This window comes from Streptomyces abyssomicinicus (assembly GCF_008974245.1).
Classification (GTDB): domain Bacteria; phylum Actinomycetota; class Actinomycetes; order Streptomycetales; family Streptomycetaceae; genus Streptomyces; species Streptomyces abyssomicinicus.
Genome location: NZ_BBZI01000008.1, coordinates 1 through 57,671 on the forward strand (window position 1 = coordinate 1; position 57,671 = coordinate 57,671).

At 72.8% G+C, this 57,671-nt stretch carries 49 protein-coding genes and 2 pseudogenes (1 of these 51 running past the window's edge); 16 read left to right on the forward strand and 35 right to left on the reverse strand.

Annotation, left to right across the window (positions count from 1 at the left end; all coding sequences use genetic code 11):
• Positions 1-463: 463 nt before the first annotated feature.
• Both GBN72_RS17020 and GBN72_RS17025 read right to left on the reverse strand, forming a co-directional pair.
• Complete coding sequence (locus tag GBN72_RS17020; RefSeq protein ID WP_151772700.1) at positions 464-814, reverse strand: hypothetical protein; 351 nt, start codon at positions 812-814, stop codon at positions 464-466.
• Between the two features lie 97 nt (positions 815-911).
• Positions 912-1,868: a heme o synthase gene (locus GBN72_RS17025; protein ID WP_164540755.1), complete on the reverse strand. Its 957-nt coding sequence runs from the start codon at positions 1,866-1,868 to the stop codon at positions 912-914.
• Positions 1,869-2,290: 422 nt separating this feature from the next.
• Here GBN72_RS17025 and tkt point away from each other — a divergent pair, with 422 nt between their 5' ends.
• From tkt to pgl, 5 genes are read left to right on the forward strand one after another with little or no spacing between them, the layout of a single operon-like run.
• Entirely contained in the window at positions 2,291-4,378 is a 2,088-nt protein-coding gene (tkt, locus tag GBN72_RS17030; protein ID WP_151772702.1) for a transketolase, read from the forward strand.
• Between the two features lie 35 nt (positions 4,379-4,413).
• Positions 4,414-5,532 carry a transaldolase gene (gene tal / locus GBN72_RS17035; protein WP_151772703.1) on the forward strand — a complete coding sequence of 373 codons (1,119 nt, stop codon included), beginning with the start codon at positions 4,414-4,416 and terminating at the stop codon, positions 5,530-5,532.
• Between the two features lie 3 nt (positions 5,533-5,535).
• On the forward strand, positions 5,536-7,074 hold the full coding sequence (gene zwf, locus GBN72_RS17040) for a glucose-6-phosphate dehydrogenase (protein ID WP_151772704.1): 1,539 nt from the start codon (positions 5,536-5,538) through the stop codon (positions 7,072-7,074).
• Positions 7,071-8,198, forward strand: coding sequence for a glucose-6-phosphate dehydrogenase assembly protein OpcA (gene opcA, locus GBN72_RS17045; RefSeq protein WP_151772705.1), 1,128 nt, complete (start codon positions 7,071-7,073; stop codon positions 8,196-8,198). The genes zwf and opcA overlap by 4 nt, the downstream gene beginning before the upstream one ends.
• Positions 8,195-8,950 (forward strand): 6-phosphogluconolactonase, encoded by a 756-nt coding sequence (gene pgl, locus GBN72_RS17050; protein ID WP_281371840.1) that lies wholly within the window; start codon positions 8,195-8,197, stop codon positions 8,948-8,950. Before opcA ends, pgl begins: the two co-directional genes overlap by 4 nt.
• Positions 8,951-9,258: 308 nt before the next feature.
• Here pgl and pgi read toward each other — a convergent pair whose 3' ends face one another.
• The 11 genes and pseudogenes from pgi to GBN72_RS17105 form a co-directional block, all read right to left on the reverse strand.
• Positions 9,259-10,911 carry a glucose-6-phosphate isomerase gene (gene pgi, locus GBN72_RS17055; RefSeq protein WP_151772706.1) on the reverse strand — a complete coding sequence of 551 codons (1,653 nt, stop codon included), beginning with the start codon at positions 10,909-10,911 and terminating at the stop codon, positions 9,259-9,261.
• Positions 10,912-11,152: 241 nt separating this feature from the next.
• Positions 11,153-11,488 (reverse strand): RNA polymerase-binding protein RbpA, encoded by a 336-nt coding sequence (locus GBN72_RS17060; RefSeq protein ID WP_003957010.1) that lies wholly within the window; start codon positions 11,486-11,488, stop codon positions 11,153-11,155.
• A gap of 268 nt (positions 11,489-11,756) precedes the next feature.
• The gene (gene secG / locus GBN72_RS17065) at positions 11,757-11,993 is read right to left on the reverse strand and encodes a preprotein translocase subunit SecG (protein WP_174887152.1); all 237 of its coding nucleotides are present in this window, start codon (positions 11,991-11,993) and stop codon (positions 11,757-11,759) included.
• A 178-nt stretch (positions 11,994-12,171) separates the two neighbouring features.
• Positions 12,172-12,948, reverse strand: coding sequence for a triose-phosphate isomerase (tpiA, locus tag GBN72_RS17070; RefSeq protein WP_151772708.1), 777 nt, complete (start codon positions 12,946-12,948; stop codon positions 12,172-12,174).
• Between the two features lie 4 nt (positions 12,949-12,952).
• Positions 12,953-14,164 carry a phosphoglycerate kinase gene (locus tag GBN72_RS17075; RefSeq protein ID WP_151772709.1) on the reverse strand — a complete coding sequence of 404 codons (1,212 nt, stop codon included), beginning with the start codon at positions 14,162-14,164 and terminating at the stop codon, positions 12,953-12,955.
• Between the two features lie 145 nt (positions 14,165-14,309).
• Positions 14,310-15,317: a type I glyceraldehyde-3-phosphate dehydrogenase gene (gene gap / locus GBN72_RS17080; protein ID WP_151772710.1), complete on the reverse strand. Its 1,008-nt coding sequence runs from the start codon at positions 15,315-15,317 to the stop codon at positions 14,310-14,312.
• Positions 15,318-15,567: 250 nt separating this feature from the next.
• Positions 15,568-16,557 (reverse strand): DNA-binding protein WhiA, encoded by a 990-nt coding sequence (gene whiA, locus GBN72_RS17085; RefSeq protein WP_151772711.1) that lies wholly within the window; start codon positions 16,555-16,557, stop codon positions 15,568-15,570.
• A complete protein-coding gene (locus GBN72_RS17090) occupies positions 16,548-17,636 on the reverse strand; it encodes a gluconeogenesis factor YvcK family protein (RefSeq protein ID WP_151772712.1) in 1,089 nt (362 codons plus the stop codon). Before GBN72_RS17090 ends, whiA begins: the two co-directional genes overlap by 10 nt.
• Entirely contained in the window at positions 17,633-18,592 is a 960-nt protein-coding gene (gene rapZ / locus GBN72_RS17095; RefSeq protein ID WP_151772713.1) for an RNase adapter RapZ, read from the reverse strand. Before rapZ ends, GBN72_RS17090 begins: the two co-directional genes overlap by 4 nt.
• A gap of 488 nt (positions 18,593-19,080) precedes the next feature.
• Positions 19,081-21,117, reverse strand: a pseudogene (uvrC, locus tag GBN72_RS17100) (excinuclease ABC subunit UvrC); the annotation flags it as partial.
• A gap of 26 nt (positions 21,118-21,143) precedes the next feature.
• Positions 21,144-21,575, reverse strand: coding sequence for a Rieske (2Fe-2S) protein (locus GBN72_RS17105; RefSeq protein ID WP_151772715.1), 432 nt, complete (start codon positions 21,573-21,575; stop codon positions 21,144-21,146).
• A 113-nt stretch (positions 21,576-21,688) separates the two neighbouring features.
• Here GBN72_RS17105 and GBN72_RS17110 point away from each other — a divergent pair, with 113 nt between their 5' ends.
• Positions 21,689-22,597, forward strand: a complete 909-nt coding sequence (locus tag GBN72_RS17110; RefSeq protein WP_151772716.1) for a carbohydrate kinase family protein — start codon at positions 21,689-21,691, stop codon at positions 22,595-22,597.
• Between the two features lie 320 nt (positions 22,598-22,917).
• On the opposite strand, the gene uvrA is transcribed toward GBN72_RS17110, so the two are convergent.
• On the reverse strand, positions 22,918-25,818 hold the full coding sequence (gene uvrA / locus GBN72_RS17115; RefSeq protein WP_246212607.1) for an excinuclease ABC subunit UvrA: 2,901 nt from the start codon (positions 25,816-25,818) through the stop codon (positions 22,918-22,920).
• Between the two features lie 360 nt (positions 25,819-26,178).
• Between uvrA and GBN72_RS17125 the strand changes: the two genes are divergently transcribed.
• Complete coding sequence (locus GBN72_RS17125; RefSeq protein WP_151772718.1) at positions 26,179-26,835, forward strand: MBL fold metallo-hydrolase; 657 nt, start codon at positions 26,179-26,181, stop codon at positions 26,833-26,835.
• 19 nt (positions 26,836-26,854) lie between these two features.
• Here the strand turns inward: GBN72_RS17125 and aroQ are convergent, their stop codons facing one another.
• The 7 genes from aroQ to GBN72_RS17160 all read right to left on the reverse strand — a co-directional run bounded on the left by aroQ (position 26,855) and on the right by GBN72_RS17160 (position 35,983).
• Complete coding sequence (aroQ, locus tag GBN72_RS17130; RefSeq protein ID WP_151772719.1) at positions 26,855-27,328, reverse strand: type II 3-dehydroquinate dehydratase; 474 nt, start codon at positions 27,326-27,328, stop codon at positions 26,855-26,857.
• A 61-nt stretch (positions 27,329-27,389) separates the two neighbouring features.
• A complete protein-coding gene (locus GBN72_RS17135) occupies positions 27,390-28,499 on the reverse strand; it encodes a calcium:cation antiporter (RefSeq protein WP_151772720.1) in 1,110 nt (369 codons plus the stop codon).
• Between the two features lie 87 nt (positions 28,500-28,586).
• A complete protein-coding gene (locus tag GBN72_RS17140; protein ID WP_151772721.1) occupies positions 28,587-29,564 on the reverse strand; it encodes a TerC family protein in 978 nt (325 codons plus the stop codon).
• A 221-nt stretch (positions 29,565-29,785) separates the two neighbouring features.
• Positions 29,786-32,065, reverse strand: coding sequence for a TerD family protein (locus GBN72_RS17145; RefSeq protein WP_151772722.1), 2,280 nt, complete (start codon positions 32,063-32,065; stop codon positions 29,786-29,788).
• 56 nt (positions 32,066-32,121) lie between these two features.
• Entirely contained in the window at positions 32,122-32,700 is a 579-nt protein-coding gene (locus tag GBN72_RS17150) for a TerD family protein (RefSeq protein ID WP_151772723.1), read from the reverse strand.
• Positions 32,701-32,865: 165 nt separating this feature from the next.
• Positions 32,866-35,019: an excinuclease ABC subunit UvrB gene (gene uvrB, locus GBN72_RS17155; protein ID WP_151772724.1), complete on the reverse strand. Its 2,154-nt coding sequence runs from the start codon at positions 35,017-35,019 to the stop codon at positions 32,866-32,868.
• 73 nt (positions 35,020-35,092) lie between these two features.
• A complete protein-coding gene (locus GBN72_RS17160; protein WP_151772725.1) occupies positions 35,093-35,983 on the reverse strand; it encodes an MHYT domain-containing protein in 891 nt (296 codons plus the stop codon).
• 326 nt (positions 35,984-36,309) lie between these two features.
• On the opposite strand from GBN72_RS17160, the gene GBN72_RS17165 reads away from it, so the two are divergent.
• Positions 36,310-37,194 (forward strand): glycerophosphodiester phosphodiesterase, encoded by an 885-nt coding sequence (locus tag GBN72_RS17165; protein WP_151772726.1) that lies wholly within the window; start codon positions 36,310-36,312, stop codon positions 37,192-37,194.
• A gap of 38 nt (positions 37,195-37,232) precedes the next feature.
• Positions 37,233-37,808 carry a methylated-DNA--[protein]-cysteine S-methyltransferase gene (locus tag GBN72_RS17170; protein ID WP_151772727.1) on the forward strand — a complete coding sequence of 192 codons (576 nt, stop codon included), beginning with the start codon at positions 37,233-37,235 and terminating at the stop codon, positions 37,806-37,808.
• Positions 37,809-38,227: 419 nt separating this feature from the next.
• Here GBN72_RS17170 and GBN72_RS17175 read toward each other — a convergent pair whose 3' ends face one another.
• From GBN72_RS17175 to GBN72_RS17195, 5 genes are all read right to left on the reverse strand, one after another.
• On the reverse strand, positions 38,228-39,055 hold the full coding sequence (locus tag GBN72_RS17175) for a class I SAM-dependent methyltransferase (RefSeq protein ID WP_151772728.1): 828 nt from the start codon (positions 39,053-39,055) through the stop codon (positions 38,228-38,230).
• A gap of 30 nt (positions 39,056-39,085) precedes the next feature.
• Positions 39,086-39,718: a nucleoside/nucleotide kinase family protein gene (locus GBN72_RS17180; protein WP_151772729.1), complete on the reverse strand. Its 633-nt coding sequence runs from the start codon at positions 39,716-39,718 to the stop codon at positions 39,086-39,088.
• A 47-nt stretch (positions 39,719-39,765) separates the two neighbouring features.
• A complete protein-coding gene (locus tag GBN72_RS17185) occupies positions 39,766-40,581 on the reverse strand; it encodes an SAM-dependent methyltransferase (RefSeq protein WP_151772730.1) in 816 nt (271 codons plus the stop codon).
• 139 nt (positions 40,582-40,720) lie between these two features.
• Entirely contained in the window at positions 40,721-40,957 is a 237-nt protein-coding gene (locus tag GBN72_RS17190) for a DUF397 domain-containing protein (protein WP_151772731.1), read from the reverse strand.
• The gene (locus tag GBN72_RS17195; protein WP_151772732.1) at positions 40,958-41,818 is read right to left on the reverse strand and encodes a Sco1979 family transcriptional regulator; all 861 of its coding nucleotides are present in this window, start codon (positions 41,816-41,818) and stop codon (positions 40,958-40,960) included. It lies immediately after the preceding gene.
• Positions 41,819-42,047: 229 nt separating this feature from the next.
• On the opposite strand from GBN72_RS17195, the gene GBN72_RS17200 reads away from it, so the two are divergent.
• Entirely contained in the window at positions 42,048-42,623 is a 576-nt protein-coding gene (locus GBN72_RS17200) for an ATP-binding protein (protein WP_164540702.1), read from the forward strand.
• A complete protein-coding gene (locus tag GBN72_RS17205; RefSeq protein ID WP_151772734.1) occupies positions 42,614-43,060 on the forward strand; it encodes a hypothetical protein in 447 nt (148 codons plus the stop codon). Before GBN72_RS17200 ends, GBN72_RS17205 begins: the two co-directional genes overlap by 10 nt.
• A gap of 70 nt (positions 43,061-43,130) precedes the next feature.
• Here the strand turns inward: GBN72_RS17205 and GBN72_RS17210 are convergent, their stop codons facing one another.
• Positions 43,131-43,817: a DUF899 domain-containing protein gene (locus GBN72_RS17210; protein ID WP_151772735.1), complete on the reverse strand. Its 687-nt coding sequence runs from the start codon at positions 43,815-43,817 to the stop codon at positions 43,131-43,133.
• A gap of 148 nt (positions 43,818-43,965) precedes the next feature.
• Complete coding sequence (locus GBN72_RS17215) at positions 43,966-45,840, reverse strand: FUSC family protein (protein ID WP_246212609.1); 1,875 nt, start codon at positions 45,838-45,840, stop codon at positions 43,966-43,968.
• 228 nt (positions 45,841-46,068) lie between these two features.
• On the opposite strand from GBN72_RS17215, the pseudogene GBN72_RS35360 reads away from it, so the two are divergent.
• Both GBN72_RS35360 and GBN72_RS35365 read left to right on the forward strand, forming a co-directional pair.
• Positions 46,069-46,404: pseudogene (locus GBN72_RS35360) on the forward strand (RidA family protein); the annotation flags it as partial.
• Positions 46,405-46,458: 54 nt separating this feature from the next.
• Positions 46,459-46,911, forward strand: coding sequence for a GNAT family N-acetyltransferase (locus GBN72_RS35365; RefSeq protein ID WP_246212662.1), 453 nt, complete (start codon positions 46,459-46,461; stop codon positions 46,909-46,911).
• Positions 46,912-47,594: 683 nt separating this feature from the next.
• Here GBN72_RS35365 and GBN72_RS17225 read toward each other — a convergent pair.
• Positions 47,595-48,302 (reverse strand): uracil-DNA glycosylase, encoded by a 708-nt coding sequence (locus GBN72_RS17225; RefSeq protein WP_151772738.1) that lies wholly within the window; start codon positions 48,300-48,302, stop codon positions 47,595-47,597.
• 48 nt (positions 48,303-48,350) lie between these two features.
• The gene (locus GBN72_RS17230; RefSeq protein WP_151772739.1) at positions 48,351-49,883 is read right to left on the reverse strand and encodes a YfcC family protein; all 1,533 of its coding nucleotides are present in this window, start codon (positions 49,881-49,883) and stop codon (positions 48,351-48,353) included.
• A 74-nt stretch (positions 49,884-49,957) separates the two neighbouring features.
• Between GBN72_RS17230 and GBN72_RS17235 the strand changes: the two genes are divergently transcribed.
• The gene (locus GBN72_RS17235; RefSeq protein ID WP_439959776.1) at positions 49,958-50,440 is read left to right on the forward strand and encodes an RNA-binding S4 domain-containing protein; all 483 of its coding nucleotides are present in this window, start codon (positions 49,958-49,960) and stop codon (positions 50,438-50,440) included.
• A gap of 85 nt (positions 50,441-50,525) precedes the next feature.
• The gene (locus GBN72_RS17240) at positions 50,526-50,783 is read left to right on the forward strand and encodes a DUF6343 family protein (RefSeq protein WP_151772741.1); all 258 of its coding nucleotides are present in this window, start codon (positions 50,526-50,528) and stop codon (positions 50,781-50,783) included.
• A gap of 12 nt (positions 50,784-50,795) precedes the next feature.
• Here GBN72_RS17240 and GBN72_RS17245 read toward each other — a convergent pair whose 3' ends face one another.
• The 5 genes from GBN72_RS17245 to rpsA form a co-directional block, all read right to left on the reverse strand.
• Entirely contained in the window at positions 50,796-51,194 is a 399-nt protein-coding gene (locus GBN72_RS17245) for a tetratricopeptide repeat protein (protein ID WP_151772742.1), read from the reverse strand.
• 48 nt (positions 51,195-51,242) lie between these two features.
• Positions 51,243-51,848, reverse strand: coding sequence for a dephospho-CoA kinase (gene coaE, locus GBN72_RS17250; RefSeq protein ID WP_151772743.1), 606 nt, complete (start codon positions 51,846-51,848; stop codon positions 51,243-51,245).
• Positions 51,849-51,955: 107 nt separating this feature from the next.
• Entirely contained in the window at positions 51,956-52,897 is a 942-nt protein-coding gene (locus tag GBN72_RS17255; RefSeq protein WP_151772744.1) for a PAC2 family protein, read from the reverse strand.
• A gap of 115 nt (positions 52,898-53,012) precedes the next feature.
• A complete protein-coding gene (locus tag GBN72_RS17260; protein ID WP_151772745.1) occupies positions 53,013-54,629 on the reverse strand; it encodes a flavin monoamine oxidase family protein in 1,617 nt (538 codons plus the stop codon).
• Positions 54,630-55,006: 377 nt separating this feature from the next.
• A complete protein-coding gene (gene rpsA / locus GBN72_RS17270; RefSeq protein ID WP_151772746.1) occupies positions 55,007-56,497 on the reverse strand; it encodes a 30S ribosomal protein S1 in 1,491 nt (496 codons plus the stop codon).
• A 443-nt stretch (positions 56,498-56,940) separates the two neighbouring features.
• On the opposite strand from rpsA, the gene GBN72_RS17275 reads away from it, so the two are divergent.
• On the forward strand, positions 56,941-57,671 hold the 5' portion of the coding sequence (locus tag GBN72_RS17275; protein WP_246212611.1) for a class I SAM-dependent methyltransferase. 121 nt of this gene lie beyond the right edge of the window; 731 of the gene's 852 nt are visible here — the first part of the coding sequence; the start codon lies at positions 56,941-56,943; its stop codon lies off the right edge, out of view.

Consider the following 57,671-nt stretch of genomic DNA (forward strand, 5'->3'; position numbering starts at 1 on the left):
CCCCTGCGGGCGCAGGCCCGCCGCTCCGCGGGCGGAGCGCAAACCCGCCGCTCTGCGGGCGGCTGGGCCGCCCAGGGGGCGGCACGGGCGGGCGCAGGGCGGCGCCTCTGCGGCGAGCGGTCCGCTCCACCACGCCCAAGCCGGCGGCGCCGTACGCACAGACCTCCCAGCGGCGTGCACAACCTAGGCCCCAGGCGGACAGCACTGTCATCCCCCGCCCCGCCCCCTTCCCAGGGGGCCAAGGTTCCGCGGAGCGAGCCGTCACGTGCGCACGTGAGCCCTGCGCCCACCCGTGCCGCCCAGCGGCACGACTGCCCGCAGACGGAACAGGGCGGCACCGGCGTCACGGCTGCGCGCAGGCTGCACGGGCTGGGCCACCGGCCGGGGGAACGACGGAGCCGCCGCGTCTCCTGGGGGCCAGGGGGCGCGGCGGCTCGGTGACCGGGGGGACCCGGGAGGGGGCTCAGCGGTTGCTGGGGCCGCCCAGCTGGATTCCCGCCATGCGGGACCACTCGTACGGTCCCGTCCGAACCTTCGCGGCGAACTCCCCGTCGAAGTCCTCGTGCACGGTGATGCCCGCCTTCGCCACGGCCTCGCGGGCCACGTCGTACGTGGGGGCCACCAGATCGCCCCAGTCGCCGTCCTCGCCCACCAGGACGATCCGCGCACCCTTGCGACCGAGGTGGGCCACCTGCCCCTCCGCGCCGCCGTGCTTCGCGGCGAAGGAACCGATCTGCTTGGCGAGCCGCGCGGCACGCCGCTCCGTCCTCGCGTCCGGCCCGGTCGCCTCGTCAACCTGCTGCGTGTCTGCCATGGTCAGGATGCTACCGACGGGTAGCGGAACGGGCGACGCGAGGGGTGGGTGGCGTTGGCCACCCACCCCTCGCGTCGTGATGCGGTCGAGGGACCGGCTACCGCAGGAACGGGTCCACGGCGACGGCGACGAAGAGGACGGAGACGTAGGTGATCGACCAGTGGAAGAGCCGCATCTCCTTCAGCTTCGCGCCCGTGACCTCCGCCTTGGCGCGGCCCATGAGCGCGTGCGCCTCCCAGAGCCACCAGCCGCCCGCCGCCAGCGCCACGGCGGTGTAGAACCAGCCCGTGTAGCCCAGCGGCGTCAGCAGCAGGGAGACGGCGACCATCACCCAGCTGTAGATCACGATCTGGCGGGCGACCACCTTGTTGCCGGCCAGCACCGGCAGCATCGGCACGCCGGCCCGGGCGTAGTCGTCCTTGACCTTCATCGACAGCGGCCAGTAGTGCGGCGGCGTCCAGAAGAAGATGACCAGGAAGAGGACGACCGGCGCCCAGGAGAGCGAGTCGGTCACCGCGGACCAGCCGATCAGCACCGGCATGCAGCCGGCGATGCCGCCCCAGACGATGTTCTGCGCGGTGCGGCGCTTGAGGATCATCGTGTAGACGACGACGTAGAAGAAGAGCGCGCCCAGCGAGAGCCAGGCGGACAGCCAGTTGACCGTGAGCCCGAAGAGCACGGTGGAACCGACCGCCAGGGCGATGCCGAAGGCGAGGCATTCGCGCGGGCTGACCATGCCGGTGACCAGCGGACGCTGCGAGGTGCGGTCCATCAGCGCGTCGATGTCCCGGTCGTACCACATGTTCAGCGCGTTGGCCCCGCCGGCGGAGAGGTATCCGCCGAGGCAGGTCAGCAACACGAGCGAGAGGTCGGGGACACCCTGCTCCGCCAGGAACATCACCGGCACGGTGGTGATGAGCAGCAGTTCGATGATCCGCGGCTTGGTGAGCGCCACGAACGCCATGGCCCGGGCCCGGAACGGCCGGCGGTCCGGCCTCGGGCTGCTCGTCCCGAATACCGCCGCTGGACGGGATTCAACGGCCGTCACGCACACCCCTGACAGAGACATCCCAGCGAGCCCCCGCCGAATCGGACCTGTCGGAAAGGTCCGGCGAAGGCTCGCGCGTACCACGCCACTCTAGACGTTGCCCAGACCCCGCGATTCGCGGGGGTGCTCTCGTGTTGGCCGCACCCGCGGGGGAACCCGGCCGTGGAGCGTTCCGCGGTGCGTGACGTGCCCCGACGACCTGCCCTGCGGCACGCCCATGTGAGCGGACTCGAACGCAGAAGGAATGCCCATGTGAGCAGGCGCGAACGCAGAAGAATCAGGCCTGTGGCCACACTCTGGTCACAGGGGGGAACGCCGTGTTTGCAGGGGATAGGCTCGACCCGCCGACGGCCCGGAACCCCGTCGGTTGCACCGGTGAGCGCACATCTCACCGGCTTTCGACATGTGGAGAGGAGCCCTGACCCAGGGTGAGCAACAAGCCGACCACCACAGCCCTCGAGTGGACAGAGCTGGACCGGCGCGCGGTGGACACCGCCCGCATCCTGGCCGCTGACGCCGTACAGAAGGTCGGCAACGGCCATCCCGGTACGGCCATGAGCCTGGCGCCCGCGGCGTACACGCTCTTCCAGAAGGTGATGCGCCACGACCCGTCCGACGCCGACTGGGTGGGGCGTGACCGCTTCGTTCTCTCGGCCGGGCACTCGTCCCTGACCCTCTACACCCAGCTCTACCTGGCCGGTTTCGGCCTGGAGCTGGACGACCTGAAGGCCTTCCGCACCTGGGGCTCCAAGACCCCGGGTCACCCGGAGTACGGGCACACCACCGGCGTGGAGACCACCACCGGCCCGCTGGGCCAGGGTGTCGCCAACGCCGTGGGCATGGCGATGGCCGCCCGCTACGAGCGCGGCCTGTTCGACCCCGAGGCGCCGCAGGGCGAGTCGCCCTTCGACCACTTCGTGTTCTGCGTCGCCGGTGACGGCTGCCTCCAGGAGGGCATCGCCGCCGAGGCGTCCTCCCTGGCCGGCCACCAGAAGCTGGGCAACCTGGTCCTGCTGTGGGACGACAACCACATCTCGATCGAGGGCGACACCGAGACCGCGGTCTCCGAGGACGTCGCCAAGCGGTACGAGGCCTACGGCTGGCACGTCCAGCGGGTCGCGCCGCAGGAGAACGGCGACCTGGACCCGGCCGCGATCTACGAGGCCGTCCAGGCCGCGAAGGCGGTCACCGACCGGCCGTCGTTCATCGCGATGCGCTCCATCATCGCCTGGCCCGCCCCGAACGCGCAGAACACCGAGGCCGCCCACGGCTCGGCGCTCGGCGACGACGAGGTGGCGGCGACCAAGCGCGTGCTGGGCTTCGACCCGGAGCAGACCTTCGAGGTCTCCGACGAGGTCATCGGCCACACCCGCAAGGCCCTGGACCGCGGCCGCGACGCCCGGGCGGAGTGGGAGAAGCAGTTCCAGGCGTGGCGTCAGGCCAACCCGGAGCGGGCCGCCGAGTTCGACCGGATCGCCGCGGGCGAGCTGCCGGCCGGCTGGGAGCAGAAGCTCCCGGTCTTCGAGGCGGGCACCTCGGTGGCCACCCGTGCCGCGTCGGGCAAGGTGCTCCAGGCGCTGGGCTCGGTCGTGCCGGAGCTGTGGGGCGGCTCGGCCGACCTGGCGGGCTCCAACAACACCACGATCGACAAGACCAGCTCCTTCCTCCCCGAGGGCAACCCGCTGCCGGAGGCCGACCCGTACGGCCGCACCATCCACTTCGGCATCCGCGAGCACTCCATGGGCGCCGAGATGAACGGCATCGCCCTGCACGGCAACACGCGCGTCTACGGCGGCACCTTCCTGGTGTTCTCCGACTACATGCGCAACGCCGTCCGCCTGTCCGCGCTGATGCACCTGCCGGTGACCTTCGTGTGGACGCACGACTCGATCGGTCTCGGCGAGGACGGCCCGACCCACCAGCCGGTGGAGCACCTGGCCTCGCTGCGTGCCATCCCGGGCCTGAGCATCGTGCGCCCCGCCGACGCCAACGAGACGGCCATCGCCTGGCGCGAGATCATGCGCCGCTGGACGAAGGAGTTCGGCAAGGGCACCCCGCACGGTCTGGCGCTCACCCGCCAGGGCGTGCCGGTGTACGAGGCGAACGAGGACACCGCCCGCGGCGGCTACGTCCTGAAGGACGCCGAGGGTGGCGAGCCCCAGGTCGTCCTGATCGCCACCGGCTCCGAGGTGCACCTGGCCGTCGAGGCCCGCGAGCAGCTCCAGGCCGAGGGCGTCCCGACCCGGGTCGTCTCCATGCCGTCCGTCGAGTGGTTCGACGAGCAGGACCAGGCCTACCGCGACAGCGTGCTGCCCCCGTCCGTCAGGGCGCGGGTCGCCGTCGAGGCCGGCATCGGCCTGACCTGGCACCGCTTCGTGGGCGACGCGGGCCGGATCGTCTCGCTGGAGCACTTCGGCGCCTCCGCCGACGCCAAGGTGCTGTTCCGCGAGTTCGGCTTCACCGCCGAGAACGTGGCCGCCCAGGCCCGGGAATCCCTCGCCGCAGCCCGGCGCTGACGCTGATACCGACCAAGTAGGAGATGCAAAGAACCATGACAGACGCACTCAAGCGCCTCTCCGACGAGGGTGTGGCGATCTGGCTGGACGACCTGTCCCGCACCCTGATCTCGTCCGGCTCCCTGCAGGAACTGATCGACGACCAGCACGTGGTCGGTGTCACCACCAACCCGTCGATCTTCCAGAAGGCGATCTCCGAGGGCCACGGCTACGACGCCCAGCTCACCGACCTCGCCGCCCGCAAGGTGACGGTCGAGGAGGCGATCCGGATGATCACCACGGCGGACGTCCGCGACGCCGCCGACGTGCTGCGCCCGGTCTTCGACGCCACCGACGGCCGTGACGGCCGGGTGTCGATCGAGGTCGACCCCCGTCTGGCGCACAACGAGCGGGCCACGGTCGCCGAGGCCAAGCAGCTCGCCTGGCTGGTGGACCGCCCGAACACCCTGATCAAGATCCCGGCGACCCTGGCGGGCCTGCCCGCGATCACCGAGGTCATCGGTCTGGGCATCAGCGTCAACGTCACGCTGATCTTCTCGCTGGAGCGCTACCGCCAGGTGATGGACGCCTACCTGGCCGGTCTGGAGAAGGCGAAGGAGCGCGGCCTGGACCTGTCGAAGATCCACTCCGTGGCCTCCTTCTTCGTCTCCCGGGTCGACACCGAGATCGACAAGCGGATCGACGCCCTGGGCACCGACGAGGCCAAGGCGGTGCGCGGCAAGGCCGCCCTCGCCAACGCCCGTCTGGCCTACCAGGCCTACGAGGAGGTCTTCTCCTCGGACCGCTGGAACGCCCTGGAGCGCGCCGGCGCCAACCGCCAGCGTCCGCTGTGGGCCTCCACCGGCGTCAAGGACAAGGCGTACAAGGACACCCTGTACGTCGACGACCTGGTCGCGCCGAACACGGTGAACACCATGCCGGGCGGCACGCTCGAGGCCGTGGGCGACCACGGGCAGATCACCGGCGACACGGTCACCGGCACCTACGAGCAGGCCCGCGCCGACCTCGACGCCGTCGAGGCCCTGGGCATCTCGTACGACGAGGTCGTCGAGCTGCTGGAGAAGGAGGGCGTCGAGAAGTTCGAGGCCGCCTGGAACGACCTGCTCGGTTCGACCAAGGCCGAGCTCGAGAAGCTCGCCCCCTCGGAGGGCTAGACCTTGTCACCTTCCCCTGTCACCGGAGCGAACCCGCTCCGTGACGCCCTGGACCGACGGCTCCCGCGCATCGCGGGGCCGTCGGGCCTGGTGATCTTCGGCGTCACGGGCGACCTGTCCCGCAAGAAGCTGATGCCGGCGGTGTACGACCTCGCGAACCGTGGTCTGCTGCCGCCGGGTTTCTCCCTGGTGGGCTTCGCCCGCCGCGAATGGGCGGACGAGGACTTCGCCCAGGTGGTCCACGACGCGGTCAAGGAACACGCCCGCACGCCCTTCCGTGAGGAGGTCTGGCAGCAGCTCGCCCAGGGCATGCGCTTCGTCCAGGGCTCCTTCGACGACGACGAGTCGTTCGAGTCGCTGCGCTCCACCATCGAGGAGCTCGACCGCGCCCAGGGCACCGGCGGGAACTTCGCGTTCTACCTGTCCGTCCCGCCCGGTTCCTTCCCGGTCGTCATCCAGCAGCTGAAGAAGCACGGGCTGGCCGACCAGACGGGCGGCTCCTGGCGCCGCGCGGTCATCGAGAAGCCCTTCGGCCACGACCTGAAGTCGGCCGAGGAGCTGAACTCCATCGTGCACGAGGTGTTCGCCCCGGACCAGGTGTTCCGGATCGACCACTACCTCGGCAAGGAGACCGTCCAGAACATCCTGGCGCTGCGCTTCGCCAACCAGATGTTCGAGCCCCTGTGGAACCGGTCGTACGTCGACCACGTGCAGATCACGATGGCCGAGGACATCGGCATCGGCGGCCGGGCCGGCTACTACGACGGCATCGGCGCGGCCCGCGACGTCATCCAGAACCACCTGCTCCAGCTGCTCGCCCTCACCGCGATGGAGGAGCCCGCCTCCTTCGACGCGGACGCGCTGGCCGCCGAGAAGACCAAGGTCCTCGGCGCGGTGCGGCTCCCCTCGGACCTGGCCGCCGCCACCGTGCGCGCCCAGTACGCGGCGGGCTGGCAGGGCGGCGCCAAGGCGGTCGGCTACCTGGAGGAGGAGGGCATCGACCCGTCCTCCCGGACCGACACCTACGCCGCGATCAAGCTGGAGATCGACAACCGCCGCTGGGCGGGCGTCCCCTTCTACCTGCGCACCGGCAAGCGGCTGGGGCGCCGGGTCACCGAGATCGCGGTCGTCTTCCAGCGCGCCCCGCACTCCCCGTTCGGCCACACGGCCACCGAGGAGCTGGGGCAGAACGCGATGGTGATCCGCGTGCAGCCGGACGAGGGCATGACGGTCCGGTTCGGCTCGAAGGTGCCGGGCACCTCGATGGAGATCCGGGACGTCTCGATGGACTTCGCCTACGGCGAGTCGTTCACCGAGTCCAGCCCGGAGGCCTACGAGCGGCTGATCCTCGACGTCCTGCTCGGCGACGCCAACCTCTTCCCACGCACGGAGGAGGTCGAGCTGTCCTGGAAGATCCTCGACCCGATCGAGCAGTTCTGGGACACCGAGGGCTCCCCCGCCCAATATCCGGCCGGAACCTGGGGACCCGCAGAAGCGGACGAGATGCTCGCACGAGACGGACGGAGCTGGCGCCGGCCATGAAGATCGACCTCACCGACACCACGGCCAGCAAGATCAACAAGGCGCTGGTCCAGGGACGCCGCGCACTCGGCGCCCCCGCCGTCGGCATGGTGCTCACCCTGGTCGTCGTCACCGACGAGGAGAACGCCTACGACGCGATGAAGTCGGCGGCGGAGGCCTCCCACGAGCACCCCTCGCGGCTGCTGGTGGTCATCAAGCGGCACGCCCGCTCCCCGCGCGACCGCACCCAGTCGCGTCTGGACGCCGAGGTGCGGGTGGGCGCGGACGCGGGCGCCGGGGAGACGGTGGTGCTGCGGCTCTACGGCGAGGTGGTCAACCACGCCCAGTCGGTGGTCCTGCCGCTGCTGCTGCCGGACGCCCCCGTGGTGGTCTGGTGGCCGGTGAACGCGCCGCTGGACCCGGCCCAGGACCCGCTGGGCGCGCTGGCGCAGCGCCGGGTGACGGACACCTACGCCGCCGAGGACCCGGTGGGCGAGCTGCGCTCGCTGGCCGGTTCCTACACGCCCGGCGACACCGACCTGTCGTGGACCCGGATCACTCCGTGGCGGTCCATGCTGGCGGCCGCGCTCGACCAGGTGGTCTGCCAGGTCAAGGCCGTCGAGGTCGAGGGCGAGGAGTTCAACCCGAGCTGCGAGCTGCTGGCCATGTGGCTCGCCGACCGCCTCGACGTGCCGGTGCGCCGCACCCGCTCCGCCGGACCCGGCCTGACCGGCGTCCGGATGGACACCACCTGCGGCCGGATCACCCTGGACCGGGCCGACGGCACGCTGGCGACGCTCGCCATCGAGGGCCAGCCGGACCGGCAGGTGGCGCTCAAGCGGCGCGAGACCTCGGAGCTGATCGCCGAGGAACTGCGGCGTCTGGACCCGGACGAGACGTACGCGGCCGCCCTCCAGTACGGGGTGGACCGGCTGTACGCGGGGGCCGACGCCGCCCACGCCTTCGACGAGGGGTCCGCGGACGCCTCGCGGGAGGGGGCCGGCGCCACCGGAACCCCCGAGGCCGCCGAAGCCGACGCCGACGTGGCGGTGCCGGTGGCGGTACCGGAGGAGGACGTGGTGAAGGGTCCCGCCAAGCGGGCCGCCAAGCGCGGACCCGCCGTGAAGCGGGCGGCGGCCAAGTGAGCGGGGGCACGGCGCGGCTGCTGGTCCACCGCGACAAGGATCTGATGGCCCGGGCGGCCGCGGCGCGGCTGATCACCGCCGTGGCCGACGCCCAGGCCGAGCGGGGTCACGCCTCGGTGGTCCTCACCGGCGGCCGCAACGGCAACGGGCTGCTGGCCGCGCTGGCCGAGTCGCCCGCGCGGGACGCCGTGGACTGGGCCCGTCTGGACCTGTGGTGGGGCGACGAGCGGTACCTGCCGACGGGCGACCCGGAGCGCAACGTCACGCAGGCCCGCCGGGCCCTGCTGGACGCCGTGCCGGTGGACCCGTCCCGGGTGCACGCGATGCCGGCCTCCGACGGGCCGCACGGCGACGACGTGGAGGCGGCGGCGACCGCGTACGCGCGGGAGCTGGCGCTGGCGGCCGGGGACGGCCGCACGGTCCCGGAGTTCGACGTGCTGATGCTGGGCGTCGGGCCGGACACCCATGTCGCCTCCCTCTTCCCCGGTCTGCCGGGCGTGCGGGAGACCGGGCGCCCGGTGGTCGCCGTGCACGACGCCCCCAAGCCGCCTCCGGTGCGGGTGTCGCTGACGCTGCCGGCGATCCGGTCGGCGCGTCAGGTGTGGCTGCTGGCCGCCGGGGAGGACAAGGCGGAGGCCGCGGCCACCGTCCTGCGCGGCGGGGCCGACCCCGCCGACGCCCCCGCGGCGGGGGTGTACGGGCGGGAGAGCACGCTCTGGCTCCTCGACGCGGCGGCGGCCTCCAAGCTGTAGCCCATGCCGAAGCCCCCGGTGCCGACGAACGGTGCCGGGGGCTTCGCCGTGCCCACGCCCCGCCACGGCAAGGTCCAGCTCGTACGCACTCCCTGCGCCGGCCCGCCCGCCCCCCAGGCTCTCGGCTTCGCTCGAGCAGGTGAGGGTGCCCCCTGGCCGGAGTCCGGGGGCACCCCCACCCGCCCCCTTGGTGGCCCGGCCGGCCCGCACGGTGGGCGGCGCCCACGCGGCGGGCCGGCCGGTTCACCCTGCGGTGCGGGACGGGGGAACAGCCCGCGCGCGGCGGCTCCGGCGGCGCGAGGTCGGGGTCAGCGCCCCCGCAGCTCGCGGTACGTGGCGACCAGCGCCTGGGTGGACCCGTCCAGCCCCGGCACGTCCGCGCCCTCCGTGAGGGCCGGCTCCACGCGCTTGGCGAGGACCTTGCCCAGCTCGACGCCCCACTGGTCGAAGGAGTCGATGTCCCACACCGCGCCCTGGACGAACACCTTGTGCTCGTAGAGCGCGACCAACTGCCCCAGCACGGACGGCGTGAGCGCCTCGGCCAGGATGGTGGTCGTCGGGTGGTTCCCCAGGAACGTGCGGTGCGGCACCAGTTCCTCGGCGACACCCTCCTCGCGGACCTCCTGCGGCGTCTTGCCGAAGGCCAGCGCCTGCGTCTGGGCGAAGAAGTTGGCCATCAACAGGTCGTGCTGCGCCTCGAGTTCGGGGCTCAGGCCGTCCACCGGACGGGCGAAGCCGATGAAGTCGGCGGGGATCAGCTTGGTGCCCTGGTGGATCAACTGGTAGTACGCGTGCTGCCCGTTGGTGCCGGGCGTGCCCCAGACCACCGGTCCGGTCTGCCACTCCACCGGCCGTCCGTCGCGGGCCACGTACTTGCCGTTGGACTCCATGTCCAGCTGCTGGAGGTACGCCGTGAACTTCGACAGGTAGTGGCTGTAGGGCAGTACCGCGTGCGACTGCGCGTCGTGGAAGTTGTTGTACCAGATGCCCAGCAGGCCCAGCAGCAGCGGCGCGTTCTCCTCCGGCGGGGCGGTGCGGAAGTGCTCGTCGACCAGGTGGAAGCCGTCCAGCATCTCGCGGAACCGGTCCGGTCCGATGGCGATCATCAGCGAGAGGCCGATCGCCGAGTCGTAGGAGTACCGGCCGCCGACCCAGTCCCAGAACGCGAACATGTTCTCGGTGTCGATGCCGAACTCGGCGACCTTGCCGGCGTTGGTGGACAGCGCCACGAAGTGCTTGGCCACCGCCTCCTGACCGGCCCCCAGCTGCCCGAGCAGCCACGCGCGCGCCGACTTCGCGTTGGTCACCGTCTCGATGGTGGTGAACGTCTTGGAGGCGACGATGAACAGCGTCTCCTCCGCGTCCAGCCCCTGCAACGCCTCGTGCAGGTCGGCGCCGTCGACGTTGGAGACGAACCGGAAGGCCAGCGAGCGGTCGGTGTAGGCGCGCAGCGCCTCGTAGGCCATCGCGGGGCCGAGGTCGGAGCCGCCGATGCCGATGTTGACGACGGTGCGGATCCGCCTGCCGGTGTGGCCGGTCCAGCTTCCGGAGCGGACCCGGTCGGCGAAGTCCGCCATCTTGTCCAGGACGGTGTGCACCGCCGGCACCACGTTGGCGCCGTCCACCTCGACCGAGGCGTCGCGCGGGGCACGCAGCGCGGTGTGCAGGACGGCCCGGTCCTCGGTGATGTTGATCTTCTCGCCGCGGAACATGGCGTCCCGCAGGCCGGAGACGTCACGGGCGGCGGCCAGGTCGCGCAGCAGTCGCAGCGTCTCGTCGGTGACGAGGTTCTTTGAGTAGTCGATGTGGAGGTCGCCCACCCGCAGGGTGTACGCCCGGCCGCGGTCCGGCTCCGCGTCGAACAGCTCCCGCAACCGCACCTCGCCGAGCGCCTCGTGGTGCTTGGCCAGAGCGTTCCACTCCGGCAGCCGGTTGAGCCTCGGACGGCTCTCTGCGTTCATCGACTCTGCCCTCTTTCGTGCCTGCGAGCTTGCGTACCTGCGAGCTGTCGTACCTGCGAGGTGTGCGGGCCGCGTACCCGTGCGGCGGCCTCTGCCAACCTAGTTGATCGGTCCTGACATGGCGCGTTTGTCCACAGGCCGAAATCGCGGGCGACGGACGGCGGATCGCGCCGGGTCCGGGTGGTCGCGGGCACGACGCAACGGCCGGACGCCCTGTCGGCGCCCGGCCGTTGACGGCGGGTCAGATCTCGCCGCGCAGCTTGGCCAGCGCCTCGGCGAGGATCGCCTCGCCGTCGGCGTCGCTGCGCCGCTCCCGCACGTAGGCGAGGTGGGTCTTGTACGGCTCGGTGCGCGGCGGGTCCGGCGGGTTGTCCCTGTCCTGCCCGGCCGGGAAGCCGCAGCGCGGACAGTCCCAGGTGTCGGGGACCTGTGCGTCACTCGCGAAACTCGGCTGGGTCTCGTGCCCGTTGGAGCACCAGAAGGAGATGCGCAGCCTGGGCGCGGACTCACCGCGCTCGGCCTCGCCCATCGGCCCCGCCCCGACCCGACTTCCTCGGATCGCGTTGCCACTTGCCACGGTCGTAACTCCCTGCGTGATGGTGCCGCGAAGCTGGTCGGCGCAGCGCTTCGCCGCGAGCGCCCTCAGTAGGCCCGGACAGTCTACGTAAGGCCCAACGCGCGTCCAGTGACCTCAGTTGCGGTTCCCGAACAGACGCAGGCCCCATGATAGGCCGCCTCCCAGGAGGCGCACCCGTCATGGGGCCTTGCGCGTGGAGTGGATCCGGATCGAAGCCGTCTTCCCTCCGCCTTTCGGCCGACGGCGGTCGATCGGCGTCGATTTCCGGTCAGCTGGCGCCCGGGGTCTTCGTGATGATGGCGAGCACCACGATGGAGATGACCCACAGGATGCCGACGACCACGGTGATCCGGTCAAGGTTGCGCTCGGCGACCGAGGAGCCGCCGACGGACGACTGCATGCCGCCACCGAACATGTCGGAGAGGCCGCCGCCCTTGCCCTTGTGCATCAGCACCAGCAGCATCAGCAACGCGCTGAAGACGATCAGGGCGATCTGGAACCCCATAACCACAGCTGGACCAACTTCCTCGGATTCGGATGGGACGACGGGGGCCCGGCACCCCTGGCGACCTCACGCGTCTCGTGCGACACGCTGGTCAGGACACCGGACCCCGCAAGGGTACGACGAATCGTTCTCGCCGCCTACTCACTCCCGGTCGGCATCACCCACCGGGCACGCCCGGTCACTGGTCGCGGAACCGGACGATCTTCACGAACTCCTCGACGTCCAGCGAGGCACCGCCGATCAGGGCTCCGTCGATGTCCGGCTTGGACATGATCTCGGCGACGTTCCCGGACTTCACGGAGCCGCCGTACTGGATGCGGATCTTGTCGGCGACGTCCTGGGAGTACAGCTCGGCGAGCTTGCCGCGGATCGCCCGGCAGACCTCCTGGGCGTCGTCGGCGCCGCAGACCTGGCCGGTGCCGATGGCCCAGACCGGCTCGTAGGCGACGACGACCGCCTCGGCCTGCTCGGCCGGGACGTCCTTCAGGCCGCCCTCGACCTGGGCCAGCGTGTGCTCGACGTGGCGGCCGGCCTGGCGGACCTCGAGCTCCTCGCCCACGCACAGGATCGGCGTCAGCTCGTGCTTGAAGGCGGCCTTGACCTTGGAGTTGACGATCTCGTCGGTCTCGTTGTGGTACTGGCGGCGCTCGGAGTGGCCGACAGCCACGAAGGAGCACTTGAGCTTGGCCAGCATCGCACCGGAGATCTCCCCGGTGTAGGCGCCGGAGTCGTGCGCGGACACGTCCTGGGCGCCGTACTTGACCTTGAGCTTGTCGCCGTCGACCAGCGTCTGCACGGAGCGAAGGTCCGTGAACGGCGGCAGCACGGCGACCTCGACGGCCTCGTAGTCCTTCTCCGCCAGGGCGAAGGCGAGCTTCTGGACGTGGGCGATGGCCTCGAGGTGGTTGAGGTTCATCTTCCAGTTGCCCGCCATCAGCGGCGTACGGGTGGTCATCGGGTCAGTCCTCCAGTGCGGCGAGGCCGGGGAGCGTCTTGCCCTCGAGGTATTCGAGGGAGGCGCCGCCGCCGGTCGAGATGTGGCCGAAAGCGTTCTCGTCGAAGCCAAGCGTACGGACCGCGGCGGCGGAGTCTCCGCCGCCCACCACGGTGAAGCCCTTGGACTCGGTGAGCGCCTGCGCGACGGCGCGGGTGCCCTGCGCGAAGTCGGGGTGTTCGAACACGCCCATGGGGCCGTTCCAGAAGACGGTGGCGGCGTCGGCGAGCTTCCCGGCGTAGATCTCGCCGCTGCGCGGGCCGATGTCCATGCCCGCCTGGTCGGCCGGCATGGCGTCGGCGGCGACGGTGTCCGGGTTGGCCGGGGCCTTGGTCCTCAGGTCCGGGAACTGCGGCGTCACGAGGGCGTCGACCGGCAGGACGATCTCCACGCCGCTCTTCTCCGCGCGCTCCATGTACTCGGTGACGGTGGCGAGCTGGTCCTCCTGAAGGAGGGAGGTGCCGACCTCGTAGCCCTTGGCCTTGAGGAAGGTGAAGGCCATGCCGCCGCCGATCAGGATGCGGTCGGCCTTGCCCAGGAGCCGGTCGATCACGGCCAGCTTGTCGGAGACCTTGGCGCCGCCGAGGACCACCGCGTAGGGGCGGGCGACCTCGTCGGTGAGCTTCTTGAGGACCTCGACCTCGGCGGCGATCAGGTAGCCGGCGTAGTGCGGCAGACGGGCCGGCAGGTCGTAGACCGAGGCGTGCTTGCGGTGCACCGCACCGAAGCCGTCACCGACGTAGACGTCCGCGAGGGCGGCGAGTTCGTCGGCGAAGGCGCCGCGCTCGGCGTCGTCCTTGGAGGTCTCGCCCGCGTTGAACCGCAGGTTCTCGACCACGGCGACCTGGCCCGCCGCGAGGCCCTGGACCGTCTCCCGGGCGGCGGGGCCGACGGTGTCCTCGGCGAAGGCCACCGGTGCGTCCAGCAGCTCGCCCAGCCGCTCGGCGGCCGGGCGCAGGGTGAAGGCGGGGTCCGGCGCGCCCTTCGGCCGGCCCAGGTGCGAGGCGACGACCACCTTGGCGCCGGCCTCGGCGAGCGCCTTCACGGTCGGCAGCACGGCCCGGATGCGCCCGTCGTCGGTGATCCGGCCTTCCGCGAGCGGCACGTTGAGGTCGGCGCGGACGAACACGCGCCTGCCGTCCACTCCCTCGGCGAGCAGTTCGTCGATCGTCTTCATGCAGGGGACTCCTCGGTGTCTGAGCTGAATCGACTGAGCTGAATCGACTGAGCCGATTCAGACATGGAGCAGGGCCCGGACGGCGCCTCGCTGCGCCGTCCAAGCCCTGCTCTCACATCGGTGGATCTATAGGTTATGGCTCGACTCAGAGCTGGTTGCCGACGAAGACCGTCAGGTCGACGAGACGGTGGGAGTAGCCCCACTCGTTGTCGTACCAGCCGATCACCTTCACGGACTTGCCCTCCTGAACCATGGTCAGGGACGAGTCGAACGTGCAGGAGGCCGGCGTGGAGACGATGTCGGAGGAGACGATCGGGTCCTCGGTGAAGACCACGATGCCCTTCAGGGGGCCCTCGGCGGCCTTCTGGAAGACCGCGTTGACCTCTTCCTTGGTGGTCTCGCGGGAGAGCTCCACGACCAGGTCGGTGACCGAGCCGGTGGGGACCGGGACGCGCATGGCCATGCCGTCCAGCTTGCCCTTGAGCTGCGGGAGGACCAGGGCGGTCGCCTTCGCCGCACCCGTCGTGGTCGGAATGATGTTGACCGCCGCGGCCCGGGCCCGGCGCAGGTCCGAGTGCGGGAAGTCCAGGATGCGCTGGTCGTTGGTGTAGGCGTGCACCGTCGTCATCAGGCCCTTGACGATGCCGAAGTTCTCGTCGAGGACCTTCGCCATCGGCGCCACACAGTTGGTGGTGCAGGAGGCGTTGGAGATGACGTGGTGGTTCGCCGGGTCGTACTGGTTCTCGTTGACGCCCATCACCACGGTGAGGTCCTCGCCCTTGGCGGGGGCGGAGATCAGCACCTTCTTGGCGCCGCCGGCGAGGTGCTGGGCGGCGGCCTCGCGCTTGGTGAAGATACCGGTCGACTCGATGACGATGTCGACGCCGAGCTCGCCCCAGGGGATGTCCGCCGGGTTGCGCTCGGAGAGGACCTTGACGGTCTTCCCGCCGACCGTGATCGAGTCCTCGGTGTGGGTGACCTCCTCGGCCAGGCGGCCCAGGACGGTGTCGTACTTCAGCAGGTGTGCGGTGGTCGCGGTGTCACCAAGGTCGTTGACAGCCACGACTTCGACGTCCGCACCCTGGTCGAGCAGAGCCCGGAAGTAGTTGCGACCGATGCGGCCGAAGCCGTTGATGCCTACGCGGATCGTCACGAACCCATCTCCTTGTTGTGCGCCGGTACGGCAAAGCGGCCGCCCGGCGAGCTGCATGAGTTGTCCCCGACCGTCTCCGACCCTACCGCTCGCGCGGCCCGGAAGTGACATTGAGATGGCCCATACCCGGCAGGGCGCGGCTTACCCACCGGTAGCCGGACGGATCATGCTCTTCCGTGCGCCTGCCTGCACAAATGACGAGGGGGGCGCGGTTTGATTCCGCACCCCCCAGCAGGCTTTTGATCGAGCGTCAACCAGCCAGGTTGTCCGCCAGTTCCTCGGTCAGACCGGCATCGGTGCCAGGGATTCCGAGGTCGGACGCACGCTTGTCCGCCATCGCGAGCAGTCGGCGGATTCGGCCGGCCACCGCGTCCTTGGTGAGCGGCGGGTCGGCGAGCGCGCCCAGCTCCTCCAGCGAGGCCTGCTTGTGCTCCATGCGCAGCCGTCCGGCCGCCGCGAGGTGCTCGGGGACCTCCTCGCCCAGGATCTCCAGCGCGCGCTGCACCCGGGCCCCCGCGGCCACCGCGGCACGGGCCGACCGGCGCAGGTTGGCGTCGTCGAAGTTGGCCAGCCGGTTGGCGGTGGCGCGGACCTCGCGGCGCATCCGCCGCTCCTCCCAGGCGAGCACCGAGTCGTGCGCGCCGAGCCGCGTCAACAGCGCGCCGATGGCATCACCGTCACGGACGACCACCCGGTCAACGCCGCGCACCTCGCGGGCCTTCGCCGCGATGGACAGCCGCCGGGCCGCGCCGACCAGGGCGAGCGCCGCCTCGGGACCGGGGCAGGTGACCTCCAGCGAGGAGGAGCGCCCCGGCTCGGTCAGCGAGCCGTGTGCCAGGAAGGCTCCGCGCCAGGCTGCCTCGGCGTCGCAGGTGGCGCCGGAGACGACCTGCGGGGGCAGTCCGCGGATCGGGCGGCCGCGGCCGTCGACCAGCCCCGTCTGCCGGGCGAGCTGGTCACCGCCCGCGACCACCCGCACCACGAACCGGGACCCGCGGCGCAGCCCGCCGGGCGCCATGACGATCAGCTCGGAGCTGTGGCCGAAGATCTCCAGGATGTCCCGCTTGAGGCGCCGGGCCGCGTTGGCGGCGTCCAGCTCGGCCTCGATCACGATCCGGCCGCTCACCAGGTGGAGGCCGCCGGCGAACCGGAGCAGGGCGGAGACCTCCGCCTTTCTGCAGCAGGTCCGGGTGACGGGAAGCCGTGAGATCTCGTCCTTCACAGCCGACGTCATCGCCATGGGCCGATCCTTCCATGCATCCGAAAAATACGGTCGTACGCGGCCGCCAGCAGCTCCGGATCGTGCCGGGGGGTTCCGTCGGTCCGGGCCACGGGGGCCAGCTCGACCGCCGCGCCGACCCGCTTGGCGGCCGCGGCGAGCGCTTCGCGGTCGGGTACGGCGGCCTCGTCGGCCAGCACCACGTCCAGGGCGAGTTTAGGGGCGTGTCGTGCCAAAACCTCCACATGACGCTGCGGGGAGAAGCCCTCGGTTTCTCCCGGCTGCGGCGCGAGGTTCAGCGAGAGCACCCGGCGTGCGCGGGTCTGCGTGAGCGCCTCGAGCAGTTCGGGGACCAGCAGGTGCGGGATCACCGAGGAGAACCAGGACCCCGGTCCGAGGACCACCCAGTCGGCGTCCAGCACGGCCTCCACGGCCTCCGGGACGGCCGGCGGGTCGTGCGGCACCAGGTGGACGGACTGCACCTCGCCCGGGGTCAGGGCGACCGTCGCCTGGCCCCGGACGGTGTCCACGTCCTCCGGGCGCGCCGGGTCGTGGCCCTTCACCAGGGCCTGGAGCTCCAGCGGCACGGCGGACATGGGCAGCACCCGGCCGTTCGCGCCGAGCAGCCGGCCCACCAGGTCCAGCGCCTGGACGTGGTCGCCGAGCTGTTCCCAGAGGGCCACGATCAGCAGGTTGCCGACGGCGTGGCCGTGCAGGTCGCCCTCGGTCTGGAAGCGGTGCTGGATGACCCGGGCCCAGGTCTGGCCCCAGTCGTCGTCGCCGCACAGGGCGGCCAGCGCCTTGCGCAGGTCGCCGGGGGGCAGCACCCCCAGTTCCTGGCGCAGGCGGCCGCTGGAGCCGCCGTCGTCGGCGACCGTGACCACGGCGGTCAGGTCGCCGGTGATCCGGCGCAGCGCCGCGAGCGAGGCGGACAGGCCCATGCCGCCGCCCAGGGCGACGACCTTGGGCTGCGCGCCCCGGCGGCGAGGCCGGGCTCCGCGGGTCTCCGTGGCGGCGCGCGCGGTCGTCCGGGCCTCCCTGCGGAAGGCGGGGACCGCGTTGCGCCGCAGGCCGGTGAGCCGCGGGGTGTGGCGTCTCATTCGCGTCCCATGTCCCGGTGGACGACCACCGTCTCGACCCCGTCCGCGGCCAGGCGCTTGGCGAGCTTCTCCGACATGGCGACGGAGCGGTGCTTGCCGCCGGTACAGCCGACGGCCACGGTCACGTAGCGCTTGCCCTCGCGCCGGTAGCCGGCCGCGATCATGTGCAGCAGCTCGGTGTAGCGGTCGAGGAACTCCTTCGCGCCGGGCTGGGAGAAGACGTAGGAGGACACCTCCTCGTTGAGGCCGGTGAACGGGCGCAGCTCGGGGACCCAGTGCGGGTTGGGCAGGAAGCGCATGTCCACCACGAGGTCGGCGTCGACGGGCAGGCCGTACTTGAAGCCGAACGACATGACGGTGGCCCGCAGCTCGGGCTCCTCCTCGCCGGCGAACTGGGCGTCCATCTTGGCGCGCAGCTGGTGCACGTTCAGGCCGGAGGTGTCGATCACCAGGTCGGCGTCACCACGCAGCTCGCGCAGGAGTTCGCGCTCGGCGGCGATGCCGTCGACGATGCGGCCGTCGCCCTGCAGCGGGTGCGGGCGGCGCACCGACTCGAAGCGGCGCACCAGGGCGTCGTCGGAGGACTCCAGGAAGACGAACCGCCTCCTGACCTGGCGGGCGTCCAGCTCGGCGAGCGACTCGCGGAGGTTGTCGAAGAAGCGGCGGCCGCGGACGTCGACGACCACGGCGATCCGGGCGACGTTGCCCTGGCTGCGGGCGCCGAGCTCCACCATGGTGGGGATCAGGGCGGGTGGCAGGTTGTCGACGACGAACCAGCCGAGGTCCTCCAGGCACTTGGCCGCGGTGGAGCGGCCGGCGCCGGACATGCCGGAGATGATCACCAGCTCCGGGGTGGCCGCGTCGGCCGTCTGGGCCGCGTCCGTGCCCGTGCCCGTCGTCACCTGTTCCGCTCCGTCGTCCGTCCGGGCCGTCCGGCCCGGCTGCTGCTGCGTCATGCGTGCTGCCCCCGTCTCTCGTCCTTGCTCTGCGGCGACCGTTCCCGGTCGCCGTCGCGCGCCTTCCCGTCCGCGTCCTCGCTCACGCCTTCGCCGCCGCCCACCGGGTGAGCGGCGTCCGCCGGGTGAGCGCGGTCGTCCGGGTGCGTGCCGTCCTGCGGGGCGGGCCGCGGCGGTTCCCCGCCCTCGGCCCGCGGCGCCCTGCCCTCGTCCCGCGGTTCCCCGCCCTTGGCCAGCGGTCCCGGCCCGGGCTCGCGGTGTCCGCCGTGGGCGGTCGCGCCGCCGGTGCGGCCCGGGTGGGCGGGGAGCCCGTGTCCGTGGTGTGCGGTGCCCTCCTCCGGGGCCGGGCCTGCCTCCGGTGCGGCCTCCGGCTCCCGTTCCGGGGACGCGGTCGTCCGTTCCGGGGACGCGGTCGTCCCGGGGGAGGGCTCGGGCCCGCCCTGCGGCTCCGGCTCTCGCCGCGGCTCCGGCTCGGGCACGCCGTGCGGCTCGGGCCGCGGTTCGGGCTCCGGCTGTCGCCGGGGAGCGGGCCGCGCGGCGGGCGCCGGGGCCACGTCGTCCAGGATCTCACCCGTGGCGGTGTTGACCGCGGGGACGCCCGGCCCCGCCGCGGCAAGGGTCGCGGCGACCGTCTCGGCCGTCTTGCGGCCTATCCCCGGCACCTGCTGGATCTGCTCCACCGTCGCCGCCCGCAGCCGCTTCACCGAGCCGAAGTGCTTGAGCAGCGCCTGCTTGCGCGTCTCCCCCAGCCCTGGCACCGCGTCCAGCGGCCCGGACCGCAGCCGCTTGGCCCGCTTGCCGCGCTGGTAGGTGATGGCGAACCGGTGCGCCTCGTCCCGCACCCGCTGGAGCAGGTACAGGCCCTCACTGGTGCGCGGGAGGACCAGCGGGTCCTCCTCGTCGGGGAGCCAGACCTCCTCCAGCCGCTTGGCCAGTCCGCAGACGGCCACGTCGTCGATGCCCAGCTCGTCCAGTGCCCGCCGCGCGGCGGCGACCTGCGGGCGTCCGCCGTCGACCACCACCAGCTGCGGCGGGTAGGCGAAGCGGCGCGGCCGCCCGTCCTCCTCGGCCGCGGAGGCCGTCACCTCGCCGCCGACGGCGCCGTCGGCCCACTCGCCGGTGCGCTCCTTCTCGGCCAGGTAACGCCGGAACCGCCGGAAGATCACCTCGTGCATGGAGCGGACGTCGTCCTGCCCCTCGAAGCCCTTGATCTCGAAGCGCCGGTACTCGCTCTTGCGCTGGAGGCCGTCCTCGAAGACCACCATCGACGCGACCACGTCCTCGCCCTGGAGGTGGGAGATGTCGTAGCACTCGATCCGCAGCGGCGCGCTGTCCAGACCGAGCGCCTCGGCGATCTCCTCCAGGGCCCGCGACCGCGTCGTCAGGTCGGAGGCGCGCTTGGTCTTGTGGAGCGCCAGCGCCTGGCGGGCGTTCTGGGTGACCGTCTCCATCAGCGCCTTCTTGTCGCCCCGCTGCGGCACGCGCAGCGAGACCTGGGCGCCCCGGCGCTCCGTCAGCCAGTCCTGCACGGGCTCCAGCGGCTCGGGCAGGGCGGTGACCAGCACCTCCCGCGGCACCGAGTCCCCGGCCTCCTCGCCGTAGAGCTGCTGGAGGGCGAGTTCCACCAGGCCGCCGGTGGTGACGGCCTCCACCTTGTCGGTGACCCAGCCGCGCTGGCCGCGGATCCTGCCGCCGCGGACGTGGAAGATCTGGACGGCGGCCTCCAGCTCGTCCTCCGAGACGGCCACCAGGTCGGCGTCGGTGGCGTCGGCGAGCACCACCGCGTTCTTCTCCATGGCCTTGCGCAGCGCGCCGATGTCGTCGCGCAGCCGGGCGGCCCGCTCGTACTCCATGTCCTCGGCGGCGGCCGTCATCCGCTGTTCGAGGCGGCGGAGGTACGTGCCGGTGCGGCCGGCCATGAACTCGCAGAACTCCTCGGCGAGGTCCTGGTGGTCCTCGGCGGAGATCCGGCCGACGCAGGGCGCCGAGCACTTGTCGATGTAGCCGAGCAGGCAGGGCCGCCCGGTGCGGGCCGCGTTCTTGAAGACGCCGGCCGAGCAGGTGCGGACCGGGAAGACCCGCAGCAGCAGGTCGACGGTGTCGCGGATCGCCCAGGCGTGGCCGTAGGGGCCGAAGTACCGCACGCCCTTCTTCTTGTGCCCGCGCATCACCTGGACGCGGGGGAACTCCTCGTTCATCGTCACCGCGAGGTACGGGTAGCTCTTGTCGTCGCGGTACTTGACGTTGAAGCGGGGGTCGAACTCCTTGATCCAGGTGTACTCCAGCTGGAGCGCCTCGACCTCGGTGGAGACCACCGTCCACTCCACCGACGCGGCGGTGGTCACCATGGACCGGGTCCGCGGATGGAGGTTGGAGAGGTCCTGGAAGTAACTGGCCAGCCGCTGGCGCAGGCTCTTCGCCTTGCCGACGTAGATCACCCGGCGGTGCTCGTCGCGGAAGCGGTACACCCCGGGGGTGTCCGGAATCTCCCCCGGCCGGGGGCGGTAGCTGGAAGGGTCGGCCATGCCCCCAACCCTACTGGGGGCGTCTGTCAGGAGGCCTGTGCCGTGACGATCTTGCCGTTCTCGACCTTCACGGGCACTTCGGTGAGCGGAACGGTCGCCGGCGGGTTGAGCACCTGACCGTTTGCGGCGTCGAACCGGCTGCCGTGGCAGCCGCAGGTGATCGTGGTGCCCTCCAGCTGGGTCATCACGCAGCCGGCGTGGGTGCAGACGGTGCTCCATGCCTTGAGCGCGCCGTCCTCGGTCCGGCTGACCACGACCTTCTGCTGGTCGAAGACCTTGGAGCCGCCCGCCGGGACGTCGCTCTCGGGGCCGAGTGCGGTGCCGGGCTCCGGTGTCCCGGACGAGGAGTCGCGGTCGTCCTCCGCCCCCGCGCAGCCGGTGAGGGCGAGGCCCGCGACGGGCGTCAGGGCGGCGCCCCGAAGGACGGTACGGCGGCGGAGGTCGTCACTGCCGGACATGGCGCAGCTCCCCTGGTTCGGCGTGGAGTCGGGACGGGCCCGACGATACCGGGGGCCTCGCGGTGTGCGAGCGTGGGCCCGTCCCTCCCGTGTCCTCGCAGAAGGAGCCGCCCGTGATCGTCGTCGCCGGTGAGGCCCTGATCGACCTGGTGCCCCACGAGCCGGGGCCGCTCGCCCCGCTGCGGCCGGTGCCCGGCGGGGGCCCGTACAACACCGCCGTGGCACTGGGACGGCTCGGCGCGGAGGTGGCGTTCTGCTCGCGGATCTCCACGGACGGGTACGGCGGGGCGCTGCTGGACGGGCTGCGGGAGGCGGGGGTGGACATCCGCCCGGTGCAGCGCGGTCCGGAGCCGACCACGCTGGCGCTGGCCCGGCTCGGCGAGGACGGCTCGGCCTCGTACGCCTTCTACGTGGAGGGCACGGCGGACCGCCTCTTCCGGGCGCCCGGACGGCTGCCGGAGGGGACCCGGGCGGTCTCCTTCGGCACCTGCTCGCTGGTGCTGGAGCCGGGGGCGACGGCGTACGAGGGGCTGCTGCGGGACTCCGCCGCGCGGGGGCTGTTCACGGTGCTGGACCCGAACATCCGCGCCGGGCTGATCCCCCGCCCCGACGCGTACCGGGAGCGGTTCCGGTCCTGGCTCCCGGCGGTCACGCTGCTGAAGCTGTCCGAGGAGGACGCCCGCTGGCTGGGCGGCACGCCGCGGGAGTGGGCCGCGGAAGGGCCCGGTGCGGTGGTCCTCACCCGGGGCGGGGCGGGCCTGACGGTGGTGACCCGGGCGGGTCTGGAGGTCTCGGTGCCCGCGCCGCGGGTCGCGGTTGCCGACACCATCGGCGCGGGCGACACCGTGACGGCGGCGCTGCTGCACGGGCTGGCGCGGCGGGACGCGCTGACGGGGGCGGGGCTCGCCGCCCTCGACGCGGAGGGCTGGCGGTCCCTGCTCGGGCTGGCGGCCCGCGCGGCGGCGCTCACCTGCACCCGGCCCGGTGCGCAGCCCCCCTCCGCCACCGACCTGGACCTGTGACCCCGCCCCGTCACCACGCCGCCGCCCGGCGGACGGCCGGCCCCGCCCCAGAGCTCGGCACGGTCCGGACAGCCCGGCCCCTCCACCACCCTGCGAGCGCAGGAACCCCACCGCCCTGCGGGCGGCTGAGCCGCCCAGAGGGCGACGCGGGTACGCACGGTCACCATGCCGCACCCCGCCGCTCTGCGGGCGGCCCCGGCGAGGCGCGCGGAGAGGGCGGGGCGGGGGTGCCGCAGGGTGGCGTGGGGGCCGTGGAGGGGTCGGCGGCGGACGGAGCGCGGCCCCCGCTCCGGGAGGAGCGGGGGCCGCGGCGTGAGGCGTCAGGCCTTGCGGGACGCCGCCCGCTTACGCGGCTTCGCCACCGGCGTCGCGTCACTGACCCGGTCCCCGAGGATGTCCCGGAGGAACTTGCCGGTGTGGCTGGCCGGCACCCCGGCCACCTCCTCCGGCGTGCCCTCGGCGACCACCATGCCGCCGCCGGCGCCACCCTCGGGCCCCATGTCGACGACCCAGTCGGCCGTCTTGATGACGTCGAGGTTGTGCTCGATGACGATCACCGTGTTGCCCTTCTCGACCAGGCCGGAGAGCACCTTCAGCAGCTTGCTGATGTCCTCGAAGTGCAGACCGGTGGTCGGCTCGTCGAGCACGTAGACGGTGCGCCCGTTGGAGCGCCGCTGGAGTTCGGTGGCGAGCTTGACGCGCTGCGCCTCGCCGCCGGAGAGCGTGGTCGCCGACTGGCCGAGGCGGACGTAACCGAGACCGACCTCGTTGAGGGTGCGCAGGTGGCGGGAGATGCCGGGGATCGCCTCGAAGAAGTCCAGCGCCTCCTCGATCGGCATGTTCAGGACCTCGGCGATGTTCTTCCCCTTGTAGTGCACCTCCAGGGTCTCCCGGTTGTACCGGGCCCCGTGGCACACCTCGCACGGGACGTAGACGTCCGGGAGGAAGTTCATCTCGATCTTGATGGTGCCGTCGCCGGAGCAGTTCTCGCAGCGGCCGCCCTTGACGTTGAAGGAGAAGCGGCCGGGCAGGTAGCCGCGGACCTTCGCCTCGGTGGTCTCGGCGAACAGCTTGCGGACGTGGTCGAAGACGCCGGTGTACGTCGCCGGGTTGGACCGCGGCGTGCGGCCGATGGGCGACTGGTCGACGTGCACGACCTTGTCGAGCAGGTCGTCGCCCTCGACCCGGGTGTGACGGCCCGGCACCCGGCGGGCGCCGTTCAGCTCGCGCGCCAGGTGGGTGTAGAGGATGTCGTTGACCAGCGTCGACTTGCCGGAGCCGGAGACGCCGGTGACGGCGGTGAAGACTCCGAGCGGGAAGGACACGTCGACGTCCTTCAGGTTGTTCTCCCGCGCCCCGCGCACGGTCAGCTGCCGCGCCGGGTCGAGCGGCCTCCGGACGTCCGGCACCGGGATGGACTTCTTCCCGGAGAGGTACCTGCCGGTCTCCGACTTGGCGTTGGCCAGCAGTTCCTCGAGAGAGCCGCTGTGCACCACGGAGCCGCCGTGCTCGCCGGCGCCGGGGCCGACGTCGACGATCCAGTCGGCCGCCTTCATGGTGTCCTCGTCGTGCTCCACGACGATCAGCGTGTTGCCCATGTCGCGCAACCGGACCAGGGTCTCGATCAGGCGGTGGTTGTCCCGCTGGTGGAGACCGATGGACGGCTCGTCGAGCACGTAGAGCACGCCGACCAGACCGGAACCGATCTGGGTGGCCAGACGGATGCGCTGGGCCTCGCCGCCGGAGAGCGTGCCGGCGGCGCGGTTGAGCGAGAGGTAGTCCAGGCCGACGTCGACCAGGAAGCGCAGCCGCTCGTTGACCTCCTTGAGGACCCGCTCGGCGATCTTCTTCTCGCGGCCGGTCAGCTTGAGCTGGGCCAGGAAGTCGGCGCACTCGCTGATGGACAGGGAGGAGATCTCGGCGATCGACTTCCCGTGCACCGTGACCGCCAGGACGATCGGCTTCAGGCGGGTGCCCTCACAGGTGGGGCAGGGCACCTCGCGCATGTAGCCCTCGAAGCGCTCCCGGCTGTTGTCCGTCTCGGCGTCCTCGTGGCGGCGCTTGACGAAGGGAACGGCGCCCTCGAACGGTGTGGTGTACCGGCGCTCGCGGCCGTACCGGTTGCGGTAGCGGACGTCGATCTGGGTCTTGTGGCCGTACAGCAGCGCCTTCTTGGCGCGGGCGGGCAGCCCGGCGAAGGGGATGTCGGTGCGGAAGCCCAGGGCGTCGGCGAGCGCGTCGACCAGGCGGCCGAAGTACTCCTTGGCGTGGCCCGCGGACCACGGGTGGATGGCGCCCTCCTCGAGCGTCTTCTCCGGGTCCGGGACGATCAGCTCGGGGTCGACCTCCATGCGCGTGCCGATGCCGGAGCAGTCGGGGCAGGCGCCGAAGGGCGAGTTGAAGGAGAAGGAGCGCGGCTCCAGCTCCTCGAAGGAGAGGTCGTCGTACGGGCAGTACAGGTGCTCCGAGAACATCCGCTCGCGCTCGGGGTCGTCGGCCGGGAGGTCGACGAAGTCGAGCACGACCATGCCGCCGGAGAGACCGAGCGCGGTCTCCACGGAGTCCGTGAGGCGGCGCTTGGCGGAGCTCTTCACCGTGAGGCGGTCCACGACCACCTCGATGGTGTGCTTCTCCTGCTTCTTCAGCTTCGGCGGGTCGGAGAGCTGGATCGTCTCGCCGTCCACCCGGGCACGGCTGTAGCCCTTGGTCTGCAGGTCGGCGAAGAGGTCGACGAACTCGCCCTTGCGCTCGCGCACCAGCGGGGACAGGACCTGGAACCGGCTGCCCTCGGACAGCTCGAGCACCTTGTCCACGATGGCCTGCGGCGACTGGCGGGAGATGGGACGGCCGCACTCCGGGCAGTGCGGCTTGCCGATCCGCGCGAACAGCAGGCGGAGGTAGTCGTACACCTCCGTGATGGTGCCGACCGTCGAGCGCGGGTTGCGCGAGGTCGACTTCTGGTCGATGGAGACCGCCGGGGAGAGGCCTTCGATGAAGTCCACGTCCGGCTTGTCCATCTGGCCGAGGAACTGCCGGGCGTACGAGGAGAGCGACTCCACGTAACGGCGCTGGCCCTCGGCGAAGATCGTGTCGAAGGCGAGGGAGGACTTGCCCGAACCCGACAGACCCGAGAAGACGATGAGCGAGTCGCGTGGCAGGTCGAGCGAGACGTTCTTCAGGTTGTGCTCGCGCGCGCCACGGACGATGAGACGGTCGGCCACGCCGTTCCGCACCTTTCTTGGGGGAGATGACAGGGGCGGGGCCCCCGTCCTTCTCAGCGTAGGGGGAGCCTCTGACAGCACCGGGGGACTTCACCGGTTTCCGCCCTCTACAACAAATCGGGCGCTTCCGGGCTTCCCGGTGTGGGCTACCGAGCTTATAGCACGCACATTCGATTCACGGGCGATCCTGCCTCGTTTCACCCGAAGGTGTGGGGCGTCACGCCGTCCGGTTGCCCCGGCCCGGCGGCTCGCCGGCTCGCATGTACGGCGAGCGGCGTGCGGCGTGCGGCGTGCGGCGTGCGGCGTGCGGCGTGCGGCGGGCACGGGGCTCCCGGCCCGCCCCCGCTATAGGCTGCGGACATGACGTACACGGGAGCGGTGAAGGTCGGCGGCCCGGCCGATGTGCACGAGCTGCAGGACCTGATGATCACGAAGATCGCGGTCGGCCCGATGGGGAACAACGCGTACCTGCTGCGCTGCCGGGCCACGGACGAGCAGCTGCTGATCGACGCGGCCAACGACGCCCATACCTTGATCGGTTCCATCGGCGACGACTCGATCGCCTCGGTCGTCACCACCCACCGGCACCCCGACCACTGGCAGGCGCTCGCCGAGGTGGTGGCCGCCACGAACGCCCGCACCTACGCCGGCCGGGAGGACGCCGAGGGCATCCCGGTCCCGACCGACGTGCTGGTCGACGACGGCGACGTGATCCGGGTCGGCCGCGTGGAGCTCACCGCGCGCCACCTGGTGGGCCACACCCCCGGCTCCGTCGCCCTGGTCTACGACGACCCGCACGGGCATCCGCACGTGTTCACCGGCGACTGCCTCTTCCCGGGCGGCGTGGGCAACACGAGGAAGGACCCCGAGGCGTTCGCCAGCCTGATCCACGACGTGGAGACGAAGCTGTTCGACGTCCTGCCGGACGAGACCTGGGTGTACCCGGGCCACGGCGACGACACGACCCTGGGCGCCGAGCGCCCGCACCTGCCGGAGTGGCGGGCGCGCGGCTGGTGACGGACCGGGGCGTCACGCGTCAGGTGCGCGCGACGCCCTCCCCCGCCAGTGCCGCGACGCGCTCCACCGCGAAGACGTACCCCTGGAGGCCGCAGCCGGCGATCACGCCGTCGGCGCGCAGCGAGACGTAGGAGTGGTGCCGGAACTTCTCGCGGTGGTGGATGTTGGAGATGTGCACCTCGACGACCGGCAGCCCGTCGCAGGTGTTGAGGGCGTCCAGCAGGCCGACCGAGGTGTGCGAGTAGGCGGCCGGGTTGATCACGATGCCGCAGTGGTTCAGCCGGGCCTCGTGGATCCAGTCGATCAGTTCGCCCTCGTGGTTGGACTGCCGCAGGTCGACGGTCCCGCCGTGCGCGGCGGCCGCCTTGGCGCACATCTCCTCCACGTCGGCGAGGGTGCCGGTGCCGTAGATCTCCACCTGGCGCTGCCCGAGCAGGTTCAGGTTGGGCCCGTTGAGGATCATGATCGGGGCGTCGGCGAGCGTGCGGGGCATGGGCGGACCTCCGGTGCGGTGATCTCGTGCGATCGGCTCCGACGGGTCTATCACGGCACGCTCAGGGGATGACGGACAGTTCCAGATAAGCGGCCAGGATCGCCAGGTGCAGGCCCGCCTGGAGCGGTGTGGCCCGGCCGGGCACGATGGTCAGCGTGCCGACCAGGACGGTCAGCGCGAGCAGCACCATGTGGGTGGGGGCCAGCCCCAGGACCAGCGGGCCGTGCAGCCAGATCGAGGCCACCGCGACGGCGGGGATGGTCAGGCCGATGCTGGCCATGGCGGAGCCGATGGCCAGGTTGAGGCTGGTCTGCACCCGGTCCCGGCGGGCCGCGTGCACCGCGGCGATGGTCTCCGGCAGGAGCACCAGCAGGGCGATGACCACACCGACGACCGCGTGCGGCATCCCGGCGGCCGCCACACCGCTCTCGATGGCGGGCGAGACGCCCTTGGCCAGACCGACCACACCGATCAGGGCCAGGGCCAGCAGGCCCACGCTGATCAGGGCCGTCCGGGTGGACGGCACGTCGGCGTGGTCCTCCTCGGTGAGGACGCCGCCCTCACGGGCGACGGGCAGGAAGTAGTCGCGGTGCCTGCGCGTCTGGGTGGCGACGTAGAGGCAGTAGAGGACGAGCGCCGCGACCGCGGCGAACACCAGCTGGGCGCCGCTGAACTCCGGGCCGGGAGCGCTCGATGTGAAGTTGGGCAGCACCAGGCTGAGCGTCGCCAGCGTGGCCACTGTGGCCAGGGCGGCACCGGTGCCCTCGGAGTTGAAGATGGCGGTGCGGTGCCGCAGCGAGGCGACGAGCAGGGAGATGCCGACGATGCCGTTCAGGGTGATCATCGCGGCGGCGAAGACGGTGTCGCGGGCCAGCGTCGCGCTCTGTTCGCCGCCTCCCGCCATCAGCATGACGATCAGCCCCACCTCGATGATGGTGACCGCCACGGCGAGGATCAGCGAACCGAAGGGCTCGCCCACCCGATGGGCTATCACCTCGGCGTGGTGGACCGCGGCGAGCACCGCGGCCGCCAGCGCCAGGGTCATCAGCGCGACCGCCACCGGCGGCACGGAGCGGCCCCAGGTGAAGGCCAGCACGACCGCCGCGAGGACCGGCGCCGCGACCGCCCAAATCGACCCCGGGGGCCGCTTTCGGGCAGACAGAACTTTCATGCGCCGATCCTCTCAATCGATTACTTGGCGTGCACCGCGAGCCCGCGGTCCCGGCCGGCGGGATCACCGCCGGCCGGGACCGTCCGCTCAGGCTCCCGCAGTCTCGGCCTCCGCCTCGGCCTTCGCCTTCCTCCGGTTGGCCATCAGGCTGGTGATCGTGGTGATCACCAGGACGGCGCAGATCACGCCGAGGGAGACGGGGATGGATATCTCGGGGACGTGCACCCCGGACTCGTGCAGCGCGTGCAGCACCAGCTTCACGCCGATGAAGCCGAGGATCACGGACAGCCCGTAGGACAGGTGGACCAGCTTCTCGAGCAGCCCGCCGATCAGGAAGTACAGCTGCCGCAGACCCATCAGGGCGAAGGCGTTGGCGGTGAAGACGATGTACGGGTCCTGGGTCAGGCCGAAGATCGCGGGGATCGAGTCCAGCGCGAACAGCACGTCCGTGGTGCCGATGGCCAGGATGACGACCATCATCGGCGTCATCACCCGCTTGCCGTTCTGGCGGATCCACAGCTTGGTGCCGTGGTAGCGGTCGGCCACGCCGAAGCGGCGCTCGGCCGCCTTGAGGAGACGGTTCTCCTCGAACTCCTCCTCGTCGTCCTTCGACCTCGCGTCCTGGATCAGCTTCCAGGCGGTGTAGATCAGGAACGCGCCGAAGAGGTAGAACACCCAGGAGAAGCTGCTGATGATCGCCGCGCCCGCCGCGATGAAGACGGCCCGCAGCACCAGGGCGATCAGCACGCCGATCAGCAGCACCCGCTGCTGGAACTGCGACGGCACCGCGAACTTCGCCATGATCAGGACGAAGACGAAGAGGTTGTCGACGCTCAGCGACTTCTCGGTGACGAAGCCGGCGAAGAACTCACCGGCGGGCGCTCCGCCGGCGAAGACCAGCAGGCCGAGGCCGAAGAGACAGGCGAGGCCGATCCAGACGGCGCTCCAGATGCCGGCCTCCTTGACCGACACGTCGTGCGGCTTGCGGCCGATGAAGAAGTCGGCGCCGATCAGCACGGCCAGGACGGCCACGGTTGCGACCCACAGGGACAACGAAACTTCCACAGATACCTCCGGTCACAGAGAGAAACCGGAGGTCTCTTCCACCCGGCGGCCGAGCCGCGGGCCGACGCCCCGGGTCCGGGGCTTCTGGCCCGGGCCGTATTGACGGGAACGCCGCAGCAGACAGGGAGTACTCCCCTCCGTCTGCCCGAAGGTACACCAATCACCAAGGAAAGGTAAAGGGCGTCTTTACCTTTCCTTGGCTCGCAAATGGTTACGCGCAGTCACCGGCGACGGGCGGCGGCCACCTGGTCCAGCACCCGTTCCAGCGTCCTGCCGTCCCGGGGTGGCAGGGAGGGCTCGTACGTCCAGGCGTGGCAGACCCACGGGTCGGCGAGGTGGTCCTCGGGAGCCGGCGTCAGCCGCAGCAGGGACCGCCACAGCGGATCCAGGAGGGCGCCGAATCCGGCGGCGTCCTCCCGGTCGGCCACCAGCAGCAGGTGGACGCCGGCGCGCGGTCCCTCGTCGGCGAGGTAGCGCAGGGCGGTGACGGCGCGGTCGTCGAAGGCGTGCGGGAAGTCGTGCACGATCAGCAGCCGCTGGGCCAGGTCGGTGCCGGGCGGCAGCGACTCCGGGGCTCCGGCGCGCACGGCCATCTGCACCAGGTCGACATGGCCGGCCAGCCGGGCGAGCAGGCCGGAGACGGCGCCGGGGCCCACGGCCGGAGGCTCGGCGAGCACACCGCTGCGGGAGAGCGGGGCCAGGGACCGGGCGCCCGCCCCCGCGGCGTCGATCACCTCCACGGCGAAGTCGCCGGGCGGGTGGGCGGCCAGCAGGCGGGTGGCGAGGGCGACGGCCATGTCCAGGGCGAGGCGGCGGCGCTCCTCCGGGGTGACCAGCAGGCTCTCGGCGGAGCGCCCCTGGCCGCTGTCGATCCACAGGCCGCGTTCCAGCGGCAGGCGCAGCAGCAGGGGGATCCGCAGGGCGCCGCTCTCCGGAAGGCTCAGGTCGCCCAGGCGCACCGCCAGGGGCTGTTCCTCGGGGGCGCGGCAGGCGGACCACACGGGGCTCTCCCAGCGCGCGTACGCCGGGGGGAGGGCGGGTTCGACCACGTCGGACTCGGCCCGCAGCTGCGCGAGCTGCTGGTCGAGGACCTGCTGGGCGCGGCCGACCAGTTCCTCGCGGCGCGCCCGGGCCTCGCGGCGCGCCCGGTCCGCCGTCCCGTCGCTGCGGGCGCGGTAGTCCCCGAGCACCCCGTCGAGCTCCTGGTCCATCCGGCCGTCCGCGAACTCCACCGCGCCGCGATGGGCGGCGACGGCCCGGGCGAGGTCCTCGAACATGCCCCAGACCTGGTTGTAGAGCCGCTCCTCCATGGACCACCCGGCGGCGTCCCCGGCCACCGGCGCGGCGCCCTCCGCCGGGGCGCCGGGGCCTTCGTACCCGCTTCCGCCGGGCGCGCCTCCCGGCGCCGCGGCGCCGGGGCCCGCGTGTCCGCCGGGCGCGCCCCCCGCCGCTCCGGCGGTGCGCCCCCGGTGCCGGTAGTCGATCCCGCCGCCGGCCGTACCGGTCCCCGGGGCGTCAGGCCCGGCGGAGGCGGCGGGCCACCCCGGTCCGTCCAGGGGCGCGGGCCGCCCGTCCGGGCCGCCGGAGGGCGGAGGCGGGACGGCCGGGCCTCCGGCCCCGGCCGGAGCTCCGGGGACGCCCGGAGTTCCGGGGACGCCCGGGAACGCGGGCTGACCGCCGCCCCGCTCGTGCGCCGGCGCGCCCGCGACCTCCGGGCCGCCGCCGGACACGGGCGGGCTGCCGGGCCCCGCGGAGGCCGCGGCCGGCGTCCCGGGGGCGGCCGGCGGCGTGGACTGCGGGACGGCCGGCGGGGTGGCCGGCACCCCGGCCCCGCCCGCGCCGGCCCCGCCCGCCCCGGGCGGGGGCTGGGCGGTGAAGGCGCCGGAGGCGGCCGGGGAGTCGGTGACCGCGGTGCCGCCCGCGGGGGTGGGCGACGGCAGCAGCCAGTCGCCGTCCGCGGCGGCGGGGACGGGGCCGGCCAGATGGCGGGCCTCGGCCAGGGTCAGGCCGTGGTCGGCGAGCAGCGCCTCGAGCCCCGCGGCGTACCCCTGGCCGACCGCGCGGACCTTCCACGCCCCCTGCCTGCGGTACAGCTCCAGCGCGACCACCGCGGACTCGCTGTCCAGCCCGGTGATCGTGTAGCTGACCAGCGCGGGCCCCGTGGCGCCGGGGGCGACCACGGCGGTGAACGGAGCGGGCCCGCCCCCGAAGCTCTGCCCGGCCGGCAGCGCCAGCACGACGCCCACCCGGTGCACGGTCTCCGGCAGCGCCGTCAGGTCGACCCTCACCCGGTGCTCAGCGCCGTCGGGTCCCCCGGGCAGCTCCACTCCGGGCGGCCCGGCCGGACGTCCCGGAAGGATCACCCCCTCGGTCCCCGACAGGCGCCCCTGCTCGTCCGTGAGGACCGCACCCACCGTGACCGGACGGCCGGCGGACACCCGGACCTCCGGTCGGGCCTCGGTGAGCGGATGGTTCTGGCCCCGCGCCAGCTCGGCCGTCATCGCGGTACTTCCCTTTCGTATGCCCGCCTCGGATGCCCGCCGCCGGGTCCGCCGCGTCAGAGCTGCCGGGAGATGTCCGGCAGGAGGTCCTGGAAGGTGCGGCCGTTGGACGGCGTGCCGATGGCCGTCATCGTCCAGCCCGGTCCGCTGCGGTGGACCTTGGCCATGATCTGCGCGGTGTACGCCCCGCCGCCGGCCAGCGTGTAGCGGGCCAGCTCGCGGCCGTTGGTCTCGTCGACCAGACGGCAGAAGGCGTTGGCGACCTCCTCGAAGGTCTGCCCGGTGAAGGAGTTCACCGTGAACACGATCTTGTCCACGTGCACCGGCACCCGCTGGAGGTCGACCAGGATGGCCTCGTCGTCGCCACCGGTGCCCGCGCCGCCGACCAGGTTGTCGCCGGTGTGCCGCACCGAGCCGTCGTCGCTGACGAGGTGGCGGAAGAAGACCACGTCCACCAGCTGCCCGCCGGCGAACAGCAGCGCGGAGGCGTCCAGGTCGATCTCCCGGACGCGGCGGCCGAACAGACCGCGGCGCGGGGCGGACTGCCAGCCCAGCCCCATGCGGACCGCGGTGAGACTACCGCCGTCGTCCTTCTGCAGACTGATCGCCTGGCCCTTGGTCATGTTGACGGTCACGCGCGGTCCCCTCTCGGACTGAGTCCCCGTGAAATCCCCTCGCCCGCGGCCCCCCGCGGACGCTCCGACCCTATGGGTGCGCACCGCCGGTCCGCCCGCCCCTTGCGGGATTTGTGTCGGTCCTGCAACACAGCGCGGCGCCCGGGCGGCGGCGGGCGGCCCCGCTCAGGCCACGCCCGCCTCCTTCATCTGCCGCAGCTCCTTCTTCATCTCGGCGACCTCGTCCCTCAGGCGGGCGGCGACCTCGAACTGGAGGTCGGCGGCGGCGGCGCGCATGCGCTGCGTCATCTCCTCGATCTGCTGCGCCAGCTCGGCCGCCGGCCGGTCCGTGACCGCGCCGTCCGCGGCGGCCTTGGCGCCCTTGCCCTTCCGGCCGGCCGCCTTCGAGGAGGCCTTGGAGGACGCGGCCGGGACCGGGGCCGTGCCGGCCGCCTTGCCGCCGCCCTTGCGGTAGCCGGTGCCGAGCAGCTGCTCGGTGTCGACCTCCTCGCGGGCGATCTGCGAGACGATGTCGTTGATCTTCTTGCGCAGGGGCTGCGGGTCGACGCCGTTCGCCTTGTTGTAGGCGATCTGCTTCTCCCGGCGGCGGTTGGTCTCGTCGATGGCCTTGGCCATCGCCGGCGTGACCTTGTCGGCGTACATGTGCACCTGGCCGGAGACGTTGCGCGCCGCGCGGCCGATGGTCTGGATCAGCGAGGTGCCGGAGCGCAGGAAGCCCTCCTTGTCGGCGTCCAGGATGGCCACCAGGGACACCTCGGGCAGGTCGAGGCCCTCCCGCAGCAGGTTGATGCCGACCAGGACGTCGTACTCGCCCGCCCGCAGCTCCCGCAGCAGCTCGATGCGGCGCAGCGTGTCCACGTCGCTGTGCAGGTAGCGGACCTGGATGCCCAGCTCCAGGAAGTAGTCGGTGAGGTCCTCGGCCATCTTCTTGGTGAGGGTGGTGACCAGGACCCGCTCGTCCCGCTCGACGCGCTCGCGGATCTCGTGCACCAGGTCGTCGATCTGCCCCTCCGTGGGCTTGACCACGACCTCCGGGTCGACCAGCCCGGTCGGGCGGATGATCTGCTCGACCTGGCCGCCCTTGGAGCGGGACAGCTCGTAGGCTCCGGGCGTCGCCGACAGGTAGACCGCCTGCCCGACGCGCTGCTGGAACTCCTCCCACTTCAGCGGCCGGTTGTCCAGCGCCGACGGCAGCCGGAAGCCGTGGTCGACCAGGGTCCGCTTGCGGGAGGCATCCCCCTCGAACATCGCGCCGATCTGCGGGACCGTGACGTGCGACTCGTCGATGACCAGGAGGAAGTCCTCCGGGAAGTAGTCCAGCAGGGTGTTCGGCGGGGTTCCCGGGCTGCGGCCGTCGAAGTGCATCGAGTAGTTCTCCACGCCGGAGCAGGTGCCGATCTGGCGGAGCATCTCGAGGTCGTAGGTGGTGCGCATGCGCAGCCGCTGGGCCTCCAGCAGCTTGCCCTGCTTCTCCAGCTCCGCGAGGCGCTGCTCCAGCTCCGTCTCGATGTCGCGCACCGACCGCTCCAGCCGCTCGGGACCGGCCACGTAGTGCGAGGCGGGGAAGACGTAGAGCTGCCGCTCGTCGCTGATGATCTCGCCGGTGAGCGGGTGGAGCGTGGTCAGCGACTCGATCTCGTCGCCGAACATCTCGATCCGGACGGCGAGCTCCTCGTACACCGGGAAGATCTCGATGGTGTCGCCGCGCACCCGGAAGGTGCCGCGGGTGAACGCCACGTCGTTGCGGGTGTACTGGATGTCGACGAAGCGGCGCAGCAGCTCGTCCCGGTCGATCTCCTCGCCGACCTTCAGGGGCACCATCCGGTCCACGTACTCCTGGGGCGTGCCCAGGCCGTAGATGCAGGAGACGGAGGCGACCACGACCACGTCCCGGCGGGTGAGCAGGGAGTTGGTCGCCGAGTGGCGCAGCCGCTCGACCTCCTCGTTGATCGAGGAGTCCTTCTCGATGTAGGTGTCCGACTGCGGGACGTACGCCTCGGGCTGGTAGTAGTCGTAGTACGAGACGAAGTACTCGACGGCGTTGTTCGGCAGCAGCTCGCGGAACTCGTTCGCCAGCTGGGCGGCGAGGGTCTTGTTGGGCGCCATCACCAGCGTCGGCCGCTGGAGCTGCTCGATCATCCAGGCGGTGGTGGCGGACTTGCCGGTGCCGGTCGCGCCGAGCAGCACGACGTCCTTCTCGCCGGCCTTGATGCGCCGGGACAGCTCGGCGATCGCGGCGGGCTGGTCACCGCTCGGCTGGTAGGGACTGACGACCTCGAAGGGCGCCACCGTGCGTTCGATGTGGGAAACGGGCCGCATGCCTCCACGTTACGACCAGCCACCGACAACGTCCTCGGACCGCGGTCGCCGCACGGCGCGCGGCCCGGTCCGGTCATCCGTACCAGGCGGCGCTGCGGTCCTCCTCGCGGCTGCTGCCGGCGAGGGGCCGGCGGCCGCCGCGCGGGGCGGCGGGCCGCTGCCCGGGGCGGGCGGCCGGCACGGATCCGGGCACCGGGCCGTACAGGTCCTCGGGGACCGGCCGGGGGACCGGGCGGCTCATCACCATCTGCGGGTCGAACATCACCACGACCCCGGCCAGCAGCAGGAAGGCGAGCGGACCGGCCAGCATCGGGCCGATCAGCGCACCGGCCGCGTCGCCCGGCGGGAGAACGGCGGCGTCGTCGTGCAGGTGGACGGTGGCGGCGGCCATGCCGGTGTAGTGCATGCCGGTGACCGCGAGGCCCATCACCAGGCTGGCGCCCACGCTCCACAGCAGCCCGCGGACCTGGCTGGCCGCCCACAGGGCGCTGGTGGCGGCGACCACCCCGATCACGACGGACAGGGCGACGGTCGGGGTGTCGTACCGCAGTTCGCCATGGAACCGCATGCCGGCCATGCCCAGGTAGTGCATGGAGGCTATGCCGAGTCCGGTGAGCGTGCCCCCGGTGAACAGGGCGGTGCCGGTGGCGTTCCAGTAGCCCACCAGGAAGGTCCCGATGCCGACCATGACGATCGCCACCGCGAGGCTGGCGAAGGTGGTCGGCAGGTCGTAGCCGACCGGCGTCCCGCCGACCGAGAAGCCGGTCATGGCGATGAAGTGCATCGTCCAGATGCCGGAGCCTATGGCGGCGGACCCGAGGGCCAGCCAGCCGGCCCGGCGGCGTCCCACCAGGAGTGCCCGGGTGGTGCAGCGCAGCCCGAGCGCGCCACCGAGGCAGGCCATCACGTAGGCCGCCACCGGAGTGATCAGCCCGTGACTGAAACCGTCGACCGTGCCCTGCATGCGCGGCTTCCCTTCCGCCCCGTGTCGTCCGTGTCGGCGCGTCGTGCCCGTCGTGCCCGTGGTGCCCGTGCTGTCTGCCGTGACCGTCGTGCCCGTGGTGCCCGGAACCTGTGCGAGCGGCCGGGTACCGGTGGGGAGAGTATGACTCTCACCTGATGGGACCAACGATTCTGCGTCAAAGAATCACATCGTCGACCCACTTGTGGGGCACCAGCGAGCGGACTTGGGCACCAGGCGTCATTCCACGCCCATTCCGGCATCCACGCCGCGCGCACTCTCTGCTGTCACTCTGGAACCGTCCGTGCCAGTCGACGCGAGGAGAACGCATGCACGCGCGCGCAGTCGCCGCGACCGCCTCGGCACTCCTGGGCCTCGTCGCCCTCCTGCTGCCGATCCCCGGCGCCCGCGCCGATCACGAGGCCGGACGCCCTGCGGTGATCGCCCATCGGGGCGCCTCCTCCCTGGCGCCCGAGAATACGCTGGCCGCCGTCGACCGGGCGCGTCGGCTGGGCTTCACCTGGGTCGAGAACGACGTGCAGCGCACCAGGGACGGCGTGCTGGTGGTCCTTCACGACGCCGGGCTGGCCCGCACCACCGACGTGGAGCGGGTCTTCCCCGGCCGCGCGCCGTGGCGGGTGCGGGACTTCACGGCGGCCGAGATCGCGCGTCTGGACGCGGGCAGCTGGTTCGGCCGGCGGTTCGCCGGTGTGCGCGTGCCGACCCTGCGGCAGTACCTGGCCCGGGTGGAACGCAACCGCCAGAGTCTTCTCCTGGAGATCAAGAACCCCGAGCTCTACCCGGGCATCGGCCGCCAGGTGCTGCGGGAGCTGGGGCGGGCCGGCTGGCTGGACCGCCGGCACCTGTCACGGCTGGTGGTCCAGAGCTTCCACGTGCCCACCATCCGCAGCGTGCACCGGCTGCGCCCGGCCGTGCGGACCGCGGTGCTGGGCTCCCCCACCATCGCCGAGCTGCGGACGTACGCGCGCTTCACGGACCAGATCAACCCGCAGCACCTGAAGCTCACGGTCGGCTACGTGGCCGCGGTGCAGCGGCTGCGCGGACCGCACGGCAGACCGGTCGAGGTGTGCGCGTGGACCGTGGACCGCCCGATCGACGCCCTGCTGGCGGCGGGCTACGGCGTCGACTGCCTGATCACCAACCGGCCGGACGTGGTGCGCAGGGCGCTGTCGGTCTTCTGGACGTCCCCGTGACGGGCCGCGCTGTCGGTGGCGGGTCGTAACGTGAACCCATGGACAACTCCGTGCGGGACGGGACGACGGGCGACGGGCGGGTCGTCTGGGACGTCGTCGACGGTCCGATCGGGCCGCTGCTCCTCCTGGTGACGCCGCGGGGGCTCGCGGGCGTGGTGTTCCACGCCCGGCCCGAGGTGTGCGAGCGGTTCCTCGCCCGGGCCGCCGCCCGGCTGGGCGTCCCGCCCGAGCGGGACCCGCGGGCGCCGCTGCTGGCGGAGGCGATACGTCAGCTCACCGCGTACCTGTCCGGCGGCCTGCGGGAGTTCTCCCTGCCGCTGGACTGGTCGCTGCTGCCCGGCGAGGCGGGCTTCAACGGGCGGGTGCTGCGGGAACTGGCGGCGTCGGTCCCCTACGGCACGGTGACCGGGTACGGGGAGCTGGCCCGCCGGGTCGGACGGCCCGGCGGGGCGCAGGCGGTGGGGATGGCGATGGGCGCCAACCCGCTGCCCGTGGTGGTGCCGTGCCATCGTGTCGTCGAGAGCGACGGCGGGGTCGGCGGGTTCTCCGGCGGCCTGGAGACCAAGCGCCGCCTCCTCGCCCTGGAGGGCGTCCTCCCCGAGCCCTTGTTCTGACCCGCCGCCGGGGCCGCCCGGCGCCGCGTCGGCGTGCCCTGGTGTGCCCCGCCTGCGGCCCCTGCCGGGGAGGCGCGGACCGCACCGTGACGCGCGGGCCGCCGCGTCGTGCGGGCGGGCGTGTCGCGCGGGCGGGCGCGCGGGTCTCCGAGCGCCCGCTTGCCGCGGGCCCGCCGCCCGGCGCGTCCGCGCGTCGCGGGTCCGCCGCCCGGTGCGTCGCGTGCTCGCGTGTCGCCCGCGCCGCCTCAGGCGCGAGGCGGCGTGCAGAGACAGGTCGCCGCAGCCGCAGGTGGTGCGCGGCAGGCGCGCACCCGGCCCGCGGGCGTCCGGCCGTCGGGTTCTCCCCTCCGGGGCCGACGGTCCCCGGAGGGGAGAAGTCCCCCGGGGCGGGCGCGGTGCGCCGGTGCCGGGCCGGTCCGTCAGGGGCGGCGGGCGCGGACGGAGACCAGGGGGCCGGCGGCCAGGTCCATGGCGCCGGTGGCGACGTGCGCGAGGTGGCGGTCGATCTCCTCCTCCGTGGCCACCCCGGCCGCGACCAGCGCCCCCCGTGCCTGCCGGACGGTCGCCGTCTCCAGCGCCCCGCACGCATCCGAGGCCAGCGGGAAGTAGACGTCCGCCTCGACCCGCGCGAGCCCCGCCTCCCGCAGCAGCCGCGGCAGGCGGCGGCCGTAGGCGAGGTCCACGCCGCGCTCGGCGAGCAGGTCCCGCAGCCCGAGCCGCAACCGGTTGGCGAGCTGCTGCTCGGGCCCGGACTCCTCGGGGCAGAGCAGTGGCTGCAGCGCCAGGTCGGCGTCCTCCACGAGCAGGCGCCCGCCCGGCCGCAGCGCGCGGATCATCGAACGCAGGGCACGGTCCCGGTCCGGCGCGTGGACCAGGCCCAGCCGCACGTGGACGAGGTCGAAGCCCTCGCCCGGGGGGTCGTCACGGCCCAGCCGGTGGGTCCGGGTCTCGACCTGCCGGGCGGTCGCCTCCGCCCAGGAGACGTCGGAGTCGGTGAGGACCACCTTGCCGGTCGGACCGGCCTTCCTGGCCAGCCAGGTCGCCACGCTCGCCCCGCCGGCGCCGATCTCCCAGCAGCGCCAGCCGGGGCCGACGCCCAGCTGCTCCAGGTGTCGGCAGGTCACGGGGTCGAAGAGGGCGGCCACCGCCTCGTGGCGGGCGCCGGAGTCCTCGTGCCGCCGGCTGTCGCGGGATCCGGGAGCCGAGCCGGTCCGGTCGTCGATGAGGTGGCCGTCGAGTGTCGTCATGCCGGAATCATCCCAGTTCGCACGGTTCGGTCAGCCGTTCCACGCCGGGTGGCGCGGGTCATCGGCGCGCACCAGGACGTCCGCGGCGTCGGCGGGCCCCGTCTCGCGGTCGTAGCGCTGATGGGCGGGGAGGGTCCAGTGCTCCTCCTCGGGCGTACGGCGGCGCAGCGCGCCCGGCGAGAGCGCGAGATGGACGGTGAGGTCGAAGGGGAAACCGTCGTTCAGCAGGAACGGCCCGTGCACCAGGAGCGGCGAGCCGGGCGGCAGGGCGACCGCGGGACTGCGGGTGGCCCGGTCGGTGGCCGGGTCCCACAGGTCGGGCAGGACGCGCCCGTCGCCGCCGGGGTACAGCGGGCCGAACACCTCGCGCCAGAGGGCGCCGGTGTCGAACCAGCCGTCGTAGTAGGTGTCCACGTCCTGGCGGCCGTACTCGTAGCGCAGGGAGGCGGGCCGCAGGAAGCCGGAGGTGGCGACGACCAGTGCGGCGCGGCCCCGGGGGCGCAGCGCCTCGGCCACGAGGGCAGCCAGGTCCCCGGGGCGGGCGGCCGGAGCGCCGTCCAGGGCGACCCGCGGCCAGGGCGAACCGTCGGCCGGCCGGAGGTCGAGGAGGCGGTCCGCGAGTCGGCCGGCGAGGCGCTCCCAGGTGATCGCTTCGAGTCGCACTCCCCCACCGTAGCGGGGGCCCGGAGGACCCCCGCCACGGTGCGCGGTCAGGCCTTGCGGGCCACGGCGACGTAGCCGCCGCTGACGATGTCCTCCTGGCCCGGGACGGGCTCGCCGAGCTCGGGGTGCCAGTCCTCGGCGGCCACGATCCCGGGCTCGACGATCTCCAGGCCCGCGAAGAACCGGGCGAACTGGTCGTGGGAACGCGGCGCCAGGTTCAGCGCGTTGTTCCGGTACATCTCGTCGACCTTGGCGGCGGCGTCGGGGTGGAAGTCGGCGGTGAGGTGCGAGATCACCAGGTAGCTGCCCGGGGCGAGGGCCCGCACCAGCCGCTCCACCAGCTCGTAGGCGCCGTCCTCGTCCTTGACGAAGTGCAGCAGGGCGATCAGCGACACCGCGGCCGGCCTGCTGAAGTCCAGCACCTTCCCGGCGCGTTCGAGGATGAGGTCGGTCTCGCGCGCGTCGGCCTGCACGTAGTCGATGGCGCCCTCGGGCGTGCCGCGGAGCAGGGCCTCGGCGTGGGCGAGCACGATCGGGTCGTTGTCGCAGTAGACGACGCGGGACTCCGGGGCGACACCCTGGACGATCTGGTGCAGGTTGGGCTCGGTGGGGATGCCGGTGCCGACGTCCAGGAACTGGCGGACGCCCTGCTTCGCCAGCCAGCGCGCGGACCGCTGCATGAAGGCGCGGTTGATCTTCGCCATCACCGGAATGCTGGGCTCCACGGCCAGCATCTGCCGCCCCATGGCCTCGTCCACCGGGTAGTTGTCCTTGCCGCCGAGGAACCAGTCGTACATCCGCGCCGGATGCGGCCTGGTGGTGTCGATCCGCACGGCCTCGCCGCCGGTTCCCTGCTCGGACATCGTCCACTCCATCATCGGTAGAGCAACATTGATCAACAGTTAAAGCAATTAGCCGCAAGAATAAGCAAGTTGTGCGCACAGCGGGGTCCGAGTCGGACAACCGCCGCCCGGCAGCGGCGATGTGATGGCCCGCCGGTCCTCAGGAGAGGAGAAAGTCGGCCTCACCCGCCTTGGCCCCCTGGATGAAGGCCGTCATCTCGTCGCTGGTGTATATCAGCGCGGGTCCGTCCGGATCGGTGGACTGACGGACGGCGACCCGGCCGTCGGCGAGTTTCATCGCCTCCAGGCAGTTGCCCCCGTTGGGTCCGCTCCATGGCTTGCGCCATCCTTCACTGCCCAGCAGCGTGGCCGGCATCCCGTTGTAGATGCGTGTCATTCAGTACTCCTCGCGGAGATCGCGGAGGATCTCCCTGGTGCGTTGCGCTGTGGCGGCGGCCGCCGCCATGCGGTCCATGACCTCCAGATGGGCCGCCACCTCGGCGCGCGCGTCCAGGTAGACGGCCCCGGTCAGGTACTCGCTGTAGACCATGTCCGGAAGTTCCGGCACGGCGAACCGGAACAGCACGAACGGGCCGTACGTACCGGCGTGCGGGCCGGCCGAGAACTCGGCGACCTGCAACGTCACATGGGGGAGGTCGGCGGCCTCCAGCAGCCGGTCGATCTGAGCGCGCATCACCTCCGGCCCGCCGACCGGGCGGCGCAGCGCCGTCTCGTCCATCACCACCCAGAACCGGGGGGCGTCCGCTCCGGTGAGCAGCTCCTGGCGGCGCATCCGCAGCGCGACCAGGCGCTCGGTCTGCTCCGGGTCCTCGCGGCCGGTGGCGCCCGCGCGGAGCACACCCCGCGCGTACTCCTCGGTCTGCAGCAGGCCCGGCACGAAGTGCGGTTCGTAGCCGCGGATCAGCGAGGCGGCGCCCTCGAGGCTGACGTAGAGGGAGAACCAGCCGGGCAGGATGTCGTGGTAACGCTGCCACCAGCCGGGCTTGTTGGCGTCCTCCGCCAGCCGGACGAAGGCCTCCGCCTCCTCGTCGTCGACCCCGTACGCCTTGAGCAGCATCTGCACGTAGGGGATCTTCAGGGCGACCTCGGCGGTCTCCATGCGCCGCACCGTCGCCGGGGCGACGTGCAGGACGCGGGCCGCCTCCTCGCGCTTCATCCCGGCGCGCTCGCGCAGATCGAGCAGGCGGCGGCCGAGCACCACCTGACCGACGGTCGGCGCGGATCTCGGCTCGCTCATGCCGCTCCTCCCGGCGGCGTACCCGGACCGGCTGTCACGCGCACACCCCCGTCTGTTCCCACTCGTCCGTCCGACATGTTCTGGAGAACCCGCTGCTGGGAACGCTGGGCACGTTCCCCCGCGGGACCGGAGAGCAGTGTGCCACGACCGCGTCAGAGAGTCCCCAGGCACTCTGCATTTTTCAGAGTGGCCCTTGCCAAGTGTTCTTGACACCGCGATAGTGGCATGCGTGATTCCGCCCGCGCCCTTAAGTGCCGCCTCCACCGAGGGAAAGCCGTTCGCGGTGACCGGTCCCACCGCCGAACGGAGGTTCCGGTTCCAGCTCCCGGCTCATCCCTCCGCCCCCGCGCTGGCGCGCCGTCTGGCCCGCGCCAGGCTGGCCCGCTGGCGGGTCCTGGGCGACGTCTGCGACACGACGCTGCTGGTGATCTCGGAGCTGGTCACCAACGCGGTGGTGCACACCTACGGGCACGGGGTGGTCTGTGAGTTGCGCCCGGTCTCCGGCGCGCTCCGCGTCACCGTGTGCGACGAGGGCTGCGCGGCCGAGGAGATCCAGGTGCGCCGGCCGGACACGGAGCGGGAGAACGGACGGGGGCTGCTGCTGGTCGACGCCCTGTGCCGGGCCTGGGGCGCCCGGCGGCAGGACGCCGGGATGCTGGTGTGGGCGGAGATAGCCCATCTCGACCTCGGTTGGGGGGCGCCGCACGAGCCGGAGGACGAGTCCGACGGCGAGGGCGAGAAGGACAACCGGGCCGCCGCGCTCCCCGGGGCGGACGGCACGGGAACGGGGGCCGAATGGGTGTGAGCGCGGGATTCGCCGGAGGCCGGAGCATGACCATGGACACACTGGTACGCATGACTCGCCGAACGGGCGATCCGGCACCGCCCCGGCGTCTGGCCGTGCCGGAGCGGATGAACCTGCCGCTGGGCTGCGACGCGGTCGTGATGCCGGCCGGGCTGGGGTCCCTGGTCCTTCCCCACCTGCCCCGCGTGGGATGTGTGTACGCCGACGACACACATTGGTGGTGGATCGTGCCGTCGGACTCGGACTACGCCATGGCGTGGCCCGAGCCCGCCCGGTACGTGCCGGGGGCCGTCCTGCCGGAGGTCCCCCGCACGGCGCCCGAGCCGCTCCACGTCCCGGACGACGTCGTGCCCTACACGCCGCCCATTCCGCTGTACCTGGCGCTGTGCCAGGCGGCGGGCACGATGCCGGCCTGGTCGACCGCGGTCACCGCCTGAGCCGCCGACACCGCCCGAGCCGTCCGAGCCGCCGAAGCCGCCTGCGCCGCCGGGGCCGCGCCCGGGGACTTCACCAGTCGTACTCGTCGTGGAACCGCAGTGCGGGGCGCGCCGCCGCGCCGAGCGCGTCCGCCCGGCCCTGGGGTTCCTCCCACTCCTCCTGCCGTCCCAGGGCGGTCAGGTCGAGCAGGCTGGTCAGCGACCCCACGCCGTCCATGCCGTCCTCGAACGTCGAATAGGTGTGGAAGACGCGGTCCCGCTCCCGCAGGAAGCAGCTCAGCCCGGGCCGGTCGACCGGGCGGCCGTCGCGCACCACCGTGGCCTCAAGGTCCGCGGTGAAGGAGCACCCGGCGGACGAGTACCAGGGCACCGACCAGCCCATCCGGGCCTTGAACGGCAGGATCCGCGTCAGCGGCGCCCGGGACACCGCGGCGAAGGTGGTGTTCCGGGCCCACAGGTGCGTCGGGGGCCCTATCTGGTCGAGGAAGGCCGCGCTCTCCGGGCAGCCCGCCTCCCACTCGGGCGGGAAGACGAAGTGGTGCACGATCAGCTGGTGGCGTCCCTCGAAGAGGTCGAGCAGCGTCGCCCGGCCGTCCCCGCCCTCGAAGGCGTGTCCGTCGTCGATCTCCACCATGGGCAGGCGCCGCCGCCGCGCGTTCAGGGCGTGCCGCGCGCGCCCGAGTTCGTCCTCCCCGGCCTGCAGCGCCTCCCGCGCGGCACGCCATTCCTCCCGCGAGACGATCTGCGGAAGCGTCAAGGGCCCTCCCCCGAGTTGTGGGTCGACGGTGTGGGTGTCGACGGTGTCCGGGGGTGCTGACCCGAGCGGCCCGGGAAACTCATCGCCCGCGCGCGAGTTTTTTCCGCGGCCTCTCCGGCGGGCCCCGGAGGCCCGCCTGAGGGCGGCGTCAGCCCGTGAGGAGCAGGGCGGGCCGCGGCGCCGGGCGGTGCGTGGCGGCCAGTTCCTCCAGCAGCGCGGACAGCCGGCGGGTGTGACGGGTGGTGAGCCGTCCGGTGTCGTCGAGCTGGACCGCGCACGCGGTGACCGTGTCGACGAGTTCCTCCAGCAGGACCGCGGCACGGCCGGCGCCCGCCGTGCCGCGGGTGTGGGCGGGCAGGGGCAGCTCCGCCGCGGCCAGCGAGGCGGCGGCACGGGCCTGCGCCAGCGTCCGGTAGGCCTCCCGGCGCAGTGTCCAGCCGACCGCCCGGTGGTGGGGGGTGCGGGGGGCGTCCGGGGTGTCGAGGACGTGGGCGAGGTAGGCCTCCGCGGCCCGTGTGGCGTCCGCCAGCTGGGCCCGGACCCGCCCGCCGGCCCGTCCCGGCAGCGGCAGGTGCCCCACCAGGAGCACGATGCCGCAGGCCAGCAGCGTCTCCCCGATCCGCGCGACGGCGGCCGGCGGCTCCCCTCCGGCGACCATCAGGGCGAGCACCAGCACGGTCACCACGGCGGTCTGCGCCGCGAAGTGCCGGGTGGCGAGCGGGATCAGGGCGGCCGCGGCCACCACGAGCGCCACCTGCCCGCCCGGCGCGGGCAGCAGCGCCGCCGCCGCGGCGAAGAGGGCGGCGCCCAGCACCGTCCCGGCCGCCCGGCACAGCACCCGGGACACCAGCGGGCCCAGGTCGGGCTTGACCAGGAACACGGCGGTGGCGGGCAGCCAGTACCAGTGGGTGTGGTGCAGGGCCTGGGCGACGGCGGATGCCGTGCCGAAGCCGAGGGCGACCCGCAGGCCGTACTCGCGGCCGCCCGCACCCAACGCGGTGCGTGCCGCGGCGGCCGGGCCCCGGCGGCGGGTGTGCAGCCGGCTGCCGTCGCCGCCCCGGTCGAAGGTGAGCGCGGCCTGCAGCAGCGCCTCGTCGAGGCGGCGCAGTTCCGGGGTGGCGCGCTCGGGGGCGGGCAGCGGGCCGGGGTGTCCGCCCTCGCGGACCGCGGCGGCGAGCAGGCGCAGGGCCCGTGCCGCGCGGGCGGGGGCCGTGTCGCCCGCCCAGGCGAGGGCGGTGGCGGCCTCCGCGAGCGGCAGCGCGGCGGCGTACCGCGCGTGCAGCCGCCGTTCGGCGGCCGAGGCGGCGTGACTGCGCAGCCGCGGGCCGCCGAGGGCGTCCTGGGCGTGGTCCAGCGCGGCGGTCAGTGCGGTGCGGCGGGTGGTGGCGTGCGGGGTTCCGGTGGCCTCCAGCAGGGCGGCGATCCCCTCGTACACCGCGCCGACGGCGGACCGCTCGGCGGCGGCGGCCCGTGGGGCGCCCGGGGCACGGGGGGCGTCGGCCCGCCGGGCCGGGCGGGCCGCCAGCCGGAGCGCGAGCAGCCAGCCCGCGCCGAGCAGGTAACACAGGGCCCGCTGCCAGGCGGGGGCGGGCAGCGGGCTTCCGGCGCCGACCGCGCACATCACCAGGAGCTGGGTCCCGGCCGCCGAGGCCACCGGGCCGACCGCGCTGACCGCTCCGGCCACCAGTCCTAGCAGGGCGAGCACCACGGTGAGCGCGACGGCGGCGAGCCCGTCGCCCGCCACCGTGCCCGCCGCGAGACCCGCCGCTCCGGCGACGGCGGGGGTGCCCAGCCGGTGCACCGACGCGCGGCGTCCGCCGGGGCGGTCGTTGATCCCGGCGAACATGGCGCCGAGCGCCGCCGCCACTCCCGCGGCGGGCCGCCCGGCGGCCAGCGCCGCCGCCAGCAGCGGTCCGGCCGCACACGCTCCCCGGGCCACGGCTCCCCAGGGGACGGGCTCACGGCGCGTGGCCAGCGCGTGCGCCAGCCAGGGCGGCAACGGGGTGCGGGGTCGTGCGGTCACGGAGACTCCCGTCGGATGCGGTGGGCGTCTTCGGGCGTCGTCGGCCGAGCGGGACGGACCCACCGTACCGAGCCCGCGCGAACCGGCGCGAACAGCGGTGTTGCGGACGCGTGACGCCTTCGTCGAGGTGCGGCGGCCGGCTTTATCGAGGTGCGGCGGCCGGCCGCCGGCCTCCATGATCGGGCGAGCTCCGCGGCGAGCGGACCGACACCACCCACGGGAGACCACATGATCGAGCGCGTAGTGACCGCCCCGGGCCTCTTCCCGCCCCCCTCCTACTCCCACGTCTCCGTGGTGGAGGCCGGGGCCAGACTCGCCTTCCTCGCCGGGACGGTCCCGCTGGACGCGGACGGCAGGCTCGTCGGCGAGGGCGACCCGGTGCTCCAGGCCGAGCGGACCGTCGCCAACCTGCGGCGGCAGCTCGCCGCGGTGGGCAGCGACCCGGCGCACGTGGTGCGGACCGAGGTGTACGTGGTGAGCGACGACCCGGCGGTGCTGGCGCGGGTCTGGCAGGTCGTGTCCGCCTCCGTCCCGGCGAACGGGCCGCACTCCTCCACCCTGCTCGGCGTCAGCTGCCTCGGGTACGCCGGACAGCTGGTGGAGATCACCGCGACCGCCGTGGTGCCGGAGGTGGTGCTCCGCCGGGCGGGCGCGGCGGATGCCGGGGCCGCGGCGGAGGTGTACCTGCGTTCGTACGACGCCGCGCTGCCGACGGTGCGGCGGGCGCACACCGACGACGAGGTCCGCGAGTGGTTCCGGCACGTGGTGGTGCCCTCCCTGGAGACCTGGGTCGCGGTGTCGGAGGGGGAGACGGTCGGGGTGATGGTCCTCGATCGCGAGGAGCTGGCCCAGCTCTACCTCGCGCCCGGCCGGCAGGGCCGGGGCCTCGGGGACCGGTTCGTGGAACTGGCCAAGGGGCAACGGCCGGACGGCCTGGAGCTGTGGACGTTCCAGGTGAACGAACGGGCCGCGCGCTTCTACGAGCGGCACGGGTTCGTGGCCCGCGAGCGGACGGACGGGGCGCGCAACGAGGAACGCGAGCCGGACGTCCGGTACGTGTGGCGTCCCTGACGCCCTCGCGGCGCGGGCCGGCCCCCGCCGCGAGGGGCCCGGCACCGTCCCGCCGCGATCCCTGCACGGGCGCCGCGGCTCGGCACCGGCTCCGCGGGTCGCGCGTGGCGGCCCCGGCACGGACACCGGGGGGTGGGCACGGACTCCGCGGGTCGCCGCGTGGCCCCGGCACAGACCGCGGGTCAGCACGGACACCGCGAGTCCCGTTGCCGGGGCCCGCCCACGGACACGGCAGGTCGCCGCGTGGCCCCTGCACGGACACCGGGGGTCGGCACCAGCCACGGGTCGCCACCGGCTCTGCAGGTCGGCACGGGCACCGGGGGTCGGCAGCAGCCACGGGTCGGCACCGGCTCCGCAGGTCGGCACGGACTCCGCGGGTCGCCGCGTGGCCCCGGCACGGACACCGCGGGTCAGCACGGGCGCCGCGAGTCCCATTGCCGGGGCCCGCCCATGGACACGGCGGGTCGCCGCGTGGCCCCTGCACGGGCACCGGGGGTCGGCACCGGCCACGGGTCGGCACCGGCTCCGCAGGTCGGCACGGACTCCGCGGGTCGCCGCGTGGCCCCGGCACGGACACCGCGGGTCAGCACGGGCGCCGCGAGTCCCGTTGCCGGGGCCCGCCCACGGAGACGGCGGGTCGCCGCTGGGCGACGCGGGGGCGCGGGGGCGCGGGTCCGGTGGGGTCAGAGTCCGGCGGCCGTGGCCGCGGTGGTCAGGACCTCGCGGAGCATCTCGGGCGTGAGCCTGCCCGTGAACACGTTCCGCTGGCTGACGTGGAAACAGCCGAACACCTCCACCGGCGCCGCCCCCTGGACGGCGGGCTCCAGCCGCACCCGGGCCCCGTGGCCGAACGCCGGCCGCGGGCGCGGCACCGTCCACCCCGCCGCCGTGAGGGCCGGCAGCGCCGCCTGCCAGCCGAAGGCGCCCAGCACCACCACCGCGCGCAGGGTGGGCCGCAGCAGGGTAAGTTCCCGTACCAGCCAGGTCCGGCAGGTGTCCCGTTCCAGCGGGGTGGGCCGGTTCTCCGGGGGCGCACAGTGCACCGGCGCCGTCACCCTGACCCCGTACAGCTCCAGCCCGTCGCCGCGGTGGGTGGAGGTCGGCTGCGAGGCCAGGCCCACCTGGTGCAGCGCGGCGTACAGCACGTCCCCGGACCGGTCCCCGGTGAACATCCGCCCGGTGCGGTTGCCGCCGTGCGCGGCGGGGGCCAGCCCGATCACCGCGAGCCGCGCGTCCGGCGGCCCGAACCCGGGCACCGGCCGCCCCCAGTACTCCCAGTCGGCGAACGCGGCGCGTTTGACCTGGGCGACCTCCTCCCGCCAGGCGACCAGCCGCGGGCAGGCCCGGCAGTCGGCGATCCGCCGGTCGAGGGCTGTGAGGTCGTCGTCCATACCGTCCCAGCGTAGGACAGGCGTCGCGCCGGGCGGCCGGACCGCCGGTCAGGTGAAGGCCGCGCCCGCCGCCAGGAAGAGGCAGATCAGCAGGAACAGCAGTCCCAGCAGGGGCAGCACGAACCGGACGTACCGGTTGTAGCCCACCTTGGCGAGCGCGCAGCCACCCATGATCACCGCACTCGTCGGCACCCAGAGGTTCATGATCCCGCTGGACGCCTGCCAGGCGGTGACCGCCACCGCCCGGGAGACGCCGGCGAAGTCGGCCAGCGGGGCGATGATCGGCATGGCCAGGGTGGCGTGCCCGGACGTCGAGGGGATCAGGAACGCCAGCGGCAGGTTCACCACGAACACCAGGATCGCGAAGATCCCCGAGGAGGTGCCCTCCACCACCCCTTCCACACCGTGCAGGACGGTGTCGGTGATCCGCGAGTTGTTCATGATCACCGTCACCCCGCGGGCCAGCACCACCACCAGCGCGGGCGCCACGAAGTCCGCCGCGCCCCGCACCACCGTCTCGCTGACCCGCTGCTCCCCCATCCGGGCGATCACACCCACCAGCACCGCCGCCACCAGGAACATCGCCGCCAGCTGCGGGAAGTACCAGCCCAGCTCGAAGCCGTAGGGGACGGCGTCCGCGTCGCCGGTGAGCGCGGCGGACCAGGGGACCACCGCGAAGATCATGAAGGCGAAGACCAGCACCATGGTGGCCAGCACGGCCCGCTCCGTGCCGTGCAGCGGCGGCACCTCGCGCCGCGACTCCGCGGCCAGCTCCCGGTCGCCGGGCAGGAACCCGGAGAGGGAGCGCTGCGGGTTCCGCCGGACCCGGCGGGCGTAGCGCAGCACGTGCCCGACGGTCACCGAGGTCAGCACCAGCCACATCACGAAGCGCAGCACGATGCCGTCGCCCAGCGAGATGTCGGCGGCCGAGGACGCCACCCCGGTCGCGAACGGGTTCACCGTCGAGGTCAGCACGCCGACGCCCGCGCCAAGGACGGTCACCCCGAGCGCGGTCATCCGGTCGTAGCCCAGCGCCAGCATCAGCGGCACGATCAGTCCGTAGAACCCCAGCGTCTCCTCGGCGAACCCGGAGACCGTGCCGAGCACCGCGAAGACCAGCATGATCGCCACGATCAACAAGGAGCTGCGGTCGCGCAGCCGGTGGGCCAGCCGTTCGATGCCGTGGTTGAGCGCTCCCGTCGCGAACACCATCGTGATGAACGCGCCGATCGCCAGCACGTAGAGGAAGACGCCGGCCGCCCCGTACAGCTCGCCCGCCAGGTCGGGGCCGACCACCCCGTCCTCGTCGCGGATGCCGTAGAGGCCGTTGACCGGGGCGAGGAACAGGTCGTTCAGCCGGTCGAGGAAGCTCAGCCCCGAGTCGACCCGGTGGTAGGTGCCCTGCACCGGCGCGCCGTCCGCGTCCCGGTCGTAGACGCCGGGCGGGATGAGGAACGCCAGCAGCCAGACCGCCAGCGTGACGAGGACCAGCACGGTCAGCGCGCTGGGGAAGACGAACCGCCGACGCGGCGGGTCTCCGTCCCCGGCCTGGGTCCGGGTCGGCGGTACGGCACTGCTCATGGCCCGGCTGCTCCCCTCCGGCATCGGTCGCGTCAGCCCAGCCTGGGAGCGCGGCACGCCGGACGCACGCCGGGGTGGGCCGATCAGCCGTCCCGCCGGTGCGCCCCGCGGGCCCCGGGGACGGGGGTGTCCGCAGTAGAGTCGACCGCATGAGTGAGAGCGTTCGGGCGGACGTCTGGATCTGGTCGGTGCGCCTGGTCAAGACCCGCTCGCTGGCGGCCGCCGCCTGCCGCGGCGGGCACGTCCGGGTGAACGGGGAGCGGGTCAAGCCCGCCCACGCGCTGAAGACCGGCGACGAGGTCCGGATCCGGCAGGAGGGCCGGGAGCGGGTCGTCGTGGTCAAACAGCTGATCCGCAAGCGCGTCGGCGCGCCCGTCGCCGTCGAGTGCTACGTGGACAACAGCCCGCCGCCCCCGCCGCGCGAGGCTGTCGCCCCGGCCGGTATCCGGGACCGCGGGGCGGGCAGGCCCACCAAGCGGGACCGGCGCGAGATGGAGCGGCTGCGCGGGCTGGAGGCGTCGCGCCGGGCCGCGTCGGCCGTCGAACCGCAGGGCTGACCCGCACGCGGGCCGCGCGCGGCAGGGCCGACGCGGTGCGGCGGGTCGCGTGCGGCGCGCCGTTCGTCAGGGAGAGTGATGCAGGATGCGCCGTTCCGGAGATGAACCGAGGCACGCCCGCAGCGCCCTGCGCCTGCGGTTGTGGCTGAGCCTGTGGGGCGTGGCCGCCTCGGTGTTCGGCATCACGGTGTTCGCCCTCACCGGACACCCGGGCTGGGCGCTGGTCTGCGGGGCCGCGCTGCTGGTGGTCCTGGTCGACCTGGTGATGGTCGTCCGCCACCTGCGGCAGGGCCCGCACTACCAGCCGGGCCCCGACGTCCCCCCGTACCACCATCCGGAGTGACCCCGCGCCGGGTCACTCCGGCGCGTCCGCCGGCGGGTCGAAGCGGGCGGCGCGCACGAAGTCGGGCCGGGGGTCGAGCGCGGCGGCCAGCCGGAAGTGCCGGCGTGCCTGGTCGTGCTTGTTCTGCCGCTCGTAGGTGCGGCCGAGGGCGAAGTGCGCGTAGGCGTTGTCCGGCTCGCGCTCCAGCACGACGGCGAACTCCAGCTCCGCGGGCCTGAGTTGTGCCGCGGCGAAGAACGCCCGGGCCCGCAGCAGGCGGGCCGCCGTGTTCTCGGGATGGGCGTCGATCACCGCGTCGAGCAGTTTCACGGCACCCCGGGGGTCGCGCGCGGCGAGCAGCTGCTCGGCGGCGCGGAAATCTATGACGTGCGTCTCGGGAGTCCTCCCGGAAGCACCACCTGTGTCCGGCACGTCTGGTTCCTTCCCTGTACGGACGGCTCCGACGCGCCGCCCGGGCCGCTATCGCGCCGGCCGGGCCCGCCGCGTCAGCTCCTGCCAGACCTCGGCGACCCTCCGCTCCAGCTCGGGCAGCGGCACGTCGTTGTCGACGACGATGTCCGCGATCCTCAGCCGCTGCTCCCGGGTGGCCTGGGCGGACATCCGGGCCTGGGCGTCCTCCTCGCTCATCCCGCGCAGCCGGGTCAGCCGGTCGAGCTGGGTGGCGGGGTCCACGTCGACCACCACGACCAGGTCGTACAGCGGCGCCAGGCCGTTCTCGGCCAGCAGCGGCACGTCGTGGACGACGACGGCGTCGGCCGGGGCGGCCGCTTCCAGGGCACGGGACCGCTCGCCCACCAGCGGGTGGACGATCGCGTTGAGGACGTCCCGCTTCCCGGGGTCGGCGAAGACGATCGCGCCGAGCTTCGGCCGGTCCAGGCTGCCGTCGGCGGCCAGCACCCCGCCGCCGAAGGCCTCCACCACGGCGGTAAGTCCCGGCGTGCCCGGTTCGACGACCTCCCGGGCGATCCGGTCCGCGTCGATCAGCACCGCCCCGTGCGCCACGAGCAGCCGGGACACCTCGCTCTTGCCGGCACCGATTCCGCCGGTCAGCCCCACAGTCAGCATGGCCGCAGCCTAGTGCGCCGCTCCGGCCGCCCGGACCGGGACCCCGGCCGGCGCGTACCGGCCCCCGGGCGGCGCGGGCGGACGCCCGGGGCGGCGGACGCCGGCCCTCAGCCCTCGCCGCCCTCCCGTTCGGCCAGGAAGCGCTCGAACTCGCGCCCGAGTTCCTCCGCGGACGGCAGGTCCGCCGGGTCGGCGAGCAGGTTGCCGCGGGTCTCCGCCCCGGCCGCCGCGTCGTACTGGTGCTCCAGGCCCTGGACCAGGGCGACCAGTTCCTCGTCTCCCTCGCGGACCTGGCGCTCGATCTCGGTCTGGGTGCGCTGGGCCTCGGTGCGCAGCGCGTGCGCGACGGCGGGCAGCACCAGGCCGGTGGCGGAGGTGACCGCCTCCAGGACGGTGAGCGCCGCGTCCGGGTAGCGGGAACGGGCGACGTAGTGCGGGACGTGCGCGGCGACCCCGAGGGTGTCGTGCCCGGCCTGGGTCAGCCGGTACTCGACGAGGGCCTCGGCGCTGCCCGGGACCTGGGCCTCCTGGATCGGGCTGCGCGGTGCCGGCACCAGGTCGGCGCGGTTGCCGTGCGGGGTGACGCCCACCGGGCGGGTGTGCGGGACCCCCATCGGGATGCCGTGGAAGTTGACGCTGAGGCGGACCCGCAGGCGCTCCGCGATCTCCCGGACGGCGGCGGCGAACCGCTCCCACTCGACGTCCGGCTCGGGACCGGACAGCAGCAGGAAGGGCGCCCCCGTGGCGTCCTGGAGGATGCGGAGCTCCAGGGTGGGCTCCTCGTAGCCGGACCAGTGGTCCCGGTCGAAGGTCAGCAGGGGGCGGCGCGCCCGGTAGTCCACGAGCCGGTCGTGGTCGAACCGGGCGACGACCTGGTGGGGCAGTGTGTCGAGCAGGCGGTCGACGATCAGGTCGCCGGTGTCGCCCGCGTCGATGTATCCGTCGAAGTGGTAGAGCATGACCAGACCGGCCGACTCCTGGGCGAGCGCCATCTCGGCGACGGCCAGGCCCTTCGGCTCCCATGCGTACAAACCCTGCGGATCAAGCACTGTGGGGGTCCTCCTGTCTTTCCTCGATCACAGAACGTGTCCGGAGGCGCGGACATTCCCGCGCCCCCGGAGTGGAGGGCCGGCAGGAGGCGGGCGGCCGTGGCCGCCGCCCCGGTCAGGAGGCCAGGACTCGCTGGTGGAGCTCGGTGACGACCTTGCGCGCCGAGGAGATGGCGCCGTGCTGCCAGGCGTCGAGGTGGCTCAGGTGGTCGCCCGCGAAGTAGACGTTGCCCTGCACCTGGTTGAGCGGGGCGAAGGCCGGGGCGTCGGGGCCGCCGGACATCGAGTGCCAGGCGCCCTCGATGTGCGGGATCAGCTTCCACTGGTGGGAGAACGAGGTGGCCAGCTCGGTGCGGTACTTCTCGCCGTGGATCTTCACCCCTTGGGCGACGGCCCGTTCCAGGCGCTGGGCGGGGGTGAGCGCCGAGTAGGCGTCGGCGTTGGAGCCCGTGTTGTAGTAGCCGATGACCAGGCCTCGCTCCCCCAGGTGTCCGTAGGAGGGGTACCAGATGTGGCTGAGGTCGAGGTCGGTCTCGGTGATGCCACCGAAGATCTTGAAGTCCTTCTCCCACCACCGGCTGCGGTACTCGAGACCGATCTTGCCGGCCGACGAGGCCCGCACCGCCTGGAGCGCGGTCTGGACGGAGGAGCCCAGATTGTGCGGGGTCCTCGCGAGGATCCACGGGGCGAGGGTCGCGATGCAGTAGTCCGCCTTGACCACCTCGGTGCGGCCGCCGCGGGTGTAGGTGACCTCCACGCCGGACGGGGTGTTGTGGACGCCGGTCACGGCGGCGCCGGTGCGGATCCGCTCGTGGCCGACGGCTCGGGCGAAGGCCCTGGGTATCGCGTCCATGCCGCCGACCGGCTGGAACATCAGCATCGCCTGGTCGTAGGCGAACTCGAACGAGAAGTAACGGCCCACGTTGGAGGCGAGCACGTCGGTGAGGGCGGGCACGTCGCCGAGGACCTCGCCGGGCTGCCCGGCGGCGCCGGGATCGACGCTCATGCCGCGGTGCTCGGTGCCGGTGTACCTGTAGTCGCCGCCGAGGGCGCCGTGGCCGCGCAGGAAGCTCAGCAGGCGTTCCTTGTCGTCAGCGGTCAGGTCCGCGTCCAGCGCCCCCGTGCTGGTCGCCTTGGCGAGCAGTTCGGACACGTAGCCGTAGACGTCGGCCTTGGCGGTGCGGTAGCGGACCGGGGACGTCATGCCGTTGCGCTCGTTGTAGATCAGGGCGCTGGCGTTGCTGTTGGTGAAGACCTCGACCTCGACGCCGAGTTCGCGGCAGTAGTCGAGGGTGTTCATCCACTGGGCCAGCCGGCCGGGGCCGGCGTTCATGTACTGCCCCTTGCTGAAGCGCGCGGTCTGGGTGACGCCGTGGACGTCGGTGACGCTGTCGCCGCCGCGGATGGTGAGGTTGCGTCCGCCGACCCGGTCCCGGGCCTCCAGGACGACGCAGTCGTATCCGGCCTTGCCGAGTTCGTAGGCCGAGGTGAGGCCCGCGATGCCGCCGCCGATGACCACGACCCTGGCGGGCCGTCCGGTGCGGCCCTGGAGGGTGAAGTCGCCTCTGCGGGGGGCGCGGAAGGGCGCCTCCTTCTCCGCCGCGTAGGCGGCGGTGGGGGCGAGGCCGAGCGCGCCCATGGTGGCGAACATCGCCCCCGCGCCGCCGGTGACGCCCACGGCCCGGAGGAAGCTGCGGCGGCTGGTACCGGAGGCCGGCTGAACGTGTGCCATGGCGGAGCCCCTTTCGGTAGTGATCTTGCTTGACCGAAAGCGATCCTCACAGCGGCGTGTTACGCGCCAAGGGCTTCAGTTGTAGCGTGCACGTTTCTCCGCGTTACAAGTACATGTCAATCAGCCCATGGCGGGAGACCCCGGAACGGGAGCACTTGGGGGCAGGAACACGCGGGGGCGGGGACGGGAAAGGCCCGGGGGACGGGAAAGGCCCGGGGGACGGGAAAGGCCCGGGGGACGGGAAAGGCCCGGGGGACGGGAAAGGCCCCGCCCGCTCCCTCTCGGGAGCGGACGGGGCCTTCCGTCAGGCTCGCGTCGGTCCACACGGAACCGCTCGCACGGCACCGCTCAGGCGGAACCGCTCACGCGGAACGCGTTCAGCTCTGGCCGCCGGCCAGCTTCTCGCGCAGCGCGGCCAGCGCCTCGTCCGAAGCCAGCGCACCGGAGGTGTCGCCGCCCTCGGAGGAGTACGAACCGCCACCGGTCGCGGCCGGAGCGGCGTCGCCACCCTCGGCAGCGGCCTGCTCGTCGGCCTCGCGGGACTTGATGACCTGGGCCTGGTGCTGCTCGAAGCGGGTCTGCGCCTCGGCGTACTGGCGCTCCCACTCCTCGCGCTGCTTCTCGTAGCCCTCGAGCCAGTCGTTGGTCTCGGGGTCGAAGCCCTCGGGGTAGATGTAGTTGCCCTGGTCGTCGTAGGACGCGGCCATGCCGTACAGGGTCGGGTCGAACTCGACCGCCGACGGGTCGGCGCCGAAGGCCTCGTTGGCCTGCTTCAGCGAGAGGCTGATGCGACGACGCTCGAGGTCGATGTCGATGACCTTGACGAAGATCTCGTCGTTGACCTGGACGACCTGCTCCGGGATCTCCACGTGGCGCTCGGCCAGCTCGGAGATGTGGACCAGACCCTCGATGCCCTCGTCCACGCGGACGAACGCACCGAACGGAACCAGCTTGGTGACCTTACCCGGGACGACCTGACCGATCTGGTGGGTCCGGGCGAACTGCTGCCACGGGTCCTCCTGCGTCGCCTTCAGCGACAGGGAGACACGCTCGCGGTCCATGTCCACGTCGAGAACCTCGACGGTGACCTCCTGGCCGACCTCGACAACCTCGGACGGGTGGTCGATGTGCTTCCAGGACAGCTCGGAGACGTGGACCAGACCGTCGACGCCACCCAGGTCCACGAAGGCACCGAAGTTGACGATCGAGGAGACCACGCCGGAGCGGACCTGACCCTTCTGCAGGGTCGTGAGGAAGGTCTGGCGGACCTCGGACTGGGTCTGCTCGAGCCAGGCACGGCGGGACAGGACCACGTTGTTGCGGTTCTTGTCCAGCTCGATGATCTTGGCCTCGAGCTCCTTGCCCACGTAGGGCTGGAGGTCGCGGACACGGCGCATCTCGACCAGGGAGGCCGGGAGGAAGCCACGGAGACCGATGTCGAGGATGAGACCACCCTTGACGACCTCGATGACGGTACCGGTGACGATCCCGTCCTCTTCCTTGATCTTCTCGATGGTGCCCCAGGCGCGCTCGTACTGGGCGCGCTTCTTCGAGAGGATCAGGCGGCCTTCCTTGTCCTCCTTCTGAAGGACCAGGGCCTCGATCTCGTCGCCGACCTTGACGACCTCGTTCGGGTCGACGTCGTGCTTGATCGAGAGTTCGCGGCTCGGGATGACACCTTCGGTCTTGTAACCGATGTCGAGCAGGACCTCGTCCCGGTCGACCTTCACGATGACGCCGTCGACGATGTCGCCGTCGTTGAAGTACTTGATCGTCTCGTCGATCGCGGCGAGGAAGGCTTCCTCGTTACCGATGTCGTTGACCGCTACCTGCGGCGTGGTGGCGGTGGTCTCGGTGCTGCTCGTCATGTGGGAAAGGGCTCCGGTACGGACATTGAAGTCGTAGGTACTGCTTACGCCGGGAGCCTGTTTCGCTCTGCAGAAGCCGGACAGCCAAGGAAGCGCCACTTTTCCAAGCGGCACCTCGAGAACCGAGGGGACTACAACAGATGCGAGCGCGACCTGCTACGTCTGAGGTGCGCAGGCCCGCAGCGCAACTTGTAGCATACGGGGGCAGCCGGGCAGGGTCAATGCGCGAAGCGCGCACCATGGTCGAAATGCCACAATCCCGGCAGAAATTTCGTCGTGCGAGGTAGCCGCCGCGATTCGCGCGGCACCCGCGAGCAGGCGTCCGTGACGGACTTCCGCACGCTGTGCGGGGTCGCGCGAACGGTTCGAAGATTAGCGGTGAGGAGCCGGTCATCCAAGAGTCCAGAGGGTCCAGCGGTGTCCGGGCGGCCACGGATCCGGCCGTGGCGGCCGATCCCGCGGGCGCCCGCACGACGGCCGCGTCGGCCGGTGCCCACGGGGCGGACGAGGCCGAGGCCACCCGCCGTGAGGCCTCGGCGGCGGAGAGCTCCCGGGCCAGCCGGGGATGGTGGGACCGCAACGCCGACGAGTACCAGAGCGAGCACGGGGCCTTCCTCGGCGACGACCGCTTCGTCTGGGGCCCCGAGGGGCTGGACGAGGAGGACGCCCGCCTGCTCGGGCCCGCCGGGGCCCTGGAGGGGCGGGACGTCCTGGAGATCGGCGCCGGCGCCGCGCAGTGCTCCCGCTGGCTCGCCGCCCAGGGGGCCAGGCCGGTCGCCCTGGACCTCTCCCACCGCCAGCTCCAGCACGCGCTGCGGATCGGCTCCGCGTTCCCGCTGGTGGAGGCCGACGCCGCGGTCCTGCCCTTCGCCGACGGCTCCTTCGACCTGGCCTGCTCCGCGTACGGGGCGATCCCCTTCGTCGCCGACCCCGGCCAGGTGCTGCGCGAGGTGCGCCGGGTGCTGCGGCCCGGGGGCCGGTTCGTCTTCTCGGTGACCCATCCGGTCCGGTGGGCCTTCCCCGACGAGCCCGGACCCGAGGGCCTGAGCGTGGCCTCCTCCTACTTCGACCGCACCCCCTACGTCGAGCAGGACGAGCGGGGGCGTGCCGTTTACGTGGAGCACCACCGGACGCTCGGCGACCGGGTGCGCGACGTGGTCGGCGCCGGGTTCCG

Excerpts from the sequence above, each read along its gene's own strand:
- GBN72_RS17020 (WP_151772700.1), bottom strand. The coding sequence starts at position 814 with ATGGCAGACACGCAGCAGGTTGACGAGGCGACCGGGCCGGACGCGAGG.
- tal (WP_151772703.1), top strand. The coding sequence starts at position 4,414 with ATGACAGACGCACTCAAGCGCCTCTCCGACGAGGGTGTGGCGATCTGG.
- opcA (WP_151772705.1), top strand. The coding sequence starts at position 7,071 with ATGAAGATCGACCTCACCGACACCACGGCCAGCAAGATCAACAAGGCG.
- pgi (WP_151772706.1), bottom strand. The coding sequence starts at position 10,911 with ATGAACGCAGAGAGCCGTCCGAGGCTCAACCGGCTGCCGGAGTGGAAC.
- secG (WP_174887152.1), bottom strand. The coding sequence starts at position 11,993 with ATGGGGTTCCAGATCGCCCTGATCGTCTTCAGCGCGTTGCTGATGCTG.
- tpiA (WP_151772708.1), bottom strand. The coding sequence starts at position 12,948 with ATGACCACCCGTACGCCGCTGATGGCGGGCAACTGGAAGATGAACCTC.
- GBN72_RS17075 (WP_151772709.1), bottom strand. The coding sequence starts at position 14,164 with ATGAAGACGATCGACGAACTGCTCGCCGAGGGAGTGGACGGCAGGCGC.
- whiA (WP_151772711.1), bottom strand. The coding sequence starts at position 16,557 with ATGGCGATGACGTCGGCTGTGAAGGACGAGATCTCACGGCTTCCCGTC.
- GBN72_RS17090 (WP_151772712.1), bottom strand. The coding sequence starts at position 17,636 with ATGAGACGCCACACCCCGCGGCTCACCGGCCTGCGGCGCAACGCGGTC.
- rapZ (WP_151772713.1), bottom strand. The coding sequence starts at position 18,592 with ATGACGCAGCAGCAGCCGGGCCGGACGGCCCGGACGGACGACGGAGCG.
- GBN72_RS17105 (WP_151772715.1), bottom strand. The coding sequence starts at position 21,575 with ATGTCCGGCAGTGACGACCTCCGCCGCCGTACCGTCCTTCGGGGCGCC.
- GBN72_RS17125 (WP_151772718.1), top strand. The coding sequence starts at position 26,179 with ATGACGTACACGGGAGCGGTGAAGGTCGGCGGCCCGGCCGATGTGCAC.
- aroQ (WP_151772719.1), bottom strand. The coding sequence starts at position 27,328 with ATGCCCCGCACGCTCGCCGACGCCCCGATCATGATCCTCAACGGGCCC.
- GBN72_RS17135 (WP_151772720.1), bottom strand. The coding sequence starts at position 28,499 with ATGAAAGTTCTGTCTGCCCGAAAGCGGCCCCCGGGGTCGATTTGGGCG.
- GBN72_RS17145 (WP_151772722.1), bottom strand. The coding sequence starts at position 32,065 with ATGACGGCCGAGCTGGCGCGGGGCCAGAACCATCCGCTCACCGAGGCC.
- uvrB (WP_151772724.1), bottom strand. The coding sequence starts at position 35,019 with ATGCGGCCCGTTTCCCACATCGAACGCACGGTGGCGCCCTTCGAGGTC.
- GBN72_RS17160 (WP_151772725.1), bottom strand. The coding sequence starts at position 35,983 with ATGCAGGGCACGGTCGACGGTTTCAGTCACGGGCTGATCACTCCGGTG.
- GBN72_RS17165 (WP_151772726.1), top strand. The coding sequence starts at position 36,310 with ATGCACGCGCGCGCAGTCGCCGCGACCGCCTCGGCACTCCTGGGCCTC.
- GBN72_RS17170 (WP_151772727.1), top strand. The coding sequence starts at position 37,233 with ATGGACAACTCCGTGCGGGACGGGACGACGGGCGACGGGCGGGTCGTC.
- GBN72_RS17175 (WP_151772728.1), bottom strand. The coding sequence starts at position 39,055 with ATGACGACACTCGACGGCCACCTCATCGACGACCGGACCGGCTCGGCT.
- GBN72_RS17185 (WP_151772730.1), bottom strand. The coding sequence starts at position 40,581 with ATGTCCGAGCAGGGAACCGGCGGCGAGGCCGTGCGGATCGACACCACC.
- GBN72_RS17190 (WP_151772731.1), bottom strand. The coding sequence starts at position 40,957 with ATGACACGCATCTACAACGGGATGCCGGCCACGCTGCTGGGCAGTGAA.
- GBN72_RS17195 (WP_151772732.1), bottom strand. The coding sequence starts at position 41,818 with ATGAGCGAGCCGAGATCCGCGCCGACCGTCGGTCAGGTGGTGCTCGGC.
- GBN72_RS17205 (WP_151772734.1), top strand. The coding sequence starts at position 42,614 with ATGGGTGTGAGCGCGGGATTCGCCGGAGGCCGGAGCATGACCATGGAC.
- GBN72_RS17225 (WP_151772738.1), bottom strand. The coding sequence starts at position 48,302 with ATGGACGACGACCTCACAGCCCTCGACCGGCGGATCGCCGACTGCCGG.
- GBN72_RS17230 (WP_151772739.1), bottom strand. The coding sequence starts at position 49,883 with ATGAGCAGTGCCGTACCGCCGACCCGGACCCAGGCCGGGGACGGAGAC.
- GBN72_RS17240 (WP_151772741.1), top strand. The coding sequence starts at position 50,526 with ATGCGCCGTTCCGGAGATGAACCGAGGCACGCCCGCAGCGCCCTGCGC.
- coaE (WP_151772743.1), bottom strand. The coding sequence starts at position 51,848 with ATGCTGACTGTGGGGCTGACCGGCGGAATCGGTGCCGGCAAGAGCGAG.
- GBN72_RS17260 (WP_151772745.1), bottom strand. The coding sequence starts at position 54,629 with ATGGCACACGTTCAGCCGGCCTCCGGTACCAGCCGCCGCAGCTTCCTC.
- rpsA (WP_151772746.1), bottom strand. The coding sequence starts at position 56,497 with ATGACGAGCAGCACCGAGACCACCGCCACCACGCCGCAGGTAGCGGTC.